Origin of the sequence: Curtobacterium luteum (assembly GCF_001475545.1) — a bacterium.
Taxonomy (GTDB): domain Bacteria; phylum Actinomycetota; class Actinomycetes; order Actinomycetales; family Microbacteriaceae; genus Curtobacterium; species Curtobacterium luteum_A.
Genome location: NZ_LDQC01000022.1, coordinates 1 through 56405 on the forward strand (window position 1 = coordinate 1; position 56405 = coordinate 56405).

The window sequence follows — 56405 nt, forward strand, 5'->3', positions numbered from 1 at the left end:
GCGTTCGTCGAGCGCGTCGACGACCTCGAGCGGGCACTGCAGGCCAACGGCCTCACGGCACCGTCCGGTCACGTCGCCGTGATCGACGCCGAGGACACCGCTCCGATCTGGGACGCGGCGAAGCGCCTCGGCATCCGGACCGTCATCGACCCGTTCATCCCGACCGACCGCTGGCAGACCGCCGACGACGTGAAGAAGATCGCGGACCGCGTCAACGAGCTCACCGCCGAGGCGGCCGGCCACGGCCTGCAGTTCGGCTACCACAACCACCAGTGGGAGTTCACGAACAAGGTCGACGGCCGCACCGTGTACGACCTGTTCGTCGAGCAGCTCGCGCCGGAGACCGTCCTCGAGGTCGACACGTTCTGGGCGACCGTCGGTGGTGCGGACGCCCCCGCGGTGCTCCGCTCCCTCGGTGACCGCGTCGTCGCGATCCACGTGAAGGACGGCAAGGTCGACGGTGACATCCTCACCGCCCTCCCCTCCGCCGAGAGCGCCCTGATCGTCCCCGAGGCGCTCCAGCGCGCGTTCGAGAACCAGAAGCCGGCCGGCCAGGGTGACGTCGACGTCGCGGGCATCCTCGCCGCCGCGCCGCAGGCCATCCGCGTCGTCGAGTTCGACGCCTACGCCGGCGACGTCTTCGAGGGCATCACCGAGTCGCTGCAGTGGCTGCGCGAGAACGACACCGCCGGGAGCGCCGCGTGAGCCGCGTCGGTGTCGGCATCATCGGTGCCGGCAACATCTCCGACCAGTACCTGACCAACCTCACGCAGTTCGCCGACGTCGAGGTCCTGTTCGTCGCCGACCTCATCCAGGAGCGCGCGAAGTCCCAGGCCGAGAAGTACGGCGTCCCGTCGTACGGCACGGTCGAGGAGCTGCTCGCCCGTGACGACATCTCGATCGTGGTGAACATCACGATCCCGGCCGAGCACGCCAGGGTCGGCCAGCAGATCATCGCCGCCGGCAAGCACACCTGGAGCGAGAAGCCGGTCGCGACCACGGCCGAGGACGCGCAGGACCTGCTCGCCTCCGCCGAGGCCGCGGGCGTCCGCTACGCCACCGCACCGGACACCGTGCTCGGCGCGGGCATCCAGACCGCGATCCGCGCCATCGCCCGCGGGGACATCGGCACGCCGCTCACCGCGACGACGATGTTCCACGTGCCCGGCCCGGACCAGTGGCACCCGGACCCCGAGTTCCTGTACGCGCAGGGCGCCGGCCCGCTGTTCGACATCGGCCCGTACTACGTCACGACCCTGCTCCACGCGTTCGGTTCCGCCTCGCGCGTGCAGGCCGTGTCGTCGAAGTCGCGCGAGACCCGCGTGATCGGATCGGGCCCCCGTGCCGGCACCGAGTTCCCGGTCGAGGTGCCCACGCACCATGCCGCGCTCATCTCGTTCGCCGACGGCCAGTCCGCGCAGACGACGCTGTCGTTCCAGCACGCCCTGCCCCGCAACGGCTTCGTCGAGATCAACGGCTCCGAGGGCACGATCGTGCTCCCGGACCCGAACGTCTTCGACGGCGACAGCACGCTGTGGACGCTCGGCAAGGACGAGCCGACGACCCTCGAGCACAAGGGCTCGACCTGGGGCCGGGGCACGGGCGTCGTCGAGATGGCCCGCGCGATCGCCGAGGGCCGCCCGGAGCGCGCCTCCGGTGCCGTCGCGTCGCACGCGCTCGACGTCATGCTCGGCATCCGCGACGCAGCCGAGTCCGGCCAGGCTGTCGAGATCGCCTCGCGCATCGCGAAGCCGGAGCCGCTGCCCGAGGACTTCGACCCCGCGGCCGCGGTCCTCGCCGAGGGCGTGAACGCCTAGTCGCACACGCGAGGAGGGGCCGGTTCCGTCAGGGACCGGCCCCTCCGTCGTGTCCGCCGTCCGGCGTGACCAGCCGGGAGGCACGGCTCGCCTCCGCCGGGTCGCCGGCGTCCGCAGCCAAGATGGAGGGACGCCGCCGGCCGGCGGTCGAGCAGGAGGACGCGACCATGGCAGTACCGACGACCGACACGGAGGTCACCTACCCCGCGGGCGCCCTGACGAGCGAGGGGACCGTGGTGCACGTCGAACCCGCGGGCGCGGACCGGTGGGCCGTGTTCCTCGACCGCACGGCCGCGCACCCGGTCGACACCGCCTGGCCGGACCAGCCCGCCGACCGGGTGACCCTCCGGACGCCCGACGCCACGTACGAGACGGTCGAGGTGCGCGTCGCCGGCTTCCACGACGGGAGCGTGCACATCGGCGACGCCCTGCCCGTGCGGACCGGCACCGAGGGGTGGGTCTTCGGCGTCGCGCACGTCGTCGTCGGGCCCCCGCCGCAGATCGGCGGACCCGTCACGGTCACCGTCGACCCGGACTTCCGCGTCGCCCTCAGCGTCGCGCACAGCACCTGCCACCTCGCCGCCCTGGCGCTCGACGCCGTCCTCGCCGAGCACTGGTCGAAGCCGGGGTCGACGGATGCGCTCGGCCACCCGGCGTTCGACTCGCTCGCGATCGTCCGGTCCTCGATCCACGAGTACCGCTCCGAGGACGAGTACCGGATCGGGAAGTCCCTCCGGAAGAAGGGCTTCGACCCGGCCGCGTTCGACGACGCCGACGCGGTCGCCGCCCGCGTGACGGAGCAGCTCCGCGCCTGGACCGCCAGCGGGGGCCCGATCCACGTCGAGGCCGAGGGGCCCGGCCTCTCCGCGCGGCGGCAGTGGACGTGCGCGTTGCCCGAGGGGACCGCGGCGATCCCCTGCGGCGGCACGCACCCCCGGTCCCTCGCCGACCTCGTCGACCCGGCGGTCACGATCGCCGTCGAGGACGTCCCCGGGGCGCGGCTGGTCACGATGACGACGACGGTCGTCGCACACCGCTGATCCGGCCGCTCGTCAGCCCGCGGGCGGCAGGAGTCCCTCGAGCATCCGGAGCACTCGCTCACCGTCGACGGCGTCCGGGTCGAGCAACCACTGCACCTGGAGGCCGTCCGACGCCGCGATCCCGAGGCTCGCGAGGTCCACCGGGTCGAGGTCGTCGCGGATGCGCCCGGCCGCCTGGTCCGCCCGGATCCACTCCGCGAGCTCGGCGCGCAGGGACGCGAACCGCTCGCGCATGAAGTCCCGCGTCGCCGGGTGCCCCTCCTGGACCGCGTCGGCCGACAGGGTCGTGTAGAGCTGCACGAGCCCGGGGACCGCTCGGTTCCGCACGGCGCTGTCCCGCATGTCGCCGACCGCCGACTTGACGCGTTCAGGATCGGCCTGCGACCGGACCTCGTGCTCGTGGTAGACCGCGAGCAGCAGTTCGTCGCGGCTCGGGAAGTAGTGCCGGAGCGCCGCGTGGGTGATCCCGAGGGCGTCGGCGACCGACCGGAGCGACGACGCGTCGACCCCCTGCGCCGCGACCATGCGGATCATCTCGTCGAGGATCTGCGCCCGCCGCTCAGCGCCCTTGCGGTACCCGCGTCGCTGCGGGACCGTGTCGTCGTCGGCCGGGGAGGTCACGCCGCCAACTTACCGCTGGAAGGTTTTCTGCGCGACCAGTCGTGGACGCGGGTCGGCCCGGGATCACACGCAGCTCCTCGCGTCCGGCTGTTCAGTCCGCGTCGGCAGGGACCGTGTACTCGTCGACCGGCGCGGGCGATCCGTTCGCGAGCGCGTCCACGATCGCCGAGAGGGTGGTGGTGAGCACCTCGTTCTCGTCGTCGGACAGGCCGTCCAGCACGCGCACCACGGCTTCGTGGAACGAAGCGTAGGACGCCCCGATCTTCGCAGCCGCCTGGTCGGTCGGCTCGAGGACCTGCTGCCGGCGGTCCGTCGGGTGCGCGGCTCGTACCAGGTCGCCCGACGCGACGAGCCCGTCGACGAGCTTGGTGACGGAGGCGTTGGACACCGACAGCATCACCGCGAGGTCCTTCGGTCCCATCGGACGCTGGTCGCGGTGCGCCTGCAGGAGGTACCGGAGCGCGAGTGACTCGTTCTTCGTCAGACCGGTCTCGACCCGTGCCGCCTCGATCTGCTGCTCCTCGGCGTGCTGCAGGCGCAGCAGCGCGTCGACAGCGGTCTTCGCAGCGGCCGAGCGGGGCTGGCGGGCGTAGAGGTGGGCGTGCTCGCGGCGGACGACGGTCAACGGCATGCGGTCATTCGCTCCTGGTCAGACGAGGGGTGCCGAGAAGAAGTCGGCGTAGGACGGTTCGGTCTGCTTCGAGAGCAGCGACGGGTCCTCGATCCGCCGCTGGACGAAGGCGTCGATCACTGCCGGGTCCGTGAGGCCCACGCGAGGGTGGCTCCGGCCGCTGGCTGCGAGTCGCGGCATCCCCGTGTACGTGCTGCGCATGTCTGATCCCGCCTTCCTGCTGTGACCGAGGTGTCCGGTGCGGACACCCGAACTGTTTCACGACGTGAACGGTTTGTGCAACGAACAGTTTGTGTTCTGGACGATTCGCGCACTGAACCAACTGGACGGTGCCCCCAGGGATCTCCGAGCGCACTGTTGGCACTCTCTGGGTTCGAGTGCTAAAACGGATGGCAGTTGAGTCGAGGGGACTCAACGGAGATCACCTGAAGGAGTTGACGACGATGACGATGAACTTCGACCCGTTCCGCGAGCTCGACCGCCTCGCCGGCTCCCTGCTCGGGAGCGCCGGCGGACCGCGTTCGATGCCGATGGACCTGTACCGCACCGGGGACCACTACGTCCTCGACGTCGACCTGCCGGGCATCGACCCGGGCAGCGTCGACGTCGACGTGGACGGCTCGGTCCTCACGATCCGCGCCGAGCGGACCCTCGGCGCCCCCGAGGGCTCGCAGTGGATCACGCGCGAGCGGCAGCCCGGCACCTTCGTCCGCCAGCTGACCCTCGGCGACCACCTCGATGCCGGACGCATCACCGCGACGTACGACAACGGCGTGCTGAGCATCACGATCCCGGTCAAGGAGTCGGCGAAGCCGCGCAAGATCGAGGTCGCCGTGGGCAGCGGCACGCAGCAGCTCGCCGTCGGTGGCGGGACCGCCGAGTAACCGGGAGGCGCGATGGCAGCACTCCTGAACGCACTGCTCGCGATCGGGGCCGTGACCGCAGCGCTCACCGCGACGAGTCTGGACCGGCGGGTCGCCCTGGTGCTCGGGGCGACCGGCAGCACGGTCGGCGCGTTCCTCGCGTGGGTGGTCGCGCCGACTGCGTTCTCCGGGTTCCTCCCGTGGGTCGCCGCGGTCCTCGGGACGGCGGTGCTCACGGCCGGCTGGAGCGTCGTCCGGCTCTACGACGGGGTCTTCGCGCCGCCGCCGGAGCCGGCGGACGAGACCGGGACGCTCGCGACGATCGCGCGGTGACCGCACGACGGACGGGAGGCACGGTGCCAGCTGGCACCGTGCCTCCCGTCCGTTCGTCCGTTCCGTGCCGTGGACTACTCCTTGTTGAGCTTGTCCTGCACCGTGCCGGCTGTCTTCTCGACGACGTTCGGGAGCTCGGTCGTGCCGTAGAAGCGGACGTCCGGGTGCGTGGGCGGGGGCATCGGGGACGTGGTCGTCGGCCCGTCGTGGTACGTGTACTCGCCCTTGCCGTCGAACGAGGGGCCGCTCGCCCACGGGCCGTTCGCCGCCTCCGTGCCGTCGGAGAAGTTGAGGTACTGGTAGTTGACCTCCTGGTTCTCCTTCGCCTGCGGGAAGTTGCTCGGCACCGGGAAGTCCTCGATGCCCTTCTCGCGGAGCTCCGCGGCGGCCGTCGACCACATGTTCTGGTGCATCGTGTCCCGCGCGAGCAGGAAGCTCAGCAGATCCCGGATGCCGTGGTCGTCGGTCATGTGGTACAGCCGGGCGACCTGCACCCGCCCCTGCATCTCGGCGTTCGCGTTCGCCGTGAAGTCGGCGAGCAGGTTGCCGCTCGCGGTGATGTACGAGCCCTGCCAGGGGTTCCCGTTGCTGTCGACAGGGCGGGCACCGGCACCGGCGACGATGCCCTGCTGGACGTCCGTCCCGCCGACGATCGCCGCGACGGTCGGGTCGTCCTGCACGGCGTCCTCGGTGATGCCGAGCGGGCTCTTCTCGAGCAGCTGCGCGATCATCGTGGCGAGCATCTCGACGTGGCCCATCTCCTCAGCGCCGATGCCGAACACCAGGTCGCGGTACTTGCCGGGCATGTGCATGTTCCACGCCTGGAACTGGTACTGCAGGGCGACGGTGATCTCCCCGTACTGGCCGCCGAGCACCTCCTGCAGCTTGCGCGCGTACACGGCGTCGGGCTTGTCGGGTGTGGACTTGAACTGGAGTTCCTGCTTGTGGAAGTACAAATCGTGCTCCTGTCTTCGTTCGTCGGTTCGGTTCAGAGGATCGGGGTGCCGCCGGTGACGGCGACGCGGGCGCCGGACACGTAGCTGCCGTCGTCGCTCGCGAGCAGCACGTAGACCGGGGCGAGCTCGGCGGGCTGCCCGGGACGGCCGAGCGGGGTCTGCTTCCCGAACTGCTCGACCTCCTCCGGAGGCATCGTCGACGGGATGAGTGGCGTCCAGATCGGCCCGGGCGCGACACTGTTGACGCGGATGCCACGCGGACCGAGCAACTGCGCCAGCGCTGCGGAGAGGTTCGCGACGCCCGCCTTCGTCACGTCGTACGGCGCGAGGTCGGGCTTCGGGTTGTCGGAGTTCACCGAGCTCGACCCGATGATCGCCGACCCCGGGCCGAGGTGTGGGAGCGCGGCCTTGACGAGGTGGAAGTAGGCGCTGAGGTTGGTCGCGAGCGTGTGGTCCCACTCCTCGTCGCTGATCTCCTCGATGGTCTCGTGCGTCATCTGGTACGCCGCGTTGTTCACGAGCACGTCGAGTCCGCCCAGCTGGTCGACCGCGGTGTCGATGACCGAACGGCAGTACGCCGGGTCGCTGACGTCGCCGGGCAGCAGGACGGCCCTCCGCCCCGCCTCCTCGATCCAGTGCTTCGTGTCCTGGGCGTCGTCCTCCTCGTCGGGGAGGTAGCTGATGAGCACGTCGGCACCCTCGCGGGCGAACGCGATCGCGACGGCCTTGCCGATGCCGCTGTCCCCGCCCGTGATGACCGCCCGCTTCCCCGTGAGCTTGCCGGACCCGCGGTACGACCGCTCTCCGTGGTCGGCCGTGGGGCTGAGCTCCTGGTCGCTGCCCGGGGGCTGCTGGTCGTCGGTCATGTCGCCTCCTGATCGGTGGTCCGCGATCCGCCTCGTCCGCGGACCGCTCGGTCTGGCCGATGGTCGGCGTGCCGCTCTGGGCGGTCGTCCGGGAGTGGCCCGATCGCGCGGCGGACGTGGCCGGATCACGCGGGGCGCCGGCGCGGCGACCCGCGCGTAGCGTGGCCGGCATGGACCTGCAGCTGTCGGATCGTGTCGCACTCGTCGTCGGGGGGAAGGGCTACATCGGCCGCGCCGTGGTCGACCGGCTCCGGGCAGAGGGGGCGACCGTCGTGGTGGCCTCCAGGAGCGCCGGGGACGACGAGGACAGCGTGTCGATGGACACCGCGTCGCAGGCGTCGGTGGACGCCGCTGTCGCGTCGGTGCTCGGGCGGCACGGACGGATCGACGTGCTGGTGGTGACCGCGGCTCCGAGCGCGCAGACCCTCGACCCGTCACGGAAGTCCGACCCTGAGCAGATCGCCGAGGCGATCGACGGCAAGGCACTCGGTTTCCTCCGGGTCGCGAACGCTGTCCTCCCCCACCAACGGGAGGCAGGGTTCGGCCGCGTCGTCGTGGTCAGCGGTCAGAACGCGTACATCTCCGGCAACATCACCGCCTCGCTCCGCAACACCGCCACCAACGTGGTCGCGAAGAACCTCGCCGACGAGTTCGCGGGGACCGGCGTCGGTGTGAACGTGGTCAACCCCGGGACCGTGACCGACGAGCCCTCGTCGGAGGTGCCGCACGGCGCCGGCGGCGAGTCGAGCCCGCAGCAGATCGCGGACCTCGTGGCGTTCCTGTCGTCGCCCCTGTCGGCGTTGAGCGGGGAGTCCGTCTCGATCGCGCACCGGATGCTCGGGACCGTCGTCGTCTGAAGCCGCGTCGCGGCGGACCGGAGGCACGTGGCGGACCCGACCCGTGCCTCCCGCCCGTCCCGTGGCCCTCGGTACCATGGCTGCCGTGGCGAAGGTGCTGATCACCGGGATGTCGGGGACGGGCAAGTCCTCGGCGCTGGAGCGGCTGGCGACGTTCGGGCACCGGGTCGTGGACACCGACGACCCGGGCTGGCGCGAGTACCGCCCTCACCCGCACCCGACCGACGACGCACACCGCGGCGAGTGGCTCTGGGTCGAGGAGCGGATGACCGCGCTGCTCGACGAAGCGGACGGCCGGTCGCTCTTCGTGCAGGGCTGCGTCCGCAACCAGGGCCGCTGGTACGACCGCTTCGACGCGATCGTGCTCCTCAGCGCACCCCTCGACGTCCTGCTCGAGCGGGTCGCACGGCGGACGACGAACCCCTACGGGAAGACCGCGGTGGAGCGGGCGATGATCGCGGCCGACCACGCCGAGGTGCTGCCGCTGCTCCGCGCCGGGTGCACGCACGAGCTCGACGCGACCCGACCGCTGGACGACGTGGTCGCGGACCTGGACGCTCTCGCCCGCTGAGTCGTTCGTCCCGCAGGCCGATGCGCTTCAGCCGTCCGCCCGATGCCGTCCCGCCCCGGTTCGTCGAGGCTGAGGAACATGGACTCCTCGATCAAGCACGTCATCGCCACACTGTCGGTCTGCGCCGGGATCGTCGTCGTCACCGCCTGGGCGCTCATCGCGATGTCACCCGTGGCGTGAGCCACCGGGCCGACCGCTCCTCCGGCCGCGGGTCCACCCCGACCCGCGGCAATGCGACGGACCCCTCCGTGCGATGATCGGACCCGTGACGGAAGGGCGCACGTTCATCCGGCCGCTCCCCACGCGATCGATCGTTGTCGACGTGGTCTGGGCGGTCGTCGCGGCGCTCGCGTTCCTCGCTCCGGTCGACCTCGAACTCGAACACGCCAGTGTCCTCGCGGTCGTCGCAGCCGCCGGTGCGATCGCCGTGCGCCGCATCTCGCCCTCCGTCGCGATGGTCCTCATCGTCGCGCTCGGCTTCGTGCAGGTGGCGGGCGGCGAGCGTCCGTCCCTCGTCGACCTCGCGATCTTCGTCGTCATCGGCACGACGGCGATCGTGGGGACCCGAGCCGAGGTGGTGCTCTCCGGACTGCTCGCGTTCTTCGCGGGCGTCGGCGCGACGCTCTACCTCACCGTCACCGGGTTCCGGTTCGCTGTGTTGGTGAACGGGCCGCGCGACCAGGCCTTCCTGGCGATGGCAGCACCCGCGGCAGCGCTCCTCGCGGTGTGGGCCGGCGGGCTGGCCGTCCGCGCGTTCCGTTCCCGCGACCGCGAGTCCGAGCGACGTGCCCACGCCGAGGCCGCCCGGTCCCGGGCAGAGGCCGTCGCCACCGAGGCCGAGGCCACCGCCACGCGCGCCATCGACGTCGCGGAGTCCGAGCGGATCCGCGCGGCGATCGCTCGGGACGTGCACGACGTCGTCGGCCACTCCCTCGCCGTGATCATCGCCCAGGCCGACTCGGTGCCGTTCCTCGCGGACGAGGCACGGGTCCGCGAGGTCAGCGCCACGATCGCCAGCACCGCGCGCAGTTCGCTCATGGAGGTCCGGCAGGTCCTCGGGCAGATCGACGGCACGGGTGACGCCGGTCCGGCGACGCTCGACGAGATCGTGCAGGGCATCCGCGACGCCGGCGTCACCGTGGACCACACCGTCCGCGGCCTCCCGCGCGCCTTCGGTCCGGACGCGGGCACCGCGGCCCGACGGGTGCTGCAGGAGATGCTCACGAACGCACTCCGGCACGGCGCTCCGGGCATGCCCGTCACCGTCCGGGAGACCTGGCGTTCCGCAGACCTCGTGCTCGAGGTCGAGAACGTCGTCGGCGGTGGCGCCACCGGAGGCTCCGGCCGCGGGGTCGACGGCATGCGATCCCGGCTCGCCGCACTCGACGGCTCCTTCGACGCCGCGGTCCTCGACGACGTGTTCGTCGCCCGCGCCCGCATCCCGATCGACATCCCAGGGGGGAACCACCGATGACCGAGACGAACGACCACGCAGCCGCCGACCCGGCCAGCGGCGCGGCCGACACCGGCGCACGCGTCAGCGCCCCGATCCGCGTCCTGCTCACCGACGACCAGGCGCTCTTCCGTGCGGGACTCCGGGTCGTGCTCGACGCACAGGACGACATGGTCGTGGTGGGCGAGGCGTCCGACGGCGCGGAGGCCCTCGCCGCGATCCCCGCCGTCCGCCCCGACGTCATGCTGCTCGACATGCGGATGGCGGGCATGGACGGTGTGGAGACCGTGCGACACCTGTTCTCCGGCGCGGTCGCGGGGCCGATCCCGCGCGTGATCGTCCTCACCACGTTCGGGCTCGACCCGGCAGCCGCGACGGCGATCCGGCTCGGCGCCAGCGGGTTCCTCCTCAAGGACACGACCCCGCCGTTCCTGTTCGCAGCCATCCGCGCCGTGCACGAGGGCAGCTCGGTCATCGCCCCGAATGACCTCGCGCAGCTCTTCGGTGCCGACGTCGAGCGCGCGCCGAAGCCGCAGCCGCACGAGTTCCAGACGCTCTCCGACCGCGAGCGCATCGTGTTCGGCTGGGCATCGCGTGGGCTGTCGAACGCGGAGATCGCCGCCAAGGAGTTCGTCACCGAGTCCACCGTGAAGACCCAGATCTCGAGCATCCTCGGCAAGCTCCAGCTCCGCGACCGGGTGCAGCTCGTCGTCTACGCGCACGACCACGGGCTCGCTGGCGCTCGGGACGACGGGTAGGCGCAGCAGCGAGTGGTCGGCGCCGATGCCGCTGGCCGCGGACACCGGACGCCAGGCGGCAGCGGGTACCGTCCCGGACACCGACCGAACGACGCCCGGTGCGCCGGGCAGAGAGGGGCGATCGATGACGATCGACCAGACGACGACCGTGGCACGCGACCTGACGGACCGGACGGTGGTGGTGACCGGAGCGGCCGGGGGCATCGGCAAGGAGGTCGTCCGCCGCCTCCACGCGGCAGGCGCGCACGTGGTCGCCGTCGACCTCCGCGAACCGGGCGACGTCCCCGAGGGCGTGACGACGGGGACGGTCGACATCACGGACCCGGAGTCCGTGCGGGCGTTCGCGGACCGGGTCGCCGCCGAGCACCCCGGCCGCCTCGACCTGGTGAACGCGGCGGGCATCGTCGAGGACGACGTCGCCGCGGCGGAGATGTCCGCGGAGCAGTTCCGCGGGGTCCTCGACGTGAACCTCGTCGGAGTCTTCCTCACCTCCCAGGCCCTCCACCGGGTGATGGCGGAGCGCGGCGAGGCGGCGATCGTCAGCATCGCGTCGATGTCCGGCAACCACGTCGTGAACCACCCGCAGAAGCAGGTCGCGTACAACGTCTCGAAGGCGGGCGTCACCGCGCTCACGAAGACCCTCGCCGTCGAGTGGGGACCGGAGGGCATCCGCGTCAACTGCGTGTCACCGGGCTACGTGGACACCCCGCTCCTCGCGAAGAAGCACCACCAGTTCGACGAGTGGATGCGGGACATCGTCCCGGGACGCTTCGCGCAGCCGGCGGAGGTCGCGGCGGCGATCCACTTCCTGCTGAGCGACGCCGCCTCGTACTGCCACGGGACCGAGCTGCTGATGGACGGCGGTTACTCGCTGCGCTGACCGGGCAGCGACAGGACCTCGTCGAGGATGGTCTCGATCGCGGCCGGGTCGTGCGCGAACCGTCCGAGGAACAGTCCGCCGATGCGGCCCTGCCCGCGGGTCAGCAAGCCCGGTCCGGCACTGCCGCCGTAGATCACCGCGCTGCCTGCGAGTTCCGGACGCGTCGCCAGGTGCGCCTCGACCCCGGCGAGCACCTCCACGATGTGCTCGTCCGGCGCGGGCGCCGGTGCACCGATCGCCCACACCGGCTCGTACGCCACGATCAGCGGCCCGGCGAGCCCGTCCGCGGTCGCGGTGCACAGGGACCGGTCCAGTTGCGCGGTCACCTCGGCCACGGCGTCCGCACCGGAGGACCGGGTCGGCTCCCCGACGCACACCAGCGGCCGCAGGTGGTTGCGGAACGCCGCGTGCACCTTCCCCGCGACCTCGTCGTCGGTCTCGTGGAACAGGGAGCGCCGCTCCGCGTGCCCGATCTCGACGAGGTCGACCCCGATCTCACGCAGTTCCGCTCCGGAGACCTCACCGGTGAACGCCCCCGCGTCCGCCCACGACAGGTCCTGCGCACCCAGCAAGACCGACGACCCGTCCAGCAGCGACCGCACGGGGACGAGCGCCGGGAACGTCGGGACCACGAACAGCTCCGCGGCCCCGGACCGCACGGCGGGGTGCCGCTCGGCGATGTCCACCACCCGCCGGACCCACGCGAGGGTCCGTGCGTGGGAGAAGTACATCTTGAGCGACACCCCGACGAGCGTCATGCGCGGTCGGTCCCGTCCGCGTCGAGTCCCTCGGCCGCCGAACCGTCGTACCCGCAGATCGCCGCGACCTTCTCCGCACTGGCGGACGAGGTGTCGAACTCGTACCCGAGCCACTCCTTCGCGAGCCGTCGTGCGAGCTCCAGCCCGATCACGCGCTGCCCCATGCAGAGCACCTGCGCGTCGTTCGAGAGCACCGACCGCTCGACGCTGTAACTGTCGTGTGCGGTCACGGCTCGGATGCCGGGGACCTTGTTGGCGCTGATCGCGACCCCGAGCCCGGTGCCGCAGACCAGGATCGCCCGGTCGGCCTCGCCGTTCGCCACCATGCGAGCGGCGTCGACGGCGATGTGCGGGTACGCAGTGTGCCCGTCCGCGTCCACCCCGACGTCGGCGACGTCGGAGACCCGCTCGTCCGCGAGCAGGTCGGCCTTGATCGCCTCCTTGTACTCGAAGCCGGCATCGTCCGATCCGACCACCAGTCGCAGCGTCATCGTGCTGCTCCTTCCTCGATGACCGAGGTCACCGTCTCGACGATCAACGCGAAGGACACCGCTCCGGGGTCCCTCGTCCCCACCGCCTGGCCGGCGTGGGTCTTGGCGCGTCCCTTGCGGGGCACGAGGTCCGCCGTGGCGTCCGCGGCCTCGCGGGCCGCACCCGCGGCCGTCCGCCAGGCATCGAGGGTCGACGCACCGCCCTCGACCGCGGACCCGAAGGCCTCGTCGAACGGCACGAGCGCGTCGACCATCGTCTTGTCCCCGGGTACGGCACCGAACGCCGTTACCGCCGTCGTCGCGGCGTGCACCGCCTCCGCGAGCCGCGCCGACGACGGACGCGACTCGTCCCCGATGACGCGACCCAGTGCCTCCAGGGCGGCTCCCCAGATCGCGCCGGAGGTGCCGCCGGCCTTGTCAGACCAGGCGTCCGCAGCGATCGCGAGGAGTCCACCCGCCCCGACCTCGCGACCCGCCGCAGCGGAGGCAGCCGCGTCCGCAGCGTGGACGCCGCGCTGCATGCCGATGCCGTGGTCGCCGTCGCCCGCCACCGCGTCCATCTCGCCCAGCTCGTCGACGTGCTCGTCGATGACCCGACGAGCCGCGGCGAGCGCTGCGGCCACCCGGGTCGCGACCTCCTGCGACTCCGTGGAACCGGTGCCGACCTCGATGCCGTCGGACGCCTCGAGCTCGGACTCCGGCAGGCGCTCGGCGCTGACCGCACCGCCCTTCCGGAACGCCGGGGTGTCGGCCGGCGCGGCCCAGAGCCGCTCGAGTTCGTCGTCGAGCCAGAACAACGTGAGGGAGACACCGGCCATGTCGAAGCTCGTGACGAGTTCCCCGACCTCGGGTTCGACGATGACGACGCCGGCGTCCTCGAGCAGGCGGGCGACCGAGCGGTAGACGACGAAGAGTTCCTCGTACTTGACGCTGCCGAGGCCGTTGAGGATCGGCACGACCCGCGCGCCGGACACCGTGACGCCCGTCGGGAGCTCGTCGAGCAGTCGCGACACGAGGAGGGACGCGAGCCCCTCGGCCGTGGGCACCTCGGTCTCGTCGATGCCGCGTTCGCCGTGGATGCCCATGCCGATGGCCATCCGGCGCTCGGGCACCTCGAACAGCGGCTCGGCGGCACCGGGGAGGGAGCAGCCGGAGAACGCGACGCCGAACGAGCGCGTCCGGTCGTTCGCCCGCGACGCCACCGCGGTGACGTCGTCGAGGGTGCGACCTTCCTCGGCCGCGGCCCCGGCGACCTTGAACACGCAGAGGTCCCCCGCGATCCCGCGACGCTCGGCCGCGCGGTCGGCGGGCGCGGACACGACGTCGTCGGTGACCCGGACGGTCCGGACCGGGATGCCCTCGCTCTCGAGCGTTCGTGCGGCGGCGTCGAAGTTGAGGCAGTCGCCCGCGTAGTTGCCGTACGAGAAGAGCACCCCACCGCCGTGCTCGGCCGCGCGGGCGACCCCGGCGACCTGCTGCGCGGACGGGCTGGCGAACAGGTTGCCCATCGCCGCGCCGGCCGCGAGACCGTGCCCGACGAGCCCGCCGAACGCCGGGTAGTGGCCGGAGCCACCGCCGATCACGACCGCGACCGTGCCGTCCGGGCTGGTCGTGGCGCGGGCGACGCCGCCGTGCACCCGGCGGACCCACCGCTGGTTGGCGAGGACGAACCCGTCCGCCGCCTCGTCCGCGAAGTCCGCGGGGTCGTTGAAGAGCCTGGTCATCGTGTCGTCTCCTTCGACGCACTCGTCGCCACGTGTGATGTGTCCAGCAGATCATCCGCCTTCGCACCTCGGAAGAACTTCGTGCAGAAGATCATCACGGCCGCCACGAACGCCAGGACACCGAGTGAGACGATGCCGAACGCGCCGCTGTCGGTCGGGACCACCTCGTTGATCGCGGTCCGCATGATCGGGGCCACGAAACCGCCGAGGTTGCCGAGCGAGTTGATGAGGCCGATGCCCGCGGCGGCTGCGGCACCGGTGAGGAACGCCGTCGGGTAGGCCCAGGTGATCGGGCCGACCGCGAGGAAGCTCGCGACGGCGAGGGTGATGAACAGGATGCCGAGGATCGGCTGCCCGTTCGCGCCCGCCCACGCCGACCCGAGGATCGACAGGCCGGTCGTGATGTAGAACATGGTGCCCCAGCGGCGACGGCGCCCGACGGTGTCCGCCTTCGAACCGACGAGGTAGCAGGCGACGAGGCCGACGAGCCACGGGATCGCGGCGACGAGGCCGACCTGCCAGCCGACGTCCTGCCCGAGGAGCGACGACACCTGCTGCGGGAGGTAGAACGTCGTGCCGTACACGGCGACCTGCAGGCAGAAGTAGATGATCGTGAAGTACCAGACGCGGCCGCTGGCCATGGCCTTCCAGATGCCCTTCGGGCCGTCCTCGTTCCGGGCGTGGTCCTCGCGCGCCATCGCCGCCGTGAGGGACGCCTTCTGTCCGTCGTCGAGCCACTTCGCCTGCTGCGGGCTGTTCGTCAGGAAGAACAGGGCGGCGACGCCCGCGAGCACCGCGAGGATGCCCTCGCCGAAGAACATGACCTGCCAGCCGTGGAACGGGGTCACCTGGTCGCCGACGCTGATGAGTCCGCCGGAGAGCGGTGCGCCGATCATCTGCGAGAACGGCTGGGCGAGGTAGAAGATCGCGAACATCCGCACGCGGACCTTGTTCGGGAACCACTCAGACAGGTACATGATCACGCCCGGGAAGAGCCCGGCCTCGGTCACACCGAGCAGGAAGCGCAGGATGATGAACATCGTGTCGTTCGTCGTGAACGAGAACAGCGCGGCGACGATGCCCCACGTGACGGCGATGCGGGCGAGCCAGAAGCGGGCGCCGAACCGTTTGAGCAGCAGGTTCGACGGGATCTCGAAGATCGCGTAGCCGATGAAGAAGATGCCGGCGCCGAGGGCGAAGGCGGCGTCGGAGATGTTCCGGTCGACGCTCAGGGCCTCTTCGGCGAACCCGACGTTCGTGCGGTCGAGGAAGGCGACGAAGTACAGGATGACGAGCATCGGCATGAGGTGCTTCGTCGCCTTGCCGATCGCCGACCGCAGGGCGGGATCGTGGGTGGACCCCAGGGCGGGGCTGGTTGCGGACACGGTCGCTCCTTCGCGATCGGGTGGGTCGTGGGCCGGTGACGGCCTGGAGGCGCGGCACACGACGAGCACGTCGGCTCGCTGTGGTCGCGGGGCCGGTACAGGCCCGGTGCGCGTTCGCGCTGGCTCACGTGCTCTTGCGCTGGTGCGCGCGTGCGCTGTTCGCGCTCAGTGCATGTAGAGGCCGCCGTCGACGTTGAGGGTCTGCCCGGTGACGAACCCGGCGTCCTCGCTGATGAGGTAGGCGATCGCCGCCGCGATGTCGCGGGGGGTGCCGATGCGCGGCAGCACACCGTCGGCCGCCATCGCGGTCTTGCGTTCCTCGGAGAGCGTGCCGCCCATGATGTCGGTGTCGATCGGACCGGGCGCGATCGCGTTGACGGTGATGCCCCGCTGGCCGAGCTCGCGGGCCATCCCGCGGGTCAGCCCGATGACCCCGGCCTTCGCGACCGAGTACGGCGTCTTGCTGAACGTCCCACCGCCACGCTGGGCGGAGACCGACGACAGGTTGACGATGCGACCGTACCCGTGCTCGACCATGGACTGCGCGGCCCGGAGGCTCGCGAAGTGCACGCCGTCGAGGTTGATGCTCAGGACGCGGTGCCACTCCCCCTCGGGCAGATCGAGGTACTCGTGCGCGGACGAGACGCCCGCGAGGTTCACGAGCGCCGCGATCGGTGGCAGCGCGGCCTCGATCGTGTCGAACGCCGCGCGGACGGCGGCCTCGTCGGCGACGTTCGCTCCTGCCCCCGCTGCCTGGACGCCGTGCTGGTCGCGGATCTCGGCGGCGACCTGGTCGCTCGCGGCCTGGTCGAGGTCGATGATGCCGACGTTCCAGCCCTGCTCGGCGAGGTGGTGGGCGGTGGCGCGACCGATCCCCCGTGGGGATGCTGCGCCGGTGAGGACGACGGTCTGCTGTCCGGTGCTCATGCTCGGTCCCCTCAGTGGATCGGCGCCGGGCCGAGCTCGTCGAGGAGCTTCTGCATCGCGACGTACGCCTTGTTGCGGTAGGCGACGAGCTCGGGCGTGCGGTCGGCGGGCACGTCGAGGTACCCGGCGCCGGACTTCGTGCCGAGCTCGCCGGCGTCGACGTGCTGCTGGAGCGACGGCGGCGTGGCGAAGCGCTCGGGCCAGCGGGTCTGGAGCGACTCGAAGCAGAACGCGTACACGTCGAGACCGGCCATGTCGGCGATCGCGAACGGACCGAAGAACGGCAGGCGGAACCCGAAGGTGGTGCGGACGATGGTGTCGATGTCGTCCGGGCTCGCGATGCCCTCGTCCGCGATCTTCGTCGCCTCCTCGAACAGGGCGTACTGCAGCCGGTTGAGCACGAACCCCGTCGAGTCCTTCACCCGTGCGGACTGCTTGCCCGTGGCCGCGACGACGGTCTCGCCGACCGCGATCGCGCGCTCGTTCGTGGTCGGGTGCGGGATGAGCTCGACGCCCGGGATGAACGGCGCCGGGTTCGAGAAGTGCACGCCGAGGAACCGCTCGGGTCCGGTGACGGCCTCGGCCAGCGAGGCGATGAGGATGGTCGAGGTGTTCGAGCCGATGACGGCGTCCGGCCGGGCGGCCTCGCTGATCCGGCGGAGGGTGGCGTGCTTGATCTCGAGCTTCTCGGGCACGGCCTCCTCGATGAAGTCGGCCGTGGCGACCGCGTCCTCGATGGATTCCGCGGCGCTGAGGTGGGCGTCGACGCGCGCCACCGCGTCCGCGGGGAAGAGTCCGTCCGCGACGAACTGCCCGGTCTCGGCGATGAGCCGGGCACGGTTGGACGCGGCGATCTCGGCCGAGACGTCCGCGATCCGGACGGTGTGGCCGGCGAGGGCGAGGACCTGGGCGATCCCGCCGCCCATGTAGCCGGACCCGACGACGGCGATGTCGAGGGTGCTCATCGAGTTGCTCCTTGCTTCGTCGCCCCGACCACCGAGGTGGCGAGGACGGATCGGATGTACTGCTGGTTGGTCGCGCAGACGCCGAGGCTGTCCCCGCCGTACTGCTCGGTCATGACGATGCCGCGGAACCCGTCGGCGACGGCGTCCCGGAGCACCTGCCGGTAGTTGATGAGCCCGGTCTCCATGGTGCTCGGCGCACTCGTCGCCCAGCTGCCGTCGCCGGCCTCGTCCCGCGTGTAGTTCTTCACGTGGAGGTAGTTCGTGTACGGCATCGTCTTCGCGAACAGCTCCTTCCAGTCCTCGACCGGCCGGTGCAGGCGGATGAGGTTCGCGACGTCCGCGTTCAGGCCGACCGTGTCCAGGCCGATCTCCTCGACCAGGCGGACCGCGCTGTCGGCGGTGCCGAGGTAGGTGTCCTCGTAGAGCTCGAGCGCCATCGGCAGTCCGACGCTCGCGGCGTGCTCGCCGAGCTCCCGGAGTCGCTTCACCGCGGCGTCCCACACCTCGGGGTCGTCGGGGTCCTTCGGGCCCTGGGCGGTCCAGAACCACAGCGCCCGCTTCTGGGCGTCGTTGAACGGCTGGTGCAGGCCCGTGGAGAAGACCTGCATGCCCCACTCGGCGGCGGCGTCGATGGTCCGGTGCGCGTACGCGAGGTTCTCCTCCTCGTGGCCGGGCTGGATGACGCTCTTCCGCTGCAGGTGCACCGACGGGATGCCGACCCCGTGCGCCGAGGCGATCGCGAACAGCTCGTCGCGACGGGACCGCTCGAGGTCGGCGGGGCGGATGTGGCTGTCGGCGAGCTCGGCCAGCGAGAAGCCCGCGGCCGCGATCTGTGCGAACACGTCGTCCCACACCTCGGCGGGCGCGTCGTGGAACGCGGTCCCGTCACGGGTGACCTGGGCGAAGCCGTGCAGGCAGGCGGCGATCGGCCACGTCTCGTCGGTCCAGGTCGTCGGGTCCCAATCCTGGGTGACCCAGTCCTGTGGTGATGCCACGTGCATGCTCCTTCGCAGTCGTGCGGTTCAGCCTTGAACCTCTTTCCTATAGGAAAGATACTCGCAAACATGCAGAGCGCAACCCGACCCGCGGGATCGGGATCCGTACCGCCCGGTGCTCGGCGATCAGGCCCCGTGCGACGCGTCGGCGCGCGAACGGACCCGGACGGCGTCGATGTGCACGCGCATCGCCGACACCGCGGCCGACGGGCTGATCGCGAGCGCCTCCAGGATCGACCGGTGCTCCGCCACGGCACGCGAGGTGTCGTCGTCCCCGCCCCCGACGATCTGCCGCATCCGGTGCACCCGCGTGGTGATGATCTCGGACATCTCCTCGAGGAACGGGTTGTGCGTGGCGTCGAAGAGCACCTGGTGGAAGTCCCAGTCACTGCGGAAGAAGCGGGCCATGAGATCGTCGGGCACCGCCCCGACCTCGATCGCGGCGACTTCGGCGGCCACCTCGGACTGGACTGCGAGCGCCGCGTCGAGCCGGCTCCGGAGCGCCTCGACGTCACCCCGAGCGGCGAGTTCGACAGCGCCGCTCTCGACGATGAGCCGAGCGTCGAACAGGGCCTCGAGCTGGTCGCCTGCGAGGGGCGGGGCCACGCGGTACCCCTTGTTCGCCTCTCGGGTGACCAGCCCGGTCCGCTCGAGCTGGACGAGCGCCTCGCGCACCGGGGTGGGCGAGACGCCGAGGGTCCGGGCGAGCCCGTCGATCGACAGGCGCATACCCGGCTCGACGTCGTGGCCCATCAGGAACTCGAGCACGCGGTCGTACACCCGGTCGCGCAGTCCGAGCTGCGTGATCCGCTCGTCGCCGAAGCCGGCCATGGTGCTCGTCATGCCCCGATCATAGAGAATCGAGGATCTCCCGGGGTGTCCGTCGGACGGACGGGAGGCCCGTGGCGGCGCCGCCACGGGCCTCCCGTCCGTTCCGCGGTCTGTCAGACCGCCAGCCGCTGCGGCACCTGCGCGAAGCGGATCGCTCCGCGGTCCCGCAGGCGGAACCCGAGGTGCTCGTACAGGGCGATCGCACCCGTGTTGGTCGCCGCGGCGTGCAGCATCGGCGTCTCACCGCGTTGCCGGATGCCGTGCGCGACCGCGAGCACGAGGCGCCGTCCGAGCCCCTGACCGCGGTACTCCGGCTCCGTGCACACCGCGCTGATCTCGGTCCAGCCCGGCGGGTGCAGGCGCTCCCCCGCCATCGCGACGAGTCGGCCCTCCCGGCGGATGCCGAGGTACGTGCCGAGCTCGATCGTGCGCGGGAGGAACGGACCGGGCTTCGTGCGCGCCACCAGGTCGAGCATCGCGGGGACGTCCTCGGCAGTCAGCAGGACCGCCTCGGGATCGGGTCTGCCGAGGACGGCCTCGCCCGTGAGTTGCACGCCTCCGGCGCCCACCAGGTCGTGCCACCCGCGCGGCAGCACGGCGGACGGGTCCACGCGGAACCCGGCGCCGGGACCGAGGAGGGCAGCGATGTCCGCCCAGTCCTGCTCCGTCGGGTGCACCGGGACGCCGGTCCACACCGAGACGTCCGGCAGGTAGCGCACGATCTCGCCGCGACGTTCGGCGAAGCGGGCGTGGGCACCGTTGAGGGACGCGAGCGCGGGGTTGTCGAGCATCCGCGTCGGGGTGCCGTCGTCGGCGGTCGTCAGGTCGAGGGTGTGGACGGCGGTGCCGCGGGGATCGGGCACGAAGCCACGGTCCGCGAGCAGCCGTCGGGTGCCGTCCGCGAGTCCGGCCGCGCCGACCACGACCGCGGAGGCGTACCGGGTTGTGGCCGTCGCGACCACGGCGTCGACGAGCGCGGGGAGTGCTCCGTCGTCGCCGGGTCCGTCGTCCGCCCCGTCGTGGGTCACCCGCAGTTCGACCTCACCCGGACGCGTCAGCTCGCTGAGGTGCTCGCCGGGGGCGCTCGACTCGACGACGGCTCCGTGGTGTCCGTGATCGCTGTCGTGGTCGGCGGTCCAGCGTTCAGCGCGCGGGTCGGCGGCAGCTGTACGGCGGACGGCGGTCACGGACGGGACGGTCATGCGTCCAGTCTCCGGCGGGATGGTGGTGTCCGACGCATCGTTGCGGTGCGTGACGGATACGCTGCTCCCGTGACCTCGCAACAGGCCCGTCCGCAGGTGGTGACGGTCTCGGTCGTGCTCTGGATCGTCTGGCTCGCGGGGTGCGTGCTCGCGTCGGTGATCGGCTTCGTGGAGTTCCCGGCGAGCGTGCTCGTGACCGTGATCTCCGTCGTGCTCTCGCTGGTGATCTGGGCGCTCGTGGCGTGGGCGGTACTGCGGGTGTGGCGAGGCTCGGCGACCGCGCGCATCGTGCTGGTGGTGGTCGCGGCGGCGCGCGCGCTCCTGAGCATCGGCGACGGCGTGACGACGCTCCTGCTCGTCGCGTTGTCCGTGGTCGCTGCGGTCCTGCTGTTCGTGCCCGCAGCCCGGGCGTTCTTCACCCGGCGGTAGCGCTCGCAACGGTAGCCGCAGGACCGTGTCTGCGAAACCACCTTGTGAAAGGTTGTGGCGTAACCTTTCACGCTGGAGATCCGAATGAAAGGTCCGTGGTGATGCCGACGACACCCGGGTGGGAAGAGCGATGGCTCCCCAGCCCCGAGAACCCCGACTTCGACTCCCGACGGGTTCGTGCCCTGCGCAGGGAACCGTACCGTGCCGCCGTTCCACCGCCGATCGCGGCGGCCGACTTCCAGGTGTCTCCACGGTCGCTCTCCGACGCTGACGACGCCTCGCGGGCGATCGCGAGGTTCGACGCGGAGCACGCCTCGTTCCCCGCGCCGTTCGCATCCGTGCTGCTCCGGAGCGAGTCCGCGTCCAGCTCCGAGATCGAGCACCTCACTGCGGGCGCTCGCGCCGTCGCCGAGGCAGAGATCGACGAACGCGTGCAGGGCAACGCACCCTTGATCGTCCGGAACGTCCGGGCGATGGAAGCCGCTGTCGCACTCGCGGACGACCTGAGCAACGCGACCATCATCGCGATGCACGCGGAACTCCTGCGCGATCAGACGCCCCACCTCGTCGGCGAGTTCCGCGATCAACAGGTGTGGATCGGCGGCGCCCTGCCGCATCTCGCCGCGTTCGTCCCACCACACCACGAACTCGTCCCGGCGGCCATGGACGACCTGATCGCCTTCACGGAGCGGACGGACCTGCCGTTGCTCGTCCTGGCCGCCATCGCGCACGCACAGTTCGAGACCATCCATCCCTTCCCCGACGGCAACGGCCGGATCGGGCGAGCTCTGGTGCAAGCCGTCTTGCGTCGCGGTGGGCTGCTGCGCCACCTCACCATCCCGGTGAGCAGCGGGATCCTGACAGACGTCGACGGCTACTTCGCGGCGCTCGATGCCTTCCGGGACGGCGACGTCGACCCGATCGTCGACGTCTTCTCCTCTGCCTCCTTGGCCGGACTCCAGAACGCGAGCACGTTGGCCGGTGACATCCGCACGCTGCAGGCGCAGTGGGACGAACGATTGTCGGGGCTCCGGTCCGACGCGACCGCGCGTCGCATCGCGAGACTCTCGATCGAGCACCCAGTGCTGAACGCACGTCTCGCGATCGAGCGGACGGGGGCGAGCGCCCCGGCCGTCGCGAACGGGTTCGCTCAGCTCGTCGAACGCGGCGTGCTCCGGCCGGCGAACTCGAAACAGCGGAACCGGGTCTGGGTCAACGACGAGGTCGTGGAGGCACTGGACTCGTTCGCGGAGCGGAGTGGGCGTCGGAAGGTCCCGCCGGTGTGAGGCGCGCCCGGCCAGACGGAGCACGCCTCGATCGACACGTGCGACCTCGGGACGCGCCCGACGTCGGGACGCGCGCTTCGCGTCCCCGACCTAGCCGCGGGTGCGCGCCAGTCGGCGGTTCAGTGCACCGTTCAGCAGGGCCACGAGCAGACCCACGGCGAACACGAGCGTCCCGAAGCAGAGCACCTGCGGCGGCATCCCGGCCTTCGCGGCGCCGTACACGAACAGCGGGAACGTGACCGATGGCCCGGCGACGAACGACGTGATGACGTAGTCGTCGATCGACATCGCGAGCGCCAACAGCCCCGCGGCGAGCATGCCCGGCGCCAGCAGCGGCAGGGTGACGAGCCGGAAGGCCTGGAACGGCGTCGCGCCGAGGTCTCCCGCGGCTTCCTCGAGCACCTTGGACGTCCCGGCGATCCGCGCTCGGAGGACCACCACCACGTAGGCGACGTCGAACGCCACGTGGGTGATGAGGATCGTCCAGAACCCGGTGCCGAGTCCGACGGACAGGAAGAACGACAGCGATGCCGACCCGACGACGATCGACGGTGCGGCGATGTCCGCGAACACGATCGAGCTGACGATGCCCCGACCGGGGAACCGGTAGCGCTCGAGGGCGAGTGCGAGCGGCAGACCGATCGCCACCGAGACGACCGCCGCGAGGAACGCGACGAGCACCGACGTCCCGAAGGCCGCACCGAGCCCCGACACGTTCCAGAGGTTCTGGTACCAGTACGTCGTGAAGCCGTTCCACGCGAAGGTCAGGCGGTTGGTCGGGGCGTCGTTGAACGAGTACGCGACCATGGAGACGATCGGCACGAGGGTGATCGCGATGACGACCCAGTAGACGATCGCGAGCCACGGCCCGCGACGCTGGGCACCGCGACGACGGCGCTTCGATCGGGCAGCGGTGCCGGGCGAGACGGGTGACAGGGGAGCGGTCGACCCCGGACGGGTCGGTGTGACGGCGGTCATACGAGGTCCTCGAGGTCGTCGGTGCCGGACACCCGGGCGTAGATGAACAGGATGATGCCGAGCACGACCATGAGCACGGTCGAGAGCGCGGCCGCGACGTTGTACTGCTGGTTGCCGGAGTAGGCGTCCTGGATCGCCTGACCGATCGTGTACGTGTTCGTCCCACCGAGGAGCGCCGAGTTCACCGGGTCGCCCACGCAGTCGATGAACACGAGCAGCACCCCGGCGAAGATGCCCGAGCGGGACAGCGGGAGCGTGGTGTGCCAGAACGCGCGGAACTTCCCGGCGTACAGGTCGTTCGCGGCCTCGCCGAGCCGGGGGTCGATCCGTTCGAGGGCCGCGTAGATCGGCAGCACCATGAACGCGAGGTCGTTGTAGGCGTTGCCGAAGATCACCGCGCCCGAGGTGCCGAGGATGTGGAAGTCCTTGCCCGCGAGGCCGATCGCCTGCAGCGTCGTGACGACCGGCCCCTGCGACGCGAGGACGAACGCCCACATGTCGGTGCGGATCACGAACGACACCAGGAAGCTGATGAACACGAGCATGAGCAGCGGGTTCTTCCAGCGCGGGGACACCCGGAACGCGATGAAGTACGCGACCGGGTACCCGACGAGGATCGTCACGATCGTCGCGGCGACGCCGTACCAGAGCGACCGGAGCAGGAACGTCAGGTACGGCACCTGCGGATCGATGAAGAGCGACGAGTAGATCCCGAAGTTCCACGTGAACGTGTAGCCGTCGTCCGGGTTGCCCGACATGAGCGAGACGATGAGCCCGGAGACGAGCGGGATGACGAAGAAGACGCAGAGGTAGGCGGTCCCGACGATGCCGAGCAGGAACGGCACCCGGAGCCGACGTCGCCCCGGCCCGGTGCCGACCCCCGCGATCGCGGCGGTCCCGACGGCGGTCACGACTGCACCACCGCGTTGAAGATGCTGTTCCACTCCGAGTACTCGTCGTAGTTCTCGAACACCCGGAACTCGTGGGAGCGGCCCAGGACGTCCTCCGACGGGAACACGAGTGGGCTGTCCGCGACGGTGGGGTCGTCGAGGACGTCGCGCACGTAGTCCTCGGCTCCGGGGACCGGGCACACGTAGTTGACGTAGTCCTCGACGATCCCGGCGATCTTCGGCGTGTAGTAGAAGTCCATCCACGCCAGCGCCGAGACCGGGTTGGCCGCCTGCCTTGGGATCATGAGGTTGTCGTGCCACATCATCTGGCCTTCCTCCGGCGTGACGAACTCCAGGTGCTCGAACCCGGACTGCTGCGCCTGGAAGACGTCGCCCGACCAGGCCTGCGTGATCCAGGTGTCGCCGTTCTCGAGCTTGTTGATGTAGCTCTGGTCGTAGAACCCGGTGACGCTCGGCCGGAGTTTCCGCAGCCAGTCCTGGGCCTTCCGCCAGTCCGACGGCGTGGAGGTCTCGGGGTTGATCCCGTTCGCCAGGAGCCCGAGCGACCCGAGCTCGGTGTTGTCGCTCATCAGCCCGACACGACCCCGGAAGGCCGGGTCGAGGAGGTCCTGGAAGGACGTGATCTCGCGGTCGATGTACTTCGGGTTGTAGGCGAGTCCGGTGAACCCGGTCTGCCACACCACGGAGTGCTTGTTGTCGGGGTCGTACGTCGGGTCCTTCACGGAGTCACCGGCGTACTTCGCGAAGTTCGGCAGTCGCGCGTGGTCGAGCTCGCACACGAACCCGTTCTTGATCATCTGCGTGAGCTCGAACCCGTTCGTCATGACGACGAGGTCGTAGCCGGTCGCACCCCGCGCGCGCAGGATCGGTGAGACGGTCGCGTAGAACGTCGCGTTGTCCTGGATCACCGCCTGGTAGTCCACCGAGATCCCGGTGGCCTGCTCGAAGAGCTGGATCGACTCGGACTTGCCCTTGTCGGAGTCGATGTAGAGCGGCCAGTTCGCGAAGTTCAGCTGCTTGGTCGCCTTCGCGTCGGCCCAGAACCGCTCCCAGTCCACTTCGGTGTCCGCGACCGATGCGGCTGATCCCTTGATGCTGCACCCGGCGAGGAGCGCGGCGACCGCGGCGGCCCCGCCGCCGGCGAGGAACCCGCGCCGGCTGACACGCGCGGACGTCAGTCCGCGGACGAGGTCGGGTCGGCTGCTCACGCGACCGCTCCTGCGGTCGCCGGTGCGGACTGGAGGCCCGGATCGCCCTGGGCGGTGACGGTCGCGTCGGACGCGTGGTGCGCCTCCAGGCCGAACCCGTGGTCGACGCCCCACGTCAGCCAGACCTCGGTGCCGGTGGCGATCCGGGGCCCACCCTTCGAGTTCTGCGCGAAGACGGACACCTGCCCGGCGCCGGGCACGTGCACGAGGTACTGCGTGCTCACGCCGGAGAACGAGACGTCCACGACCCGTCCGGGGCCGAGGATGTTCCGGCCGGCCTCCGGGGAGGGCTCCGCCGTGCGGATCTTGAGCTTCTCGGGGCGGACGCCGACGACCACGCGCCCGGAGGTCGCGACGGCGCGCGCGGTCGGGACCGCGAGGGTGCCGGCCTCGGTCGCCACGACCAGGAGCTCGCCGTCGGTGCCCCGGACCTCGCCCTCGAGCAGGTTCGACTGACCGAGGAAGTTCGCGACGAACGCGGTGCGCGGGAGTTCGTAGAGCTCCTGGGGGCTGCCCATCTGCTCGATGCGCCCGCCGTTCATGACGGCGACCGTGTCGGCCATCGTCATCGCCTCTTCTTGATCGTGGGTGACGTGCAGGAAGGTGAGCCCCACCTCGGCCTGGATCGACTTCAGCTCGAACTGCATCTGGTGGCGGAGCTTGAGGTCGAGCGCGCCGAGCGGCTCGTCGAGGAGCAGGAGCGCGGGACGGTTCACGATGGCGCGGGCGAGGGCGACGCGCTGCTGCATGCCTCCGGACAGCTGCGCGGGACGCTTCGACGCGGAGCCCTCGAGCTCGACGAGCCGGAGCGCCTCGGTCGCCTTCGTCATCGGGTCCGGGATGCGCCGGCGCTTCAGGCCGAACGCGACGTTCTCGAGCACGCTCATGTGCGGGAAGAGCGCGTAGTTCTGGAACACCGTGTTGACCGGCCGCTGGTAGGGCTTCGTGTCGGTGACGTCCTTCCCGCCGATCGTGATCGTGCCGCTCGTGGGTTCCTCGAGTCCGGCGACGAGCCGCAGCGTGGTGGTCTTGCCGCAGCCGGACGGTCCGAGCAGGGCGAAGAACGACCCGGCGGGCACCGTGAGGTCGAGCGAGTCGACCGCGGTGTGACCCGGGAAGGCCTTGGTGATCCGGTCGAGCCGCAGATCGGCCCCCGATTCGGCGAACGTGCCGGTCATTGCCATGGTGCCTCCTGCTGGTGCGCGGGTCGGGATCCGGTGGTCAGCCGGTGTAGGACATGACGTGCTTGATGCGGGTGTAGTCGTCGAACCCGTACTGGGACAGGTCCTTGCCGTAGCCGGAGTGCCGGAAGCCGCCGTGCGGCATCTCGGCGACGATCGGGATGTGCGTGTTGATCCACACGCAGCCGGAGTCGAGGTCGCGGGAGCACCGCATCGCCCGTGCGTGGTCGGTCGTCCACACCGAGCTCGCGAGACCGTACTCGACGTCGTTCGCGAGCTGCAGTGCTTCGTCCTCGGTCCGGAACCGCTGGACCGTCTGCACCGGACCGAACACCTCTTCCTGCACGATGCGGTCGTCCTGCCGGAGCCCGGACACGATCGTGGCCTCGTGGTGGAACCCGCGGTCGCCGATCCGGTGGCCACCCGTCTCCACCGTGGCGTGGTCGGGGAGGGAGTCGAGGAAGGAACGGACCTGGGCGAGCTGGCCGGCGTTGTTCACCGGGCCGAACGCGGGGTCGGCCAGGTCGGGGCCGGTGCGGGCGTTCGTGCGGGCCTCGGCGACGAGGGCCGCGACGAACTCGTCGTGGATGCCGTCCTGCACGAGCAGCCTCGTCGCCGCGGTGCAGTCCTGTCCGGCGTTGAAGAACCCCGCGGCGACGATCCCGGCGACGGCCGACGGGATGTCGGCGTCGTCGAACACGATGACCGGGGCCTTGCCGCCGAGTTCGAGGTGCGTGCGCTTGAGGTCGGCCGCGGCGGCGCGGGCGACCTGCACGCCGGCGCGGACCGAGCCGGTGATGCTCACGAGCTGGGGCGTCGGGTGGTCGATCATCGCGGCGCCGGTGGTCCGGTCGCCGAGCACGACGTTGAGCACGCCCGGCGGCAGGAACTCTGCCGCGACCTCGGCGAGCAGGAGCGTCGAGAGCGGCGTGGTGTCGCTCGGCTTGAGCACCGTGGTGTTCCCCGCGGCGATCGCCGGGGCGAACTTCCACACCGCCATGTTGAGCGGGTAGTTCCACGGCGTGACCTGAGCGACGACGCCGATCGGCTCGCGGCGGACGAACGACGTGTGGTCCGCCAGGTACTCGCCGGCGCTCCGACCCTCGAGGTTCCGCGCGGCCCCGGCGAAGAAGCGGATCTGGTCGACCGACAGCAGGATCTCGTCCTGCACGAGGGTCGCTCGGGGCTTGCCGGTGTCGAGGGACTCGAGGTCGGCGAACTCCTCGGCACGCTGCTCCATCGCGTCGGCGATCCGGAACAGGGCGAGCTGGCGTTCGCCGGGGGTGGTGCGACGCCAGGTCGTGAAGGCTTCGCTCGCGGCGGCGAACGCGGTGTCGACGTCCTCGGCGGTGGAGACGGGCGAGGTGCCGTACACGTGCTCGTCGGTGGGCGCGACGAGGTCCATCGTCGCGTCGCCGCGGGGCGCGACCGGCTCGCCCCCGACGAAGTTCCGGAGCACCCGCGTCGCTGTGTCACTGTCCAGCATGGCGGCGATACTGGCACGGAATCCCCCGCTCCGGAAGAAGGATCCGCAGGTTGAGGAGAACCGTAACAACGGAAATCGTCGCGAAACATCGTGTTCACAACGAAATCCCTTGCGTCACACGGAGCCCGCTGCCATGCTGTCCGGCATGGCGGCAGCACCACGACGTCCGGGACCGATCGACGAGACCTCGAAGCGGATCATCGAGCAACTCCAGGCAGACGGACGCCGCCCGTACGGTGAGATCGGCAAGGCGGTCGGTCTCAGCGAGGCGGCGGTCCGCCAACGGGTGCAGAAGCTCACGGAGACCGGCGTCATGCAGATCGTCGCGGTCACGGATCCCCTGCAGTTGGGGTTCCACCGGCAGGCGATGATCGGCATCCGGGTCAGCGGTGACACCCGAACCGTCGCCGACGAACTCGAACGGCTCCCGGCGGTCGACTACCTCGTCATGACCGCCGGGAGCTTCGACCTCATGGTGGAGGTCGTCTGCGAGGACGACGACGGCCTCATCGAACTGCTCAACGGCACGATCCGGGCGATCCCGGGCGTCGCCGAGACCGAGACCTTCGTCTACCTGCAACTCCGCAAACAGCTCTACGACTGGGGAACGCGATGACCATCTCCGAACCACGTGCACGCCTGGGGTCCTACGACCCGTTCGCCCCGGTGGACGACGCCGCACTGCAGCAGAAGTCGCGCGACCACCTCTGGATGCACTTCGCCCGGCACGGCGCGAACCAGGCCGGTGCCGACGTCCCCATCATGGTCCGGGGCGAGGGGCACCACGTCTACGACAGCCACGGCAAGGAGTACATCGACGGGCTCTCCGGCCTGTTCGTCGTCGCCGCCGGGCACGGCCGCAAGCGTCTGGCCGAGATGGCCGCGAAGCAGGCCGAGACCCTGTCGTTCTTCCCGATCTGGTCGTACGCGCACCCCGCCGCGATCGAGCTCGCCGACCGGCTGGCCGACCACGCCCCGGGCGACCTCAACAAGGTGTTCTTCTCGACCGGCGGCGGCGAGGCCGTCGAGACCGCGTTCAAGCTCGCGAAGTACTACTGGAAGCTCCGCGGCAAGCCGATGAAGCACAAGGTGATCTCGCGTGCGGTCGCGTACCACGGCACACCGCAGGGTGCCCTCGCGATCACCGGCATCCCCGCGATGAAGCAGATGTTCGAGCCGCTCACCCCCGGCGGCTTCCGGGTCCCGAACACCAACTACTACCGCGCCGAGGAGATGGGATTCGCCGGTGGCTCGGAGGAGGAGTTCGGCTTCTGGGCGGCCGAGCGCATCCGCGAGATGATCGAGTTCGAGGGTCCCGACACCGTCGCCGCCGTCTTCCTCGAGCCGGTGCAGAACTCCGGTGGCTGCTTCACCCCGCCGCCCGGGTACTTCCAGCGCGTCCGCGAGATCTGCGACGAGTACGACGTGCTGCTCGTGTCCGACGAGGTCATCTGCGCGTTCGGCCGGATCGGCACCATGTTCGCGTGCGACACGTACGACTTCGTCCCGGACATGATCACCTGCGCGAAGGCCATGACCTCGGGCTACTCCCCCATCGGCGCGACGATCATCAGCGACAAGCTCTTCGAGCCGTTCTCCACCGGTGACACGACCTTCTACCACGGCTACACGTTCGGCGGACACCCGGTGTCGGCGGCCGTCGCGATGGAGAACCTCGACATCTTCGAGGAAGAGGGGCTGCTGCAGAACGTCCAGCAGAACGCGCCGCTCTTCAAGGCCGAGCTCGACACGCTCCGCGACCTGCCGATCGTCGGTGACGTCCGCGGTGACGGGTACTTCTACGGCATCGAGCTCGTGAAGGACAAGGCGACGAAGACGACCTTCGACGACGCCGAGTCGGAGCGCCTCCTGCGCGGCTTCCTGTCGAAGGCGCTGTTCGACGCGGGGCTGTACTGCCGCGCCGACGACCGCGGGGACCCCGTCGTGCAGCTCGCGCCGCCGCTGACCATCGGTCAGCCGGAGTTCCGCGAGATGACGTCGATCCTGCGGAGCGTCCTGACCGAGGCCTGGACGAAGATCTGACCATGACGGGCTACCGGGGCGTCTCGTTCTGGCTCGACGCGCTCGTCACGAGCGGTCGCGACGACCTGACGCCCCGCCCCCCGCTCGACGGCGACACGACCGCCGACGTCTGCATCGTCGGTGCCGGACTGACGGGTCTCTGGACCGCGTGGTACCTGCACCAAGCCGATCCGCGCCTCCGGATCGTCGTCGTGGAACGTGAGATCGCGGGGTTCGGCGCATCCGGCCGCAACGGCGGCTGGTGCTCGGCCCTGTTCCCGGCGTCCGCCTCGTCGATCGCGGAACGCCACGGGTGGGACGCGGCGAACGCCATGCGCGCGGCGATGCGCGACACCGTCGACGAGGTCGGACGCGCAGCGTCCGAAGCCGGGGTCGACTGCGACTTCGTCAAGGGCGGCACCGTCCTCTACGCACGCTCGGCCGTGCAGGAGCGCGCCGCCCGCGACGAGGTCGCGTCCTCCGCCGCGTGGGGCGACCACATGACCTACCGCGACGCGCGCCCCGGGGACGCCGCCGGCTCCGCGGGGGTCGCGTGGACGCCGGACTGCGCGCGGCTGCAGCCCGCCGCGCTGGTGCGTGGCCTGGCGGCCACCCTGGAGGCACGGGGCGTCCGGATCGCGGAGCACACGCCCGCCTCCTCCTGGGACCAGGGCCGCGTGGTCACCTCGCGCGGGACCGTCTCGGCCGGCGCCGTCGTCATCGCCGTCGAGGGCTACGGTGCACAGCTCGAGCAGACCCGACGGCGCGTCCTGCCCCTGTACTCGCTCATGATCGCGACGGCGCCGCTGCCCGCGGCCGTGTGGGACCGGATCGGGCTCGAGCACGGGCAGACGTTCTCGGACTACCGGCACCTGCTCGTGTACGGGCAGCGGACGGCCGACGACCGCATCGCCTTCGGCGGACGGGGTGCCCGCTACCACTGGGGCTCGTCGATCGAGCCGGGCCACGATCGGGTGCCGCGGGTGTTCGACCACCTCCGGAGATCGCTGATCGACCTGTTCCCCGCCGTCGCCGACGCTCCGGTCACGCACTCGTGGGGTGGGCCGCTCGGCGTCCCCCGCGACTGGTGTGCCTCGGTGACGTGGGACGGCCACGTGGGCTCCGCCGGCGGGTACGTGGGTGATGGTCTGTCGACGACGAACCTCGCGGGCCGGACCCTCGCCGACCTCGTCCGCGGGGTCTCGTCGTCGCTCACCGTGCTGCCGTGGGTGAACCACCGCTCGCCGGACTGGGAGCCCGAGCCCCTGCGGTTCCTCGGAGCGAACGCCGGGCTCGTGGCGACCGACCTGGCGGACCGCGAGGAAGCACTGACCGGGCGGCCGAGCATCGCCGCACGGGTGATGGCACCACTGACGGGAGGGCACTGATGCCTGACGTTCCCGGTCCGGACGCCGACGTCGTGGTCGTCGGCGCCGGCGTCTCCGGTCTCGCCGCAGCGCGCGCCCTGGTGCAGGGCGGCAAGCGTGTCGTCGTGCTCGAGGCGCGGGACCGCATCGGCGGTCGGACGTGGACCGACGACGCACTCGGCGTCCCGGTCGACCTCGGCGCCTCGTGGATCCACGGCGTCGACGGCAACCCGCTGTGGGAGCTCGCGCCCGCGCTCGGCATCGACACCGTCGAGTTCACCGTCGGCAGCTTCCAGTTCGACGGTCGCCCGATCGGCTGGCACGCACCGTCCGGTCGCCGGCTCACCGGAGCCGAGGCCGCGTCGTTCGTCGCCGACCTGCACGCCCTCGACGCCGCGCTGCCCGAGGTGGTCGAGCACGCGCCGCCGCCCTCCACCTACGCCAGCGCCGTGAACGCCGTCCTGCGCGACCTGCGGATCGACGGGGACCGGGCCGCTCGCGTCCGGGAGTACACGGCGCACCGTTCCGAGGACCTCTGCGGCGCGCCCGTCACCGTGCTCGATGCACACGGCCTCGACGAGGAGCACGTACCCGGCGACGAGGTCGTCTTCCCCCGCGGCTACGGCCAGTACGCCCGTGCCCTCGCCGAGGGTCTCGACGTCCGGCCGTCCTCGGTGGTCCGGGCCGTGCGGCAGTCCCCGGACGGCGCGGTGGTCGAACTCGCGGACGGCCGGGTCACCACCGCCGCCGAGGTCGTCGTCACGGTCCCGCTCGGTGTCCTGCAGGCAGGTGCCGTCATCTTCGAGCCCCCGCTCGCCCCCGACGTCCTCGATGCGATGGGCCGGCTCGGGATGGGCGTCTACGACAAGGTGTTCCTCCGGTTCCCCGAGCGGTTCTGGGGCGACGACTGGGTCGTCCGGCAGCAGGGACCGGCCGGGGTCGACTGGCACTCCTGGTACGACATGTCCCGGGTGACCGGCGAACCGGTGCTCGCGGCCCTCGTCGGTGGTGCCGGCGCCCGGCGGATCGAGTCGCTGCCGGACGCGCTCGTCGTCGACGAGGGGCTCGAGGCGCTCCGTCGGATGTTCGGGTCATCGGTCCCCGAGCCCGATGCCGTACGCATCACCCGCTGGGCGGCGGACCCGTTCGCGCGGGGCTCGTACTCGTACCTGCACGTCGGGGCGTCACCCGATGACCACGACCTGCTCGGCTCGCGGTGCGGCCGGGTGCAGCTCGCCGGGGAGGCCACGTGGGGCGACGACCCCGCGACCGTGCACGGGGCGCTGCTGTCCGGGCTGCGGGCGGCCGGGCGGTTGCTCGGCCACGAGGTCGAGCCGCTGTCCCTCGCCGAACCGCTCCCCGCCTCACGCTGAGTTCCGGGTTCACGCTCGGCGGGGTCCTGCGCTGAGAGGGTCCGCACGGGTCGCACGGCCGCCGAGCCGGGTCGCGGTGCCACACTCGACCCGTGACGTCGACGCGGCCCCTCCACCAGCACGAGCACCGCGCACCCGTCGCCGTCGCCGTGCTGGTCAACCTCGCGCTGAGCCTCCTCCTGCCCGACGAGGTGCTGTTCTTCCCCGCGTGGGTCGTGCCGCTGCTCGGTGTCCTGCTGCTCACCCCGCTCATCGTGTTCAACCCGCGGCGACTCACCCGTGAGACCACCTGGTCCCGCTGGCTGTCCACGGGCCTCGCGGTGCTGCTCACCGTGGCGAACCAGCTCACCGTCGTGAAGACGATCGACCAGCTCCTGCACGGACACCCCGACGGCGGGGCAGTGCTGCTCACGGCCCTGCAGGTGTGGGTGAGCAGCATCATCGCGTTCGGGCTCGTGTACTGGGAACTCGACCGCGGTGGGCCGGTGGCGCGTCGCCGACCGCAGCTCTGGGCGAGCGACGAGGCCGACTTCCTGTTCCCGCAGGAGTCCGATCCGACCAAGGCGTCGTGGCGACCCGTCTACCTCGACTACCTCTACGTGGCGATGACGAACATGGTGGCGTTCAGCCCGACCGACACGATGCCGCTGACCGTCCGGGCGAAGATGATCATGGCCTACCAGGCGATCGGCGGCTTCATCCTGCTCGCACTGGTCATCTCCCGCGCGGTCAACATCATCTCCTGACCCCTTGTGCTTGTTGATCGCATGGTCAACAATGACGGCATGGACGTGATCACCGCCGCAGACCAGCCGTCTCCCCTCCGCGAGGACGCCGGATCCGCCCGTCGCCGGGTCCGCGTCGCCCTCGTCCAGACCCGCTGGCACGAGGACCCCGACGAGCACGAGCGTGCACTCGCCGACGGGATCGCCTCCGCGGCGGCGAACGGAGCCGCCGCCGTCTTCCTGCAGGAGCTCACGCTCTCCCGGTACCCCGGTGACGTGCCGGCCGACGGAGTGCCGAAGGACGGGGCGGAGTCGCTCGTGGACGGTCCGACCGTGACCTTCGCCCGCGACCAGGCCCGGCGCCACGGCGTGTTCGTGCACGCATCGCTGTACGAGCGACCTGCCGACGACGACCAGCCGGACGACCCCCGCGGCTACAACACAGCGGTGCTCGTCGGCCCCGACGGCTCCCTCGTCGGACGGACGCGCAAGACCCACATCCCGATCAGCGCCGGCTACCACGAAGACACCTACTTCCGGCCGGGCCCCGCCGATGACGCGTTCCCCGTGTACGACCCCGAAGGCCTCGGCGTGCGGGTCGGTCTGCCGACGTGCTGGGACGAGTGGTTCCCCGAGGTCGCGCGGTCCTACGGGCTCGCCGGCGCGGAGGTCCTCGCCTACCCGACCGCGATCGGCTCCGAGCCGACCTTCCCCGACTTCGACACCGCTCCGATCTGGCGGCAGGTCATCGTCGCGAACGGCATCACCGCCGGACAGTTCATGGTCGTGCCGAACCGCTGGGGCGACGAGGGCGCGATCACGTTCTACGGCTCGTCGTTCATCTCCGACCCCTTCGGCCGGGTGCTCGTCGAGGCTCCGCGCGACACGGACTCCGTGCTCGTGGCCGACCTCGACCTCGACGCCAGGACCGAGTGGCTGCGGCTCTTCCCGTTCTACGTGACCCGGCGCCCCGACCTCTACGCAGCCCTGACCGTACCCGTCGACCGCCTGCGCGACGGGTACGGCGCTGACGAGGCGATCCGTGCCTCCCTGGCGAACACCACTGCCCCGCACCGGGCCGACGGCCCGCAGACCGCGGCGGCACGCGCGTGACCTGGCGGATGCCGGCGGAGACGGCACCACAGGACCGCACCTGGATGGCGTTCCCCCGGCCGGGCTCGACCCTCGGCGACGACGCGGCGAGCGCCGAGGCTGCTCGCACCGCGTGGGCGACGACGGCGAACACCATCGCGGAGCACCAGCCCGTCACGGTCGTCGTCGACCCGGTCGCCCGGGCGGACGCCGCACGCCTGCTCTCGAGAGAGGTCGACGTCCTCGAGGCGCCGCTCGACGACTTCTGGATGCGGGACATCGGGCCGACGTTCGTGCGCGACGACGACGGACGACTCGGTGCGGTGGACTGGGTGTTCAACGGATGGGGCGCGAACGCGTGGTCGACCTGGACCCGTGATTCGCAGATCGCCGCCACGGTCGCCGAGGCCGCCGGGGCCGAACGGATCCCGTCGCTCCTCGTGAACGAGGGCGGGGCGATCCACGTCGACGGTCGGGGCACGGTGCTGGTGACCGAGACCGTGCAGCTCGATCCGCGGCGGAACCCGTACGCCGACCACGCCCGCGTCGAGGAGGAACTCGCACGGACCATCGGCGCGTCCGAGGTCGTGTGGCTCCCGCGTGGACTGACCCGCGACTACGACGGGCTCGGGACCCGTGGACACGTGGACATGGTGGCGACCTTCGCTGCGCCGGACGTCCTGCTCCTGCACGCACAGCCGGATGCCGCCCACCCGGACCACTTGGTCATGCCGCAGGTCCGGGCAGCGCTCGAACGCGTGACGGACGCCACGGTCGTCGAGCTCCCGGCCCCGGCGACGCTCGCCGACGACGACGGTCCGGTGGACTGGAACTACGTCAACCACGTCGTGGTGAACGGCGCCGTGATCGCGTGTTCCTTCGGTGAGCCCGCGGCCGACGACCGGGCCCGCGGGATCCTCGCGGACGTCTACCCGGGGCGGGAGGTGCGGTCGGTGGACGCGCGCGAGGTGTTCGCGCGCGGAGGCGGGCTGCACTGCATCACGCAGCAGCAGCCGAGCGCTGGCCCGCACTGACGCGGCTGCACGTGGGCGCCGCGGGCGCCGCGGTCAGTCGCCGGACGGCGCCAGCCCGATCCGCGACTGCATCCACGCGAGCCCCGCGGCGAGCGCAGCCCGTGCGGTCGTCCAGTTGTGTCGGTCCCCCGGCACCTCCCACGTCGCGACGTGCATCCCGGCTGCCTTCGCCCGCGCGGCCTGGACCGGCATGACCGGCCCGTACGTCGAGTCCAGTCGCCCGACCGCGAAGAACGCGTTCGTGTCCCGGTACGGTGCGTTCGCCCGCATCAGCGCCGACGGCTGCGCGGCCAGGTACGCGGCCCGGCTGCCCGCGAAGCCGTCAGCGATCGTCTTCGCCTCGCTGCCGAGCGTCGGGCCGTCCTCGCCGGAGACGTCGATGATGTTGCCGAACCGCGCAGGGTCACCGGCACCGAGCTGGATCGCGCACGTCCCGCCCTGGGAGAACCCACCGATCGTCCACGCCGTCGCAGCGGTCTGCACCTTGAGGTGACTCGTGATCCAGGCGGGGACGTCCTTCGTCAGGTAGGTCCGGCTGTTCCCGAGCTTCCCGTCGACGCACATCGGGTTCGCTGACTGCGGGCCGAGCTGGTCGGGCACGACGACGATCGGCGCGAGCCCCCGGTCGACAGTGGCGAGGGCGTCCATCGTCTGCTCGACGTGCCCTCCGCTCTGCACGTCGTTCGGTCCCGCGCCCTTGGACTGCCCGGAGAGGAGCACGTCCACCGGCAGGTGCGGCGGGTCGGCGGTGAGGGCTGCCGGCGGCAGGTAGACCAGGGCCTGTCGGGCCGCGAAGTGTGACGTCGTCGCGGGGATCGTCTCGTGCAGCAGGCGCCCCTGGTCCGGCATGCCGGTGGGCGCCGTCCACGAGGTCGCGAGGTCGACACTGCCCGGCGCGGTCGAGCCGCCGGGTGCCTCGCTGGCGGGGATGCCGAGCGACGAGGTCGGCACCGGGGTGTACGTGGGCACGGGTCGCGGGGAGGACTGTGTCGACGTGGCCGACGCGCTCTGCCCACCAGCTGCTGCCGACGTTGCCTGCCCACCGGCCGCTGCCGTGGCGTGGCTCGCGCTCCACCCGCCGAGCCCTCCGACGACCAGTCCGACGACGAGTCCCCCCGCGAGTCCACCGGCGAGCAGGGCTCCACCGCGTCGTTGCCGGGGGGTGCTGGGTGTGCGTGCCATCGGTCGTCCTCGTCCTGCGTGCGCTCTCGTCGGAGGTGCTCTCCGGCCGCGAGCGTAGGGACCGGGTCCGGGAACTCGCTGCCGTCCGGCGCCGGTCGGCTGAGCGTCCTCCCCACCCGTCCACAGCGACCGTCGGGCGTCCTCTGTGCAAGCGACATGACGTACAACCGGTCTCGGATCCGTGTACTCCACGGCGAGTCCGGCGCGCTGGTGACCATCGGTATCGTCTGCGCACCGGCCCACCCGCACGGGTGTCCCGGTACCCGTACCGGTCGGGGCACCGTCGCCCTGGCCCCGGCCCCGCGGCAGTGCCGCGAGCAGGAGGGAACGACCCTTGGCAACACCGACCCTCGCCACAGCGGCGTCCGGCACGACCCCTCGCGGCGGTTCCCTGAAGCGGAGCCTGGGCCTCTGGGCCATCGTCGGACTCGGGCTGGGCTACATGACCCCGACGGTCGTGTTCGACACGTTCGGCATCGTGTCCGACGAGACGAACGGTGCCGTGCCGAGCGCGTACGTCATCGCGCTCGTGATCATGCTCCTGACCGCGGTGAGCTACGGGAAGATGGTGCGGGTCTACCCGGCTGCCGGTTCGGCGTACACGTACGTGCGCGAGTCGATCCATCCCAACGCCGGCTTCATGGTGGGCTGGGCCTCCCTGCTCGACTACCTGCTGCTGCCGATGGTCAACGCGCTCATCATCCGGCTGTACCTCGAGCAGGTGTTCCCCGCGCTGCCGGCTTGGGTGACGGTCGTCGTGTACACGGTCTTCGTCACGACCGTGATCTGCCTGTCCATGCGCGGCACCTCGAACCTCAACATGGTCCTGCTCGTCGGCGCGATCCTCGCGATGATCGCGTTCGTCGTGTTCGCGGTGATCGAGCTCGTGCGCGGGGCCGGCGCGGGCACGGTCGTCAGCACCGAACCGTTCGTGCACGACGGTGTGACGATGACCGCGCTGCTCACAGGGGCCACCGTCGTCTGCTTCTCCTTCATCGGGTTCGACGCCGTGACGATGTACACGGAGGAGGCGAAGAGCATCCGGATCATGCCGAAGGCGATCCTGCTCACGGTCCTGCTCGGCGGCCTGATCTTCCTGGTGTCCGCGTACTTCGCACAGCTCCGCTTCCCGACGAACGCGCCGTTCGGGGAGTTCACCGACGACCCGCTGCCGCAGATCGGCCTGCTCGTGGGCGGTCCGGTCTTCCAGGCGATCCTCGTCGCCGCGGGCTTCGTCGCCGCCCTGGCGTCCGGCCTGGCATCCCACGCGAGCGTCGCACGCATGCTGCTCGTGATGGGCCGCAACAACGTCCTGCCGAAGAGGGTCTTCGGCTACGTCAGCCCGAAGACGCGCACGCCGATCCCGAACATCGTCATCGTCGGCGCGGTCACGCTCCTCGCGATGACCTTCTCGCTCGACACGATCTCGGCCTACATCAACTTCGGCGCCCTCATCGCGTTCACCTTCGTCAACCTGACCGTCATCGTGCACTTCGCCTGGCGCCAGGGCCGTCGGCACACCGCCCGCGACCGCTTCGCCTACATCGTGCTGCCAGGTGTCGCGATGCTCCTGACGGGTGTTCTCTGGTCTCAGCTGCACGCCGACGCGCTCATCGCCGGCGGGGTGTGGGCCGCGATCGGGTTCGTGTACCTGCTGGTCATCACGAAGGGGTTCCGGATCCAGCCCAGGGGCTTCGACGAGAACCAGCCCGTGACCGGCGTCAACAAGCAGCTGACCGACCAGGTCTGAACCACACAGGAGACACGATGAACGACACGGCCACCGTCTACGCGGTCACCGACCCGGCCACCGGGAAGACCCTCGCCACGTTCCCGACCATCACCGACGACGAGCTCCGGCAGGCGATCACGACGGCCGACGAGACGCACGCGACCTGGGCCGGGTCCACCACCGTGGCCGACCGAGCCGCACTCCTGCACCGCGTCGCCGAGCTCTACCGGGAACGCCGCGAGGACCTGGCGACGACGATCGTCCGCGAGATGGCGAAACCGATCGACCAGGCCTACGGCGAGGTGGACTTCTGCGCCGACATCTACGACTACTACGCGGAGCACGCGGAGGAGTTCCTCGCCGACGAGCCGATCACCCTGGCGGAGGGCAGCGAGGGCAGCGCCTTCGTCCGCAAGTCCTCCGTCGGCGTGCTGCTCGGCATCATGCCGTGGAACTTCCCGGCGTACCAGATCGCCCGGTTCGCCGGCCCGAACCTCGTCATCGGCAACACGGTCCTGCTGAAGCACGCCCCGCAGTGCCCGGAGTCCGCGCTCGCGATCGAGGCGGTCTTCCACGACGCCGGGTTCCCCGCGGGCGCCTACACGAACGTCTTCGCCACGAACGAGCAGGTCGCCGAAGTCATCGCCGACCCGCGCGTGCAGGGGGTGTCCCTCACGGGCTCCGCCCGGGCCGGCGCCGCCGTCGCGGAGATCGCAGGCCGCAACCTCACGAAGGTCGTGCTCGAACTCGGCGGGTCGGACCCGTTCATCCTGCTCTCCACCGACGACCTCGACACCGTGGTCGAGTCCGCCGTCGCGACCCGCCTGGAGGGCAACGGCCAGGTCTGCAACGCCGCGAAGCGCTTCCTCGTGGCCGACCACCTGTACGACGACTTCCTCGCGAAGTTCACCGCTGCGATGTCCGCCGTCGAGCCGACCGACCCGAGCGTCTCCGGCGCCGAGCTCGGCCCGCTGTCCTCCCCGACCGCGGCCGACCGGCTCGAGGCGCAGCTGGCGGCCGCGAAGGAGCAGGGCGCGACGGTCGTCACCGGCGGGGAGCGCCGCGGCAACGCCTTCACGCCGACCGTGCTGACGGACGTCACGCCGGAGAACGACGCCTACCGCGAGGAGTTCTTCGGCCCCGTCGCGGCCGTGTACCGCGTCGCCGACGAGGACGCCGCGATCGAGCTCGCGAACGACACCCCGTTCGGCCTCGGCTCGTACCTCTTCACGACCGACCCGGACCAGGCGCTCCGGGTCGCCGACCGGATCGAGGCCGGCATGGTCTACGTCAACATCGTCGGCGCGGACAGCCCCGAGCTCCCGTTCGGCGGCGTCAAGGCGAGCGGCTTCGGGCGCGAGCTCGGCCCCTTCGGGGCCGACGAGTTCGTCAACAAGAAGCTCATCCGCATCGGCTGACGGTCCGACCGGACCAGCAACGGACGGGAGGCGCGGTGCCAGCCGGCACCGCGCCTCCCGTCCGTCGTCCGGTCTAGACCAACGCCGTGAACGACGCGTCCCGCACCAGCACCGTGGCGGCGTCGCCGCCGACCGCCTGCTCCTGGTCGCTCGACAGCCCGAGCGCCCAGCTCCCGCCACCGGGCTTCTCGGGGAGCGTGAACTCCACGGTCGTGTCCGAGGCGTTGAGGAGCACCGCCACCGCGTCGTCGCCCTGCGTCAACACGAGGATGACGGCACGGTTCCCACCGTCAGCCCAGTCGGTGTCCTCGAAGCCCTGCGCGTCGGCGCGGAGCACCTGCACGGTCGACTCCGAGTCACCGGGCGCGGTCCGGTACCACTCAGGTCGGAGCGCCGGGTGCTCGCGGCGGAACGCGATCGCCGCCGTGGTGAACGCGAGCAGGTCTCGATCCGCAGCGGCCCAGTCGAACCACGAGATCTCGTCGTCCTGGCAGTAGGCGTTGTTGTTGCCGCCCTGGGAGCGGGCGATCTCGTCACCACCGAGGATCATCGGCACCCCGGCGGAGAGCAGCAGCGTCCCGAGGAAGTTCCGACGCTGGCGGTCCCGGTAGTCGTTCACCGCGCCGTCGTCGGTCGGACCCTCGATGCCGCCGTTGAACGAGGTGTTGTCGCTCTCGCCGTCGTTGTTGTCCTCGCCGTTCGCCTCGTTGTGCTTCTCGGCGTACATCGTGAGGTCGGCGAGGGTGAAGCCGTCGTGCGCGGTGATGAAGTCGACGGAGCACAGCGGCGAGCGCCGGGACCCCTCGTACACGTCCGGGCTGCCGAGGATGCGCTGGACGGCGTCGCCGAGGGTGCCCTCGTCGCCGCGCCAGAACGCGCGGAGGTCATCGCGGTACTTGCCGTTCCACTCCGACCAGTCCGCCGGGAAGCCACCGACCTGGTACCCGGCGGTGTCCCACGGCTCGGCGATCATCTTCACCTCGCGGAGCACCGGGTCCTGGTGGATGATGTCGAGGAACGCGGAGTGCTTCTCGGCCTCGCCGTCCTGGCGGGTCAGCGTCGTGGCGAGGTCGAACCGGAAGCCGTCGACGTGCATCTCCTCGACCCAGTACCGGAGCGAGTCGGTGATGAGGCCGAGCGCGGACGGGTGCGACACGTTGAGGCTGTTGCCCGTGCCGGTGGTGTCGAAGTAGTTCGCCTCGTCGCCCTCGACCAGCCGGTAGTACGACTGGTTGTCGATGCCCTTGAAGGACAGCGTCGGGCCCATGTGGTTGCCCTCGGCGGTGTGGTTGTAGACGACGTCCATGATGACCTCGAGCCCGGCGGCGTGCAGGGCCTTGACCATCTCCTTGAACTCGCGCACCTGTTGGCCCGCGGTCCCCGACGACGAGTACTCGTCGTGCGGGGCGAAGAAGCCGATGGAGTTGTAGCCCCAGTAGTTGCGGAGGCCCTTGTCGGCGAGCGTCGAGTCCTGCACGAACTGGTGCGTCGGCAGCAGCTCGACGGCGGTGATGCCGAGGTCGGTGAGGTGCTTGATCGCTGCCGGGTGCGCGAGTCCGGCGTAGGTGCCGCGGATCTCCTCGGGCACGTCCGGGTGCTGCTTCGTGAAGCCCTTGACGTGCACCTCGTACACGACGGTGTCGGCGTAGGAGGTCCCCGGGCGACTGTCGCCGTCCCAGTCGAAGTCGCGGTCGGCGACGACGGACTTCGGCATCGCAGAGGCAGAGTCGGTGTCGTCCTGCTGCTCCGGGTGCTCCATGTCGTGGCCGAAGAGCGCCTGCCCCCACTCGTAGGTGCCGTCGATCGCGGTGGCGTAGGGGTCGAGCAGGAGCTTCGCCGGGTTGTGCCGCAGGCCGTTCGCCGGGTCCCAGGCGCCGTGGACGCGGAAGCCGTAGCGGGTGCCGACGGTGACGTCCGGGACGACGTCGTGGAAGGTGTAGCCGGTGCGGTTCCGGAGCTCGGTGCGGTGCTCGGTGCCGTCCTCGTCGAAGCGGCAGAACTCGACGCGCTCGGCGGTGCTCGAGAAGAGGGCGACGTTCGCGCCTCCGTCGACGAGCGTCACGCCGAGCGGGGTGCGGGAGGAAGTGGTCATGTCGTCCTTGTACCGGTCGGCCGCTGTGACCCGGGTCGGACGTCGTACCCCGGGCGCGTCGGCCGGCCCTAGGATCGGCTCGTGACCACCGGCGATCCTCGCTCCCGCCCCACCGTCGTGACCGCTGCAGTCGTGCTCTGGCTGGTGGTGTTCGCCGTGCAGACCGTTGCCCACACCGTCCGGATCGGCGCCGAGGCCCGCGGGTTCGGCCCCTGGTCCGTGGTGCCGATCGTCCTCGGGTTCGCCGTGCTCGGCTTCTTCGCCTTCGGGGCGCTGCGGCTCGCCCGCGGGTCGGGTCGTGCTCGCTTCTGGTTGGCCGTCCTCGGCGCGGTCTCCCTCATCGGGTCCTTCGCACCGCCGTACGGACTGACCACGGCCGAGGGGATCGCCTCCACCATCGCCGCTGTGCTCCCGTACCTGCCGGGCGCACGCGGTTGGTTCCCGCCGCGGGTCCGCCGCGTCTCGCGACCCGCTCAGCCACGGGTGGTCGGCTGGGACCCGGAGACCGGGGAACCGATCCGGGCGAGCGAGTGACCGACTAGACCGACTGCGGGTCCTCGGGCTCACCGCCCGAATCGTGGTCGCTGTCCTGCGACGGGTCCTCGGTCGCATCGCCCGACGGCGACCCGTCCGGCAGGTCCTCGGTGTACTCGCGCTCGGCGTCGGACGGCTGGCTGCTGCTCGTGTCGCTCATGGCCGGGACGCTACGCGCGGCCTTCGCCGCGTCCGTCCAGGTGACCGGGAGACGGCCGGGAGGCGCGTTGCGGGCCCGCACCGCGCCTCCCGGCCGTCATCCGGTCCCGTCTCCTACGCCACCGGCTGCGGCAGTGCCGCGAGGATGTCGGCGGCCGCCTCGCGGCCCATCCGGACCGCACCGTCGACGTGCTGGTACCCGTGCCCGGCGAGGTCGCTCGACGCGAACCGCAGCGGGCCGACCGCCGCACGCTGGTCGGCGCCGTACCGGACGAGTCCACCGAGGTCGAAGCTCGCGGCGTAGGCGCCGCGGGTCCACTCCTCGGTCCCCCAGTCGCTCTCGTAGTAGACGACCGGGCGTCGCGCCTCGTCCCCGTAGTAGTGCGCGAGCGATTCGAGGACGCGGGCCTTGCGCTCCTCGGCCGACAGGGCGAAGACGTCGTCCGCGTGCTGGTCGGAGACGAAGCCGACGAGCGTGCCCTGCTCGGAGCCGTGCATCGAGTTGTCGTACGCCTCGTGCACGAGCTCGTACGGGCTGAACGCCGTGCCGGACAGTCCGGCGCCGCGCCAGAACGGCCGGTCGTAGACGGCGTGCACCTTGATGACGAAACCCATCGAGAGGTGCTGGTGGAGCTGGTGCTGCCGTCGGGGCAGCGGCGGCTCGTAGGAGATCCGGGAGTACAGGGGCGGCGGCACGGCCACGAGGGCCTGCCTCGCGCGGACCTCGACGCCGCCGTCGGCGATCGCGAGGACGCCTTCGTCGTCCCAGCGGAGGGTCCGGACCGGCGCGTTCAGGTGCACGTCGTCGCCGAGCTTCGCCGCGAGCCGTTCGGAGACCTGCTGCATCCCTCCGACGACGCGCTTGTCGAGGATGAAGTCGGCGTCGACCAGGTTCGAGAAGCTCCCCGCCGAGGCCGCCATGAGCAGGGCCTGCAGCGCGGAGAAGGTGTGCGCAGGCTTCGTCAGCATGGCGCCGGCGATGAAGAGCTCGACGTTCTCGGTCGCGACCCGGTCGTCGCTGAGCCGCCGGAGCCATCCACGGAAGGACACCTCGTCGAGCGCGGCGGCGTCGGGGGTCTCCCACGGCCGCGAGGGGTCGACCTTCGCGACGTACTCGTCCACGACCGCCACGAGCCGCTCGATCTCGGTCGCGGTGGCCTCGGGCAGCGGGAAGATGTCGCCCGTGTACTCGGTGCGGGAGCCGTGCTGGTCGATGTAGACGCTCGAGCCCTCGCGGTACCGGTCGTAGGTTGCGAGCCCGAGCTCGTCAAGGGTCTCGAGCAGGGCCGTCTGGTCCGGGGAGACCCACTGCCCGCCGATCTCGAGCGTGACGCCCTCGATGTCGTTCGTCCACGTCCGACCGCCCACGCGGTCGCGGGCCTCGAGCACGGCGACGCTCCGGCCCTGCGCGACGAGGCGGTTCGCGGCGACGAGGCCGGTCACCCCGGCGCCGATGACGACGACGTCCTTCTCGATGGTCATCGCTGCGTTCCCTTCGTGCGCCCGAACGGGTCGGGCGTCAGTGTGTACATGGTCTCGAGGTACTCGTGCAGGCCCTCGCCGCCGCCCTCGCGCCCGAGGCCGGACTGCTTGACGCCGCCGAACGGTGCGGACGCGTTCGACACGATGCCGGTGTTCAGTCCGAGCATGCCGGTCTCGAGCCGCTCCATGAGTCGCTGCCCGCGGGCGGGGTCCTCGGTGAAGGCGTACCCGACGAGGCCGTACTCGGTGTCGTTCGCCGCTGCGATGCCCTCGTCCTCGGAGGAGAACGTGCGGATCGCGAGGACCGGGCCGAAGATCTCGTCGCGGAGCAGGTCGCTCCCGGGCTGCACGTCCGTGATGACGGTCGGCGCGTAGAACGTCCCGGGGCCCTCGACGGGCTGCCCACCGGTGCACAGGGTGGCACCCCGGTCGAGGGCGTCGGTCACGAGCCGGTGCGCCTTGTCGACCGCGCGCTGGTCGATGAGCGGTCCGATCGCGACACCGTCCTCGGTCCCGCGGCCGACGGTCATCGCCCCGACGCGTTCCGTGAGACGCCGGGCGAACTCCTCGGCCACCGACTCCTGCACGATGAACCGGTTCGCCGCGGTGCACGCCTGTCCGGTGTTGCGGAACTTCGCCGCGAGGGCGCCCTCCACCGCGAGGTCGAGGTCGGCGTCCTCGAACACGAGGAACGGCGCGTTGCCGCCGAGTTCCATGCTCGTGCGGAGGACGTTCTGCGCGGCCTGCGCGAGGAGCGTCCGGCCGACGGGGGTCGACCCCGTGAACGACAGCTTCCGGAGCCGGGGGTCGCTGATGATCGGTTCCGACAGCGCTCCCGCGTGGCTCGTCGGGACGACGTTCACGACCCCGGCGGGCACCCCGGCTTCGAGCAGGAGGTCCGCGAACAGCAGGGTCGTGAGCGGGGTGAGCTCGGCCGGCTTCACGACCGCGGTGCACCCGGCGGCGAGCGCGGGGGCGATCTTGCGTGTCGCCATCGCGAGCGGGAAGTTCCAGGGGGTGATGAGGAACGTCGGCCCGACGGGCTTGTGCGTCACGATCGCTCGGCCGGAACCCTCGGGGTTGGTGCCGTAGGAGCCACCGATCCGGACGGCCTCCTCGGAGAACCACCGGAGGAACTCGCCCCCGTAGGTGACCTCGCCGTTCGCCTCGGCGAGGGGCTTGCCCATCTCGAGCGTCATGAGGAGCGCGAAGTCCGCGCGTCGCTCCTGGAGCAGGTCGAACGCCTTCCGGAGCACCTCGGCGCGCTGCCGCGGCGGGGTGGCAGCCCACGCCTGCTGGGCGGCCGCGGCGGCGTCCAGGGCGCGGACACCGTCCTCGGGGGTCGCATCAGCGATCTCGAGGAGCGTCTCCCCCGTCGACGGGTCCACGACGGGGAACGTCGCGCCGTCGGCCGCCTGCTGCCACGTACCGTCGACCAGGAGGCCCGTGGGGACCTTCGCGAGCAGCTCGCGTTCGGCGTCGGTGCGGCCGGCGGGCTGCCGGGTGTCGGTCGTGCTGTGGTCGGTCCGGGTGTCGGTCATGCTGCGGCGAGTCCTTCCAGGACGACGTCCAGGCCTTCGCCGAGGAGTGCGTCGTCGATCGCGAGCGGGGGGAGGAAGCGGAGGACGTTGCCGTACGTCCCCGCGGTGAGCGCGATCACGCCGTGCTCGTACGCGTACTTGACCACACGACCGGTGAGCGCGGCGTCGGGTTCGCCGGTCTCCGGGTCGACGAGCTCGATCGCGACCATGGCACCGCGGCCGCGGACGTCGCCGATGCGGGGGTCCTCGGCCTGTGCAGCACGGAGGCGACCGAGCAGGAGGTCGCCGATGGCCGCGGCACGCTCCACGAGCCCGTCGTGCTCGAAGGCGTCGATCGCGGCGAGCGCTGCGGCGCACGCGACGGGGTTGCCGCCGTACGTCCCGCCGAGGCCGCCGACGTGGGCTGAGTCCATGATCTCGGCCCGCCCGGTCACTGCGGAGAGCGGCATGCCGCCGGCCATCCCCTTCGCGGTCGTGACGAGGTCGGGGACGACGCCCTCGTGCTCGCTGGCGAACATCGCACCGGTGCGCGCGAACCCGGTCTGGACCTCGTCGGCGATGAAGACGACGCCGTTCGCCGTCGCCCACTCGGACAGGGCGGACAGGAAGCCGGGCGCAGGGACGACGAAGCCGCCCTCGCCCTGGATGGGCTCGATGAGGAGCGCGGCCGTGTTCTCGGCGCCGACCTGCTTCTCGATCTGGGTGATCGCGCGCTTCGCGGCCTCGGCCCCGGTCAGGCCGCCGTCGCGGAAGGGGTATGACATCGGGACGCGGTACACCTCGGGGGCGAACGGTCCGAAGCCGTTCTTGTACGGCTGGTTCTTCGCCGTCAGCGCCATCGTGAGGTTCGTCCGGCCGTGGTACGCGTGGTCGAACACGACGATCGCCTGCTTGCCGGTGTGCTTCCGGGCGATCTTCACCGCGTTCTCGACGGCCTCCGCACCGGAGTTGAACAGGGCCGTGCGCTTCTCGTGGTCGCCGGGCGTCAGTCGGTTCAGCGCCTCCGCGACCTCGACGTACCCGTCGTAGGCGGCGATCGTGAAGCACGTGTGCGTGAACGACGCGACCTGCTGCTGCACGGCCTCGACCACGCGGGGGTGGGCGTTGCCCACGCTCGTGACGGCGATGCCGGACCCCAGGTCGACGAAGGAGTTGCCGTCCGCGTCGACGACCACGCCGCCGCCGGCAGCGACGACCGCGATCGGCACCGCGACCCCGACGCCGGCGGCCACCGCGGCGCGCTTGCGGTCCATGAGCTCCCGGGAGCGGGGACCCGGCACCTCGGTGACGAGCCGGCGCTCCTGCGGCAGCGAGGGGCCACCCGTGGCGGCGCTGGTCGAGGGTGCGACGGTGGAGGTCATGCGGCGATCGTAGGAGCCTCGCGCCGGGAGCCCCACCGTCCACGGCGTACACCCGGTCCGCTCCCCTTCGCCACAGCGGATAGCATCCGTCCATGCCCGCCACGCTGCGCTCCCTGCTCCACCGCGCCGACCTCCGGCTCCGGCTGCTCACGAGCGACGATGCACCCGACCTGGACGCCCCGCTGTCCTGGCTGCACAGCTCGGACCTCGAGGACCCGACGCCGTTCCTCGCCGACGGACAGGGCCTCCTCACGACGGGCACGCAGTTCGGGGACGCCGAGGTGGGAGCGGAGATCGCCGAGGCCTACGTCGACCGGCTCCGGCGGCGCGGTGTGGTCGCGCTCGGGTTCGGCACGGAGGTCGTCCGGGCCGGCACCCCGGCGTCGCTGGTCGAGGCCTGCGACGCGCACGGTCTGCCGCTCTTCGAGGTGCCCTACGAGACGTCGTTCATCGCCGTCGCGCAGGCGAACGCCGACGCGGTGTCGCGCGAGGCCAACGCCCGGAACGCGTGGGCACTCGCGGCGCAGCGGGCGATCTCACTCGCGGCGATGCGACCGGACGGGCTCGGTGCGACGATCGCCGAGCTCTCCCGGCAGCTCGACGGGTGGGTCGGGCTGTTCGACCTGACGGGCAGGCTCGACCGCGGGTTCCCCGACCGTGCCGTCCCGGACGCCGACCTCGACGTGCTGCGGTCCGAGACGCTCCGACTGCTCCGGGCGGGGCAGCGGGCGAGCCTGCCGGTCACCACCGAGCACCGCACCGGGTACACGCTCCAGACCCTCGGCAGCGGTGGGCACCTCGCCGGGGTGCTGGCGATCCAGAACGGCGGCGCGCTCGACCGGGCAGGGCGCGAGGTCGTCACCGCCGTCATCGCCCTCGCCGGACTCGCCCTGCAGCAGAACCGCGAGCTCGCCCGGGCCCGGGGACTCCTGCGCACCGGGCTCCTCACGATGCTGTCGGTCGGCGACCCGGCCGTGGTGGACTCGACCTCGCGCGAGGTGTGGGGACCACTCCCACCGGAGCCGGTGCGGATCGCCGCCGTCGACGTGGCCGACCAGGACCTCGACGCCGTCGTCGACCTGCTCGAGCTGTGGGTGCAGGACCGTCCCGGCCGGTTGTTCTTCGCCGTCGACGACGCGCTCTTCCTCTGCGTCGGCGCGGAGGACACGGCCGTGGTCGAGGAGCTCGTCGACCGGTTCGAGCTGCACGCCGGACTCTCCGACGGAGCCTCGTACCGGTACTTCGGCCGCGCCCGCACCGAGGCCGTGCAGGCGCTCGACCGCCGCCGCGAGGGACGCCCCGGCACCACCGAGTTCGGGGACCTCGCCCGCGAGGGGGTGCTCGCCCACCTCGCCCACGTCGACGTCGACGCCGGGGCCGTGGCCCGCGCGTTCCTCGCCCCGCTCCTCGACCACGACCGCGCTTCCGGCACCGCACTCACCCGCACGGTCCGCACCTGGCTCGAGCAGAACTGCGAGTACGACCGCACCGCCCAGGCCCTCGGCGTCCACCGGCACACCGCTCGCGCCCGGGTGGAGCACGCCGGTCGGCTGCTCGACCGCGACCTCTCCGCCTTCGCGACCCGCGCCGACCTCTGGGCCGCGTTCGTCGTCGACGGCAGCAGCGGCCCGACCGGCGTCGACGGCCCGACCGGCGTCGACGGCCCGACCGGAGCCACCGGCACCGGCCGGGTGGCCGCCGTCTAGGCTGTGCGCGTGCCGACCACACCGGCCCGCCGGCGCCTCAGCCCGGCCGAGCGGGAGGCCCAGATCACCGAGGCTGCCATCGCGCTCGCGCGGGCTGACGGACTGACCGCCGTCACGCTGCGCGGGACCGCGGCCTCGGTCGGTGTCGCGCCGTCGCTCGTGGCGCACTACTTCCCCGCGATGGAGGACCTCGTCGGCGACACGTTCCGGGCGATCGCGTCCGACGAGGTCGCCGAGGTGACCCGGCTCGTGGCCCGTGAGTCCGACCCCGTCGCGCAGTTGTCCGTCCTGCTCGCCGCCGTCACCGATCCCGCCCGCGACGACGTCGCCGTCCTCTGGGCCGACGCCTGGAGCCTCGGCCGGACGAACGACGTGCTCGCCGCTGCCGCGCGCGACGTCATGGACGAGTGGCAGCGACTCGCGACCGGTGTCGTCGAGGCCGGGGTGAGCGCCGGGGTCATGCACACCGAGGACCCTGCAGCCGTCGGCCGGCTGCTCTTCGCCCTCGTCGACGCCACGAACGGCTACGCCCTCGTCGACCACCTCGACCGATCGACGCGCGACGACCTCGTCCGGAGCACGACCGCCCGCGCCGTCGGCCTCGACGCAGCCGCCCTCGGAGCGAGTCAGCTCAACGGATGAACACCCAGTTGATCGCCGCGAACACCGCTGCGGCACAGAGCGACAGGTTTCCGAGTCGTTCGTACGACGCAGCGGCCGCCGACCGCGCCGAACCGAGTTCGCGCGCATCACGCCGCACGGCCTCACGGTGGTCGCGTCGGAGCGCATGACGGAGGCGACGGGACGCATCATCCAGCTCAGCGATCTCGGACGCCGAGGGAATCGGGTCCCAGCGAGCCTCCTTGCGAAACGCTCGTTGTTCGGATCGCGACCGCGATCGCGTCCGCATCGCGAGAGTGATGAGCGTCGCACCGATCAGGCCCAGGAACACGGGAAAGCCGTTGAAGACCGAGAGGACGCCGGCAAGGTCGCGTTGCTGCGCAGCCTCTGCGAAGCGTTCCACGATTCCCCAGAGCATCGCACAGACAGCGACGATGAGAAGCAGGGTCGGGGTGACCTGGATCATCTGCAGCCGGAACCATCCCGGGCCGCTCCGACTCGGGCGGGGGGCCATCACCCGACCACTTCCGGACTCCTCGTTCTCTGCCCGCTGAACTGTCATGCGCACCCTTCGTGGACCCGGCGATCGCCGGATTGAGAATTGATCATGTCATATCGGTGATGACCTCAACTCGGCCACTCCTGCGAGCGCCCAGCGGCGCGGCAGAAGCGCGCCGCCCACTGACGCGGTGCGACCTCGCCGTGACCCCACGACGGACGGGAGGCACGGTGTCAGCCGGTACCGTGCCTCCCGTCCGTCAGCGCGTCAGCGCCTCAGCCCGTCAGGGCGTTCAGCCCTTGACCGGGATCGACTGCGCCTTGAGCGCCGCGACGGTCTTGGACTGCCCCGACCGGAGCGCCTCGAGGAGCGTGCCGTTCCCGGACGCCGCCTGGCCGAACCCGTCGGACACGTCCGAGTAGGTCTGCGTCATGGTCGGACCCCAGGTGAAGGGCTGGATGTCCTTCGCCGCGGTCGCGAACTCCTCGTAGATCTTCTGGTTGCCGTAGAAGGGGAGCCCCTCGGTCAGCGCGGGGAGGTCGGCACCGGTGGTGGACGCCGGGTAGAGGTTGGCCTCCTTGTTCAGGGCGGCGAGCGCCTCCTCCGACGTGTTCAGCCACACCAGGAACTTCGACGCCTCGGCCGGGTGCTTGCTGCCCGTGAAGACGACGTTGGACGAGCCACCCCAGGCAGCGGACTTGGTCTCACCCGCGGTCCACTGCGGCATCGGCGCGACGGCCCACTTGCCCGAGGTCGAGGGCGCACCGCTCGAGATGGTGTTCGCACCCCAGACGGCCGAGACCCAGGTCCAGTCCTGACCCTTGTCGTACGCGTTGTTCCACTGGTCGGTGAAGCTCGGCAGGGTGTTGACGAGCTTCTTGTCGATGAGGTCCTGCCAGTAGTCGGCGACCTTCTTCGACGCGCTGTCGGTGAGGTTCACCGTCCAGTCCGAGCCGGAGTTCGAGAACCACTGGCCGCCGGCCTGCGAGACGAGCCCGGCGAACTGGTTGACGTCGCCCTTGGCGAAGTTGGTGATGTTGCCGCCCATCGCCTTGATCTTGACGGCGTCCTCGGCGTACTCGTCCCAGGTCTTCGGCACGTCGAGGCCGGCCTTCTCGAAGAGGTCCTTGCGGTAGTACAGCGCCATCGGGCCGGAGTCCTGCGGCACGGCGTAGACCGACTTCGACTCGCCGAACGTGACCTGGTTCCAGAGGCCGGACGAGAAGTCCTTCTTCGCGTCGCTGATGCCGGCACAGGCACCGATGTCCTCGAGGCCGCCCTGCACCCGGAACGCCGGCAGGGTGTCGTACTCGACCTGGCCGATGTCCGGCGCCTGCTTCGCCTTGAGCTGGTTGAAGAAGTTCTGGTACGTCCCGCTGTTGCCGTTCGCGACGATGGAGACCTTGACCTGGATGTCCGGGTTCTCCTTGTTCCAGATCGCCACGACCTTGTCCATGTTGGGGACCCAGGTGGTGAAGTCGAGCGTGACCTTGCCGCTCGACGGCTTGCAGCTCGCGGCCGCGGTGTCGGAACCGCTCCCGGAGCCGCTGCCGCCGGCGCTGCAGCCGGCGAGGGCCACGGTCGCGGCGACCGCCACGGCGGCGACGCTGAGGAACTTCGTTGTCTTCATGCTGTTTCCGTTCGGATGTGGGTGGAGGGTCGAAGGTTCTGGTGGAGGCTGTCGCGGCCGGGAGGTCACCGCCGCGACGGGGTCGCTGCTACTTGAGGCCGCCGGCTCCGAGGCCGGACCGCCAGAAGCGCTGGAGGGAGAGGAACGCGACGAGCAGCGGGATGATCGAGACGAACGACCCGATGAGCACGAGGGTCCGGAGGTCCGGGTACTGGTTCACGCTCGAGTTCCACGTGTAGAGGCCGAGGGTGACGGGGAACAGCGACGAGTCGCGGAGCATCACGAGCGGCAGGAAGAAGTTGTTCCAGATCGCGACGAACTGGAACAGGAAGATCGTCACGAGCGCGGGCGACATGAGCCGCACGGCCACGGTGAAGAACGTGCGGACCTCACCGGAGCCGTCGATGCGCGCGGCCTCGATGATCTCGTCGGGCACGCTCGACGCCGCGAACAGACGCGACAGGTACACGCCGAACGGGCTGACGATGCTCGGCAGGAACACCGACCAGAACGTGTCGGTCAGGTCCACCTGGCTGAAGATGAGGAACAGCGGGAGGGCCAGTGCGGTCGCCGGGACGAGCACGCCGCCGAGGAACACGTTGAAGAGGGCCTCGCGGCCGCGGAACCGGTACTTCGCGAGCGCGTAGCCGCACATCGCGGAGAGCACGGTGCCGAGGAGCCCGGCGACGCCGGCGTAGGCGATGCTGTTGAGCATCCACCGGACGTAGACGCCGTCCTGGTACGTGAACAGCCGGCCGAGGTTGCCGACGAAGTCCTGCACGGACGAGGCGCTGAACCAGAGCGAGAACGTCGTGTTGAAGTTCGCGGTCGTCTTCGTCGACGAGACCAGCAGCCAGAAGATCGGCAGCAGGAAGTAGACGGTGAAGACGCCCATGACGAGCATCGCCGCGCCGCGCGAGATGACGCTCTCGCGTGGTCCCCGCGCTCCACGCTGGTGCGGCCTGGAGGCACGGTTCGGGTCGAGCGGACGGCCTGCGTCCGCCACGAGGTCACGTCGGGAGGGTGCGTTGACGGTCACTGGGCGGCCTTCCGCTGGGTCAGTCGGAGGAACCCGATCGACAGGACGAACGTGGCGACGGCGAGGACGACCGAGAACGCCGCGGCGAGGTTGAAGTTCGGCACCGAGGAGGTCGAGTAGACGAGCATGTTCGGCGTGAAGGTCGACGAGATCGTCGAGGTGAACTGCCGGAACACGGTCGGCTCGGTCAGGAGCTGCAGGGTGCCGATGATCGAGAACACGGCGGTCAGGACGATCGCGGGGATCACCATCGGGATCTTGATGGACCAGGCGATCCGGAACTGCGACGCACCGTCGAGCTTGGCGGCCTCGTAGATCTCGGTCGGGATCGCGAGGAGCGACGAGTAGATGATCAGCATGTTGTAGCCGACGTAGACCCACGTGACGACGTTCGCGACGGCCCAGAGCACGGTCCCGGACCCGAGGAGGTCGACCTTCGACGTGACGGCGGAGAACGGCGAGAGGTTCGGCGCGTAGAGGTAGCCCCACATGATCGCCGCGATGACCCCGGGGACGGCGTAGGGCGCGAAGAAGGCCAGGCGGAAGAACCGCTTGCCGCGCAGGAGCGGGGAGTCGAGCAGGAGCGCGAAGACCAGGGCGAGCGCGAGCATCACGGGGACCTGCACGACGCCGAACAGCAGCACGCGGAGGATCGAGCCCCAGAACTCGCTGTTCTGGAAGACGAGCACGTACTGGCTGAGGCCGCCGAACACCTGCGTCGGGGCGCCGAACGTGCCCTGGCGCTCGATCTTCAGCAGTGACTGCCACACCGCGTAGAGGATCGGGACGAGGTAGAACGCGGTGAAGAGCACGGCGAACGGCGTGACGAAGACCGCGATCGCGCGACGGTACCGGAAGCCCCCGCCGCGTCGACGTCGGGCGACCCGGGGTCGCTGGGCTGTGGTGGTCATGAACGCTTCCTGTCCGTGCGGATGATCTGGGTGCCACCGGGGGCGATGGTCGTGGTGCCGGCCACGGCGCGGTCGGCGACGAGCTCGTGGCCCGCCTCGTGGTGCTCGACCGCCCGGCCGGAGTGGTTGAGCAGGAACACCCACTCGTGCTGGTCATCACGGCGTCGGACGACCTCGAGGCCCGGCTGGGCGGCGGGGTCGGGGGTCACGCCGGCCTCGTCGAGCACCCGGCGGAGCAGGTCGGCCCGTGCTTCGTCGTCGAGGACGGTCGACACGTACCAGGCGCTCCCGGCACCGTGCGTGTTGCGGGTGACCGCGGGCGAGCCGTCGAGCGGACCCTCCGCGTAGTGCGTGACGGCCTCGGCGCCGCGGAGCTCCACCGGTTCGGACCAGGTGTGCGCACGGGTGCCGTCGGAGAGCGCGAGGGTCTGGTCGGCGGCGAGCGGGAGGAACTCGTCGACCCGGACGCCGAGCAGGTCGCGGAAGGCGCCCGGGTAGCCGCCGACGCGGACCCGGTCGCGCTCGTCGACGATGCCGCTGAAGAAGGTGACGACCGCGCTGCGGCCGGCGGCGACGTGGTCGGCGATCGCGGCGGCGTGCTCGTCGCGGACGAGGTACAGCTCGGGGACCACAACGACCGCGTAGCCGTGGAGGGGGGCACCGGGGGCGACGACGTCCACCGTCACGCCGAGGTCCCACAGCGCGCCGTGGAACGCGTGGACCTGCTCGAGGTAGCGGAGCGCGGTGGTGGGGTGTGCCTCCAGGTCGGCCGCCCACTGGTTCTCCCAGCTGAAGACGAGGGCGACGTCGGCGGCGACGCGGGAACCGCGGAGCTCGCCGAGCCGCTCGACGAGTGCGCCCAGGTCGACGACGTCCCGCCAGGTGCGGGACTCCGTGCCCGCGTGGGGCAGCAGCGCGGAGTGGAACTTCTCGCTGCCCTGCACGGACGCGCGCCACTGGAAGAAGCACACGCCGTCGGCGCCGCGGGCGATGTGCGCGGCGGTGTTCCGGAGCATCTCACCCGGGGCCTTCGCGACGTTGTGCGGCTGCCAGTTCACGGCACCCGTCGAGTGCTCCATGAGCAGCCACGGGGCGCCACCGGCGAGGCCGCGCGTCGTGTCGGCGGCGAAGGCGAGCTCGACGTGCGGCCGAGGCAGGCGGTGGTCGAGGTAGTGGTCGTTCGCGATGACGTCCATGTCGCCCGTCCACGTCCAGTAGTCCATCGCGGTGATGTGCGCGGCGACCATGAAGTTCGTGGTGACGGGCTTGTCGCTCAGGCCGCGGAGGACCTCGGCCTCGGCGCGGTGGTGCGCGAGCAGTTCGTCGGACGAGAACCGGTCGAAGTCGAGCGTCTGACCGGGGTTGGTGAACGAGAGCGTGGCGCGCGGCGGCAGGACCTGCTCCCACGCGGAGTAGCGCTGGCTCCAGAACGCGGTGCCCCAGGCTGCGTTGAGCTCCTCGACCGTGCCGTAGCGGGCCCGGAGCCAGGTCCGGAACGCCTCGGCGGAGACGTCGCAGTAGCAGTGCGCGTTGTGGCAGCCGAGTTCGTTCGAGACGTGCCACAGCTTGACGGCCGGGTGGTCGCCGTACCGCTCGGCGGTGGCTCGGACGAGCGCGAGCGCGTGCTCGCGGTAGACCGGGCTGCTCGGGCAGAACGCCTGACGTCCTCCGGGCCAGCGGGTGGTCCCGTCGGCGACGACCGGCAGGACCTCGGGGTGTGCGGTGGTCAGCCACGGTGGGGTCGACGCGGTGCCGGTGCCGAGGTCGACCCCGATGTCGGCGCCGTGCAGCAGCTCGATGACGCGGTCGAGCGCGGTGAAGTCGTACTCTCCCTGGCGCGGCTCGACGTGCGACCACCCGAACACGTTGATCGCGACGAGGTTGACGCCGGCCTCGCGCATGAGCCGGACGTCCTCGACCCAGACCTCGGGGTCCCACTGCTCGGGGTTGTAGTCGCACCCGAACGCCAGGCCGGTCGAGCCGAGGCCGAGCGCGCCGGTGGCGGCGGTCGGCTGGGTGGTGGTGGTCACGGGCGTCCTCGCTGGTCGGGGCGGCCATGCCGTCCGGTCGCGTGCGACCCCTTCGACGGCGAAGGTCACCCAGGATTCTGGGAGCGCTCCCAGCCCGCGGCGGACGAGCGGGTCCGAGTTGTTCTGGGAGCGCTCCCAGAGTGAACACCAGCGCGCCGCCGATGTCAACACCGACCGGTCGTCCCCGCCGTCGCGGCCGGATACGCTTGCGGCATGTCCGACGTCCGTGCCGCCCGTTCCCGCGCCACGATCCAGGACGTCGCGGACGAAGCCGGCCTCTCCCGGGGCACGGTCTCCCGCGTCCTCAACGACGAACCGTACGTCTCACCGAAGGCCCGCGAAGCGGTGCAGGAAGCCGTCCGTCGCGTCGGGTACGTCCGCAGCGCCGCAGCTCGCAGCCTGGTCACCCGCCGCTCCGGAGCGGTGGCGCTCATCGTGCACGAGCCCTCGGT

The 56405-nt window shown here is 71.0% G+C and carries 55 protein-coding genes (1 of these 55 running past the window's edge); 25 read left to right on the forward strand and 30 right to left on the reverse strand.

Annotated elements, in window-relative coordinates:
* From NS184_RS03480 to NS184_RS03490, 3 genes are all read left to right on the forward strand, one after another.
* A partial coding sequence (locus NS184_RS03480) for a sugar phosphate isomerase/epimerase family protein (RefSeq protein WP_058724753.1) occupies nt 1-705 on the forward strand: 705 nt, incomplete at its 5' end.
* On the forward strand, nt 702-1817 hold the full coding sequence (locus NS184_RS03485; RefSeq protein ID WP_058724754.1) for a Gfo/Idh/MocA family protein: 1116 nt from the start codon (nt 702-704) through the stop codon (nt 1815-1817). The genes NS184_RS03480 and NS184_RS03485, both read left to right, overlap by 4 nt.
* A 167-nt stretch (nt 1818-1984) precedes the next feature.
* The gene (locus NS184_RS03490) at nt 1985-2857 is read left to right on the forward strand and encodes a hypothetical protein (RefSeq protein ID WP_058724820.1); all 873 of its coding nucleotides are present in this window, start codon (nt 1985-1987) and stop codon (nt 2855-2857) included.
* A gap of 12 nt (nt 2858-2869) precedes the next feature.
* Here NS184_RS03490 and NS184_RS03495 read toward each other — a convergent pair whose 3' ends face one another.
* From NS184_RS03495 to NS184_RS17695, 3 genes are all read right to left on the reverse strand, one after another.
* Complete coding sequence (locus NS184_RS03495; RefSeq protein ID WP_058724755.1) at nt 2870-3478, reverse strand: TetR/AcrR family transcriptional regulator; 609 nt, start codon at nt 3476-3478, stop codon at nt 2870-2872.
* 91 nt (nt 3479-3569) lie between these two features.
* The gene (locus tag NS184_RS03500; RefSeq protein WP_058724756.1) at nt 3570-4109 is read right to left on the reverse strand and encodes a MarR family winged helix-turn-helix transcriptional regulator; all 540 of its coding nucleotides are present in this window, start codon (nt 4107-4109) and stop codon (nt 3570-3572) included.
* Nucleotides 4110-4127: 18 nt separating this feature from the next.
* Nucleotides 4128-4310, reverse strand: a complete 183-nt coding sequence (locus NS184_RS17695) for a hypothetical protein (protein ID WP_152998038.1) — start codon at nt 4308-4310, stop codon at nt 4128-4130.
* A 242-nt stretch (nt 4311-4552) separates the two neighbouring features.
* Between NS184_RS17695 and NS184_RS03505 the strand changes: the two genes are divergently transcribed.
* Together NS184_RS03505 and NS184_RS03510 are read left to right on the forward strand one after the other, a co-directional pair.
* Nucleotides 4553-4993 (forward strand): Hsp20/alpha crystallin family protein, encoded by a 441-nt coding sequence (locus NS184_RS03505; protein WP_058724757.1) that lies wholly within the window; start codon nt 4553-4555, stop codon nt 4991-4993.
* A gap of 12 nt (nt 4994-5005) precedes the next feature.
* The gene (locus tag NS184_RS03510; protein WP_058724758.1) at nt 5006-5305 is read left to right on the forward strand and encodes a hypothetical protein; all 300 of its coding nucleotides are present in this window, start codon (nt 5006-5008) and stop codon (nt 5303-5305) included.
* 74 nt (nt 5306-5379) lie between these two features.
* On the opposite strand, the gene NS184_RS03515 is transcribed toward NS184_RS03510, so the two are convergent.
* Together NS184_RS03515 and NS184_RS03520 are read right to left on the reverse strand one after the other, a co-directional pair.
* The gene (locus NS184_RS03515; protein ID WP_058724759.1) at nt 5380-6261 is read right to left on the reverse strand and encodes a manganese catalase family protein; all 882 of its coding nucleotides are present in this window, start codon (nt 6259-6261) and stop codon (nt 5380-5382) included.
* Between the two features lie 32 nt (nt 6262-6293).
* Entirely contained in the window at nt 6294-7127 is an 834-nt protein-coding gene (locus tag NS184_RS03520) for an SDR family oxidoreductase (protein WP_058724760.1), read from the reverse strand.
* Between the two features lie 170 nt (nt 7128-7297).
* On the opposite strand from NS184_RS03520, the gene NS184_RS03525 reads away from it, so the two are divergent.
* From NS184_RS03525 to NS184_RS03545, 5 genes are all read left to right on the forward strand, one after another.
* Nucleotides 7298-7984: an SDR family NAD(P)-dependent oxidoreductase gene (locus NS184_RS03525; RefSeq protein ID WP_058724821.1), complete on the forward strand. Its 687-nt coding sequence runs from the start codon at nt 7298-7300 to the stop codon at nt 7982-7984.
* Nucleotides 7985-8060: 76 nt separating this feature from the next.
* The gene (locus NS184_RS03530; protein ID WP_058724822.1) at nt 8061-8555 is read left to right on the forward strand and encodes an AAA family ATPase; all 495 of its coding nucleotides are present in this window, start codon (nt 8061-8063) and stop codon (nt 8553-8555) included.
* 265 nt (nt 8556-8820) lie between these two features.
* A complete protein-coding gene (locus NS184_RS03535; RefSeq protein WP_152998039.1) occupies nt 8821-10029 on the forward strand; it encodes a sensor histidine kinase in 1209 nt (402 codons plus the stop codon).
* Nucleotides 10026-10766, forward strand: coding sequence for a response regulator (locus NS184_RS03540; RefSeq protein ID WP_083513422.1), 741 nt, complete (start codon nt 10026-10028; stop codon nt 10764-10766). Before NS184_RS03535 ends, NS184_RS03540 begins: the two co-directional genes overlap by 4 nt.
* Nucleotides 10767-10890: 124 nt before the next feature.
* Nucleotides 10891-11646 (forward strand): SDR family NAD(P)-dependent oxidoreductase, encoded by a 756-nt coding sequence (locus tag NS184_RS03545; protein WP_058724762.1) that lies wholly within the window; start codon nt 10891-10893, stop codon nt 11644-11646.
* Here the strand turns inward: NS184_RS03545 and NS184_RS03550 are convergent.
* The 9 genes from NS184_RS03550 to NS184_RS17280 all read right to left on the reverse strand — a co-directional run bounded on the left by NS184_RS03550 (nt 11631) and on the right by NS184_RS17280 (nt 20924).
* Nucleotides 11631-12404: a triose-phosphate isomerase family protein gene (locus tag NS184_RS03550; RefSeq protein ID WP_058724763.1), complete on the reverse strand. Its 774-nt coding sequence runs from the start codon at nt 12402-12404 to the stop codon at nt 11631-11633. The genes NS184_RS03545 and NS184_RS03550 overlap by 16 nt on opposite strands.
* On the reverse strand, nt 12401-12895 hold the full coding sequence (locus NS184_RS03555; protein ID WP_058724764.1) for a ribose-5-phosphate isomerase: 495 nt from the start codon (nt 12893-12895) through the stop codon (nt 12401-12403). The genes NS184_RS03550 and NS184_RS03555 overlap by 4 nt, the downstream gene beginning before the upstream one ends.
* Nucleotides 12892-14619, reverse strand: coding sequence for a dihydroxyacetone kinase family protein (locus tag NS184_RS03560; RefSeq protein ID WP_058724765.1), 1728 nt, complete (start codon nt 14617-14619; stop codon nt 12892-12894). Before NS184_RS03560 ends, NS184_RS03555 begins: the two co-directional genes overlap by 4 nt.
* On the reverse strand, nt 14616-16004 hold the full coding sequence (locus NS184_RS03565) for an MFS transporter (RefSeq protein ID WP_058724766.1): 1389 nt from the start codon (nt 16002-16004) through the stop codon (nt 14616-14618). The genes NS184_RS03560 and NS184_RS03565 overlap by 4 nt, the downstream gene beginning before the upstream one ends.
* Nucleotides 16005-16169: 165 nt before the next feature.
* The gene (locus NS184_RS03570) at nt 16170-16931 is read right to left on the reverse strand and encodes an SDR family NAD(P)-dependent oxidoreductase (protein ID WP_058724767.1); all 762 of its coding nucleotides are present in this window, start codon (nt 16929-16931) and stop codon (nt 16170-16172) included.
* An 11-nt stretch (nt 16932-16942) separates the two neighbouring features.
* Nucleotides 16943-17896 carry a 3-hydroxyacyl-CoA dehydrogenase family protein gene (locus NS184_RS03575; RefSeq protein ID WP_058724768.1) on the reverse strand — a complete coding sequence of 318 codons (954 nt, stop codon included), beginning with the start codon at nt 17894-17896 and terminating at the stop codon, nt 16943-16945.
* Nucleotides 17893-18891: a sugar phosphate isomerase/epimerase family protein gene (locus tag NS184_RS03580; protein WP_083513434.1), complete on the reverse strand. Its 999-nt coding sequence runs from the start codon at nt 18889-18891 to the stop codon at nt 17893-17895. The genes NS184_RS03575 and NS184_RS03580 overlap by 4 nt, the downstream gene beginning before the upstream one ends.
* A 126-nt stretch (nt 18892-19017) precedes the next feature.
* Nucleotides 19018-19734 (reverse strand): GntR family transcriptional regulator, encoded by a 717-nt coding sequence (locus NS184_RS03585; protein ID WP_058724770.1) that lies wholly within the window; start codon nt 19732-19734, stop codon nt 19018-19020.
* A 101-nt stretch (nt 19735-19835) separates the two neighbouring features.
* Nucleotides 19836-20924: a GNAT family N-acetyltransferase gene (locus tag NS184_RS17280; RefSeq protein WP_083513423.1), complete on the reverse strand. Its 1089-nt coding sequence runs from the start codon at nt 20922-20924 to the stop codon at nt 19836-19838.
* A gap of 69 nt (nt 20925-20993) precedes the next feature.
* Between NS184_RS17280 and NS184_RS03595 the strand changes: the two genes are divergently transcribed.
* Nucleotides 20994-21353, forward strand: coding sequence for a hypothetical protein (locus NS184_RS03595; protein ID WP_058724771.1), 360 nt, complete (start codon nt 20994-20996; stop codon nt 21351-21353).
* Between the two features lie 101 nt (nt 21354-21454).
* A complete protein-coding gene (locus NS184_RS03600) occupies nt 21455-22639 on the forward strand; it encodes a Fic family protein (RefSeq protein ID WP_058724772.1) in 1185 nt (394 codons plus the stop codon).
* Between the two features lie 90 nt (nt 22640-22729).
* On the opposite strand, the gene NS184_RS03605 is transcribed toward NS184_RS03600, so the two are convergent.
* From NS184_RS03605 to NS184_RS03625, 5 genes are read right to left on the reverse strand one after another with little or no spacing between them, the layout of a single operon-like run.
* On the reverse strand, nt 22730-23617 hold the full coding sequence (locus NS184_RS03605) for an ABC transporter permease (RefSeq protein ID WP_083513424.1): 888 nt from the start codon (nt 23615-23617) through the stop codon (nt 22730-22732).
* Nucleotides 23614-24528: an ABC transporter permease gene (locus NS184_RS03610; protein ID WP_058724773.1), complete on the reverse strand. Its 915-nt coding sequence runs from the start codon at nt 24526-24528 to the stop codon at nt 23614-23616. The genes NS184_RS03605 and NS184_RS03610 overlap by 4 nt, the downstream gene beginning before the upstream one ends.
* Nucleotides 24525-25736 carry an ABC transporter substrate-binding protein gene (locus NS184_RS03615; RefSeq protein ID WP_058724774.1) on the reverse strand — a complete coding sequence of 404 codons (1212 nt, stop codon included), beginning with the start codon at nt 25734-25736 and terminating at the stop codon, nt 24525-24527. The genes NS184_RS03610 and NS184_RS03615 overlap by 4 nt, the downstream gene beginning before the upstream one ends.
* The gene (locus tag NS184_RS03620) at nt 25733-26920 is read right to left on the reverse strand and encodes an ABC transporter ATP-binding protein (RefSeq protein ID WP_152998040.1); all 1188 of its coding nucleotides are present in this window, start codon (nt 26918-26920) and stop codon (nt 25733-25735) included. The genes NS184_RS03615 and NS184_RS03620 overlap by 4 nt, the downstream gene beginning before the upstream one ends.
* Before the next feature lie 37 nt (nt 26921-26957).
* Nucleotides 26958-28403, reverse strand: coding sequence for a gamma-aminobutyraldehyde dehydrogenase (locus tag NS184_RS03625; RefSeq protein WP_058724776.1), 1446 nt, complete (start codon nt 28401-28403; stop codon nt 26958-26960).
* A gap of 133 nt (nt 28404-28536) precedes the next feature.
* Between NS184_RS03625 and NS184_RS03630 the strand changes: the two genes are divergently transcribed.
* The 7 genes from NS184_RS03630 (at nt 28537) to NS184_RS03660 (ending at nt 36016) form a co-directional block, all read left to right on the forward strand.
* Nucleotides 28537-29019, forward strand: a complete 483-nt coding sequence (locus tag NS184_RS03630; protein WP_058724777.1) for an Lrp/AsnC family transcriptional regulator — start codon at nt 28537-28539, stop codon at nt 29017-29019.
* Nucleotides 29016-30446: an aspartate aminotransferase family protein gene (locus NS184_RS03635; RefSeq protein WP_058724778.1), complete on the forward strand. Its 1431-nt coding sequence runs from the start codon at nt 29016-29018 to the stop codon at nt 30444-30446. Before NS184_RS03630 ends, NS184_RS03635 begins: the two co-directional genes overlap by 4 nt.
* A gap of 2 nt (nt 30447-30448) precedes the next feature.
* Nucleotides 30449-31813, forward strand: a complete 1365-nt coding sequence (locus NS184_RS03640; protein ID WP_058724779.1) for an NAD(P)/FAD-dependent oxidoreductase — start codon at nt 30449-30451, stop codon at nt 31811-31813.
* A complete protein-coding gene (locus NS184_RS03645; RefSeq protein ID WP_058724780.1) occupies nt 31813-33165 on the forward strand; it encodes a flavin monoamine oxidase family protein in 1353 nt (450 codons plus the stop codon). The genes NS184_RS03640 and NS184_RS03645 overlap by 1 nt, the downstream gene beginning before the upstream one ends.
* 92 nt (nt 33166-33257) lie before the next feature.
* Nucleotides 33258-33911 (forward strand): hypothetical protein, encoded by a 654-nt coding sequence (locus tag NS184_RS03650; protein ID WP_242862959.1) that lies wholly within the window; start codon nt 33258-33260, stop codon nt 33909-33911.
* Nucleotides 33912-33950: 39 nt separating this feature from the next.
* Nucleotides 33951-35003, forward strand: coding sequence for a nitrilase-related carbon-nitrogen hydrolase (locus NS184_RS03655; RefSeq protein WP_083513426.1), 1053 nt, complete (start codon nt 33951-33953; stop codon nt 35001-35003).
* Nucleotides 35000-36016, forward strand: coding sequence for an agmatine deiminase family protein (locus tag NS184_RS03660; RefSeq protein WP_058724781.1), 1017 nt, complete (start codon nt 35000-35002; stop codon nt 36014-36016). Before NS184_RS03655 ends, NS184_RS03660 begins: the two co-directional genes overlap by 4 nt.
* Nucleotides 36017-36049: 33 nt before the next feature.
* On the opposite strand, the gene NS184_RS03665 is transcribed toward NS184_RS03660, so the two are convergent.
* Nucleotides 36050-37198, reverse strand: coding sequence for an alpha/beta hydrolase (locus tag NS184_RS03665; RefSeq protein WP_058724782.1), 1149 nt, complete (start codon nt 37196-37198; stop codon nt 36050-36052).
* 334 nt (nt 37199-37532) lie between these two features.
* Between NS184_RS03665 and NS184_RS03670 the strand changes: the two genes are divergently transcribed.
* Complete coding sequence (locus NS184_RS03670; RefSeq protein WP_058724783.1) at nt 37533-38948, forward strand: APC family permease; 1416 nt, start codon at nt 37533-37535, stop codon at nt 38946-38948.
* A 17-nt stretch (nt 38949-38965) separates the two neighbouring features.
* On the forward strand, nt 38966-40348 hold the full coding sequence (locus tag NS184_RS03675) for an NAD-dependent succinate-semialdehyde dehydrogenase (RefSeq protein ID WP_058724784.1): 1383 nt from the start codon (nt 38966-38968) through the stop codon (nt 40346-40348).
* Between the two features lie 73 nt (nt 40349-40421).
* Here NS184_RS03675 and glgX read toward each other — a convergent pair whose 3' ends face one another.
* A complete protein-coding gene (gene glgX, locus NS184_RS03680) occupies nt 40422-42440 on the reverse strand; it encodes a glycogen debranching protein GlgX (protein ID WP_058724785.1) in 2019 nt (672 codons plus the stop codon).
* 81 nt (nt 42441-42521) lie between these two features.
* Here glgX and NS184_RS03685 point away from each other — a divergent pair, with 81 nt between their 5' ends.
* The gene (locus NS184_RS03685) at nt 42522-42974 is read left to right on the forward strand and encodes a hypothetical protein (protein WP_058724786.1); all 453 of its coding nucleotides are present in this window, start codon (nt 42522-42524) and stop codon (nt 42972-42974) included.
* A gap of 4 nt (nt 42975-42978) precedes the next feature.
* Here the strand turns inward: NS184_RS03685 and NS184_RS18185 are convergent, their stop codons facing one another.
* From NS184_RS18185 to gabT, 4 genes are all read right to left on the reverse strand, one after another.
* Nucleotides 42979-43134, reverse strand: coding sequence for a hypothetical protein (locus tag NS184_RS18185; protein WP_193750383.1), 156 nt, complete (start codon nt 43132-43134; stop codon nt 42979-42981).
* Between the two features lie 113 nt (nt 43135-43247).
* Nucleotides 43248-44615: a flavin monoamine oxidase family protein gene (locus NS184_RS03690; protein ID WP_058724787.1), complete on the reverse strand. Its 1368-nt coding sequence runs from the start codon at nt 44613-44615 to the stop codon at nt 43248-43250.
* Nucleotides 44612-46156, reverse strand: a complete 1545-nt coding sequence (locus tag NS184_RS03695) for an NAD-dependent succinate-semialdehyde dehydrogenase (RefSeq protein WP_083513427.1) — start codon at nt 46154-46156, stop codon at nt 44612-44614. The genes NS184_RS03690 and NS184_RS03695 overlap by 4 nt, the downstream gene beginning before the upstream one ends.
* Nucleotides 46153-47517 (reverse strand): 4-aminobutyrate--2-oxoglutarate transaminase, encoded by a 1365-nt coding sequence (gabT, locus tag NS184_RS03700; RefSeq protein ID WP_058724788.1) that lies wholly within the window; start codon nt 47515-47517, stop codon nt 46153-46155. Before gabT ends, NS184_RS03695 begins: the two co-directional genes overlap by 4 nt.
* 92 nt (nt 47518-47609) lie before the next feature.
* Between gabT and NS184_RS03705 the strand changes: the two genes are divergently transcribed.
* Nucleotides 47610-49223 (forward strand): PucR family transcriptional regulator, encoded by a 1614-nt coding sequence (locus NS184_RS03705; RefSeq protein ID WP_083513428.1) that lies wholly within the window; start codon nt 47610-47612, stop codon nt 49221-49223.
* 9 nt (nt 49224-49232) lie between these two features.
* Complete coding sequence (locus tag NS184_RS03710; RefSeq protein WP_193750384.1) at nt 49233-49865, forward strand: TetR/AcrR family transcriptional regulator; 633 nt, start codon at nt 49233-49235, stop codon at nt 49863-49865.
* Here NS184_RS03710 and NS184_RS03715 read toward each other — a convergent pair.
* From NS184_RS03715 to NS184_RS03735, 5 genes are all read right to left on the reverse strand, one after another.
* Entirely contained in the window at nt 49855-50310 is a 456-nt protein-coding gene (locus tag NS184_RS03715; RefSeq protein WP_058724790.1) for a hypothetical protein, read from the reverse strand. The genes NS184_RS03710 and NS184_RS03715 overlap by 11 nt on opposite strands.
* A 325-nt stretch (nt 50311-50635) precedes the next feature.
* On the reverse strand, nt 50636-51973 hold the full coding sequence (locus NS184_RS03720; RefSeq protein WP_058724791.1) for an ABC transporter substrate-binding protein: 1338 nt from the start codon (nt 51971-51973) through the stop codon (nt 50636-50638).
* Between the two features lie 88 nt (nt 51974-52061).
* Nucleotides 52062-53012 (reverse strand): carbohydrate ABC transporter permease, encoded by a 951-nt coding sequence (locus NS184_RS03725; RefSeq protein ID WP_242862960.1) that lies wholly within the window; start codon nt 53010-53012, stop codon nt 52062-52064.
* Entirely contained in the window at nt 53009-53923 is a 915-nt protein-coding gene (locus NS184_RS03730; protein WP_058724792.1) for a carbohydrate ABC transporter permease, read from the reverse strand. The genes NS184_RS03725 and NS184_RS03730 overlap by 4 nt, the downstream gene beginning before the upstream one ends.
* Nucleotides 53920-55953 carry a beta-galactosidase gene (locus NS184_RS03735; protein WP_083513429.1) on the reverse strand — a complete coding sequence of 678 codons (2034 nt, stop codon included), beginning with the start codon at nt 55951-55953 and terminating at the stop codon, nt 53920-53922. The genes NS184_RS03730 and NS184_RS03735 overlap by 4 nt, the downstream gene beginning before the upstream one ends.
* A gap of 213 nt (nt 55954-56166) precedes the next feature.
* Between NS184_RS03735 and NS184_RS03740 the strand changes: the two genes are divergently transcribed.
* Nucleotides 56167-56405 carry the 5' portion of a LacI family DNA-binding transcriptional regulator gene (locus tag NS184_RS03740; protein ID WP_058724793.1) on the forward strand. The gene runs 784 nt beyond the window's last position, so 239 of the gene's 1023 nt are visible here — the first part of the coding sequence; the start codon lies at nt 56167-56169; its stop codon lies beyond the right edge, outside the window.

Excerpts from the sequence above, each read along its gene's own strand:
- NS184_RS03490 (WP_058724820.1), top strand. The coding sequence starts at position 1,985 with ATGGCAGTACCGACGACCGACACGGAGGTCACCTACCCCGCGGGCGCC.
- NS184_RS03500 (WP_058724756.1), bottom strand. The coding sequence starts at position 4,109 with ATGCCGTTGACCGTCGTCCGCCGCGAGCACGCCCACCTCTACGCCCGC.
- NS184_RS17695 (WP_152998038.1), bottom strand. The coding sequence starts at position 4,310 with ATGCGCAGCACGTACACGGGGATGCCGCGACTCGCAGCCAGCGGCCGG.
- NS184_RS03505 (WP_058724757.1), top strand. The coding sequence starts at position 4,553 with ATGACGATGAACTTCGACCCGTTCCGCGAGCTCGACCGCCTCGCCGGC.
- NS184_RS03510 (WP_058724758.1), top strand. The coding sequence starts at position 5,006 with ATGGCAGCACTCCTGAACGCACTGCTCGCGATCGGGGCCGTGACCGCA.
- NS184_RS03520 (WP_058724760.1), bottom strand. The coding sequence starts at position 7,127 with ATGACCGACGACCAGCAGCCCCCGGGCAGCGACCAGGAGCTCAGCCCC.
- NS184_RS03525 (WP_058724821.1), top strand. The coding sequence starts at position 7,298 with ATGGACCTGCAGCTGTCGGATCGTGTCGCACTCGTCGTCGGGGGGAAG.
- NS184_RS03530 (WP_058724822.1), top strand. The coding sequence starts at position 8,061 with ATGGCTGCCGTGGCGAAGGTGCTGATCACCGGGATGTCGGGGACGGGC.
- NS184_RS03540 (WP_083513422.1), top strand. The coding sequence starts at position 10,026 with ATGACCGAGACGAACGACCACGCAGCCGCCGACCCGGCCAGCGGCGCG.
- NS184_RS03545 (WP_058724762.1), top strand. The coding sequence starts at position 10,891 with ATGACGATCGACCAGACGACGACCGTGGCACGCGACCTGACGGACCGG.
- NS184_RS03550 (WP_058724763.1), bottom strand. The coding sequence starts at position 12,404 with ATGACGCTCGTCGGGGTGTCGCTCAAGATGTACTTCTCCCACGCACGG.
- NS184_RS03555 (WP_058724764.1), bottom strand. The coding sequence starts at position 12,895 with ATGACGCTGCGACTGGTGGTCGGATCGGACGATGCCGGCTTCGAGTAC.
- NS184_RS03560 (WP_058724765.1), bottom strand. The coding sequence starts at position 14,619 with ATGACCAGGCTCTTCAACGACCCCGCGGACTTCGCGGACGAGGCGGCG.
- NS184_RS03570 (WP_058724767.1), bottom strand. The coding sequence starts at position 16,931 with ATGAGCACCGGACAGCAGACCGTCGTCCTCACCGGCGCAGCATCCCCA.
- NS184_RS03575 (WP_058724768.1), bottom strand. The coding sequence starts at position 17,896 with ATGAGCACCCTCGACATCGCCGTCGTCGGGTCCGGCTACATGGGCGGC.
- NS184_RS03585 (WP_058724770.1), bottom strand. The coding sequence starts at position 19,734 with ATGACGAGCACCATGGCCGGCTTCGGCGACGAGCGGATCACGCAGCTC.
- NS184_RS17280 (WP_083513423.1), bottom strand. The coding sequence starts at position 20,924 with ATGACCGTCCCGTCCGTGACCGCCGTCCGCCGTACAGCTGCCGCCGAC.
- NS184_RS03600 (WP_058724772.1), top strand. The coding sequence starts at position 21,455 with ATGCCGACGACACCCGGGTGGGAAGAGCGATGGCTCCCCAGCCCCGAG.
- NS184_RS03605 (WP_083513424.1), bottom strand. The coding sequence starts at position 23,617 with ATGACCGCCGTCACACCGACCCGTCCGGGGTCGACCGCTCCCCTGTCA.
- NS184_RS03620 (WP_152998040.1), bottom strand. The coding sequence starts at position 26,920 with ATGGCAATGACCGGCACGTTCGCCGAATCGGGGGCCGATCTGCGGCTC.
- NS184_RS03625 (WP_058724776.1), bottom strand. The coding sequence starts at position 28,403 with ATGCTGGACAGTGACACAGCGACGCGGGTGCTCCGGAACTTCGTCGGG.
- NS184_RS03630 (WP_058724777.1), top strand. The coding sequence starts at position 28,537 with ATGCTGTCCGGCATGGCGGCAGCACCACGACGTCCGGGACCGATCGAC.
- NS184_RS03635 (WP_058724778.1), top strand. The coding sequence starts at position 29,016 with ATGACCATCTCCGAACCACGTGCACGCCTGGGGTCCTACGACCCGTTC.
- NS184_RS03640 (WP_058724779.1), top strand. The coding sequence starts at position 30,449 with ATGACGGGCTACCGGGGCGTCTCGTTCTGGCTCGACGCGCTCGTCACG.
- NS184_RS03645 (WP_058724780.1), top strand. The coding sequence starts at position 31,813 with ATGCCTGACGTTCCCGGTCCGGACGCCGACGTCGTGGTCGTCGGCGCC.
- NS184_RS03655 (WP_083513426.1), top strand. The coding sequence starts at position 33,951 with ATGGACGTGATCACCGCCGCAGACCAGCCGTCTCCCCTCCGCGAGGAC.
- NS184_RS03665 (WP_058724782.1), bottom strand. The coding sequence starts at position 37,198 with ATGGCACGCACACCCAGCACCCCCCGGCAACGACGCGGTGGAGCCCTG.
- NS184_RS03675 (WP_058724784.1), top strand. The coding sequence starts at position 38,966 with ATGAACGACACGGCCACCGTCTACGCGGTCACCGACCCGGCCACCGGG.
- glgX (WP_058724785.1), bottom strand. The coding sequence starts at position 42,440 with ATGACCACTTCCTCCCGCACCCCGCTCGGCGTGACGCTCGTCGACGGA.
- NS184_RS18185 (WP_193750383.1), bottom strand. The coding sequence starts at position 43,134 with ATGAGCGACACGAGCAGCAGCCAGCCGTCCGACGCCGAGCGCGAGTAC.
- NS184_RS03690 (WP_058724787.1), bottom strand. The coding sequence starts at position 44,615 with ATGACCATCGAGAAGGACGTCGTCGTCATCGGCGCCGGGGTGACCGGC.
- NS184_RS03695 (WP_083513427.1), bottom strand. The coding sequence starts at position 46,156 with ATGACCGACACCCGGACCGACCACAGCACGACCGACACCCGGCAGCCC.
- gabT (WP_058724788.1), bottom strand. The coding sequence starts at position 47,517 with ATGACCTCCACCGTCGCACCCTCGACCAGCGCCGCCACGGGTGGCCCC.
- NS184_RS03705 (WP_083513428.1), top strand. The coding sequence starts at position 47,610 with ATGCCCGCCACGCTGCGCTCCCTGCTCCACCGCGCCGACCTCCGGCTC.
- NS184_RS03715 (WP_058724790.1), bottom strand. The coding sequence starts at position 50,310 with ATGATCCAGGTCACCCCGACCCTGCTTCTCATCGTCGCTGTCTGTGCG.
- NS184_RS03720 (WP_058724791.1), bottom strand. The coding sequence starts at position 51,973 with ATGAAGACAACGAAGTTCCTCAGCGTCGCCGCCGTGGCGGTCGCCGCG.
- NS184_RS03730 (WP_058724792.1), bottom strand. The coding sequence starts at position 53,923 with ATGACCACCACAGCCCAGCGACCCCGGGTCGCCCGACGTCGACGCGGC.